This is a genomic window from Streptomyces sp. WAC05374 (assembly GCF_004353505.1).
Taxonomy (GTDB): Bacteria; Actinomycetota; Actinomycetes; order Streptomycetales; family Streptomycetaceae; genus Streptomyces.
The window spans coordinates 170184-227854 of sequence record NZ_SMNQ01000001.1 but is presented as its reverse complement, the minus strand read 5'-3'; the positions used below and the strand labels follow the sequence as shown (position 1 = coordinate 227854).

At 72.6% G+C, this 57671-nt stretch carries 49 protein-coding genes (2 of these 49 cut by a window edge); 23 read left to right on the top strand and 26 right to left on the bottom strand.

All coding sequences use genetic code 11. From position 1 onward, the window contains the following. Nucleotides 1–319, bottom strand: the 5' portion of a protein-coding gene (locus tag E2B92_RS01070) for a hypothetical protein (RefSeq protein ID WP_126885107.1). It extends 26 nt beyond the left edge of the window; the window shows 319 of its 345 coding nt (coding positions 1–319); it begins with the start codon at nt 317–319; its stop codon lies beyond the left edge, outside the window. Nucleotides 320–750: 431 nt separating this feature from the next. Here E2B92_RS01070 and E2B92_RS01065 point away from each other — a divergent pair, with 431 nt between their 5' ends. Then, a complete protein-coding gene (locus E2B92_RS01065) occupies nt 751–1179 on the top strand; it encodes a hypothetical protein (RefSeq protein WP_126885108.1) in 429 nt (142 codons plus the stop codon). Nucleotides 1180–1260: 81 nt separating this feature from the next. Here E2B92_RS01065 and E2B92_RS33190 read toward each other — a convergent pair whose 3' ends face one another. The 6 genes from E2B92_RS33190 to E2B92_RS01030 all read right to left on the bottom strand — a co-directional run bounded on the left by E2B92_RS33190 (nt 1261) and on the right by E2B92_RS01030 (nt 8061). Further along, nucleotides 1261–1686: a hypothetical protein gene (locus E2B92_RS33190; RefSeq protein WP_235023628.1), complete on the bottom strand. Its 426-nt coding sequence runs from the start codon at nt 1684–1686 to the stop codon at nt 1261–1263. Nucleotides 1687–1740: 54 nt separating this feature from the next. Then, a complete protein-coding gene (gene xdhC, locus E2B92_RS01055; RefSeq protein ID WP_126885109.1) occupies nt 1741–2550 on the bottom strand; it encodes a xanthine dehydrogenase accessory protein XdhC in 810 nt (269 codons plus the stop codon). A gap of 1 nt (nt 2551) precedes the next feature. Continuing rightward, complete coding sequence (gene xdhB, locus E2B92_RS01050) at nt 2552–5017, bottom strand: xanthine dehydrogenase molybdopterin binding subunit (RefSeq protein ID WP_126885110.1); 2466 nt, start codon at nt 5015–5017, stop codon at nt 2552–2554. After that, nucleotides 5014–6564, bottom strand: a complete 1551-nt coding sequence (locus E2B92_RS01045) for a xanthine dehydrogenase small subunit (RefSeq protein WP_126885111.1) — start codon at nt 6562–6564, stop codon at nt 5014–5016. Before E2B92_RS01045 ends, xdhB begins: the two co-directional genes overlap by 4 nt. A 347-nt stretch (nt 6565–6911) precedes the next feature. Beyond that, nucleotides 6912–7472 carry a hypothetical protein gene (locus E2B92_RS01035; RefSeq protein WP_126885113.1) on the bottom strand — a complete coding sequence of 187 codons (561 nt, stop codon included), beginning with the start codon at nt 7470–7472 and terminating at the stop codon, nt 6912–6914. Nucleotides 7473–7494: 22 nt separating this feature from the next. Continuing rightward, nucleotides 7495–8061 (bottom strand): hypothetical protein, encoded by a 567-nt coding sequence (locus tag E2B92_RS01030; protein WP_235023627.1) that lies wholly within the window; start codon nt 8059–8061, stop codon nt 7495–7497. 360 nt (nt 8062–8421) lie between these two features. Between E2B92_RS01030 and E2B92_RS01025 the strand changes: the two genes are divergently transcribed. Next, a complete protein-coding gene (locus tag E2B92_RS01025; RefSeq protein ID WP_126885115.1) occupies nt 8422–10074 on the top strand; it encodes a serine/threonine-protein kinase in 1653 nt (550 codons plus the stop codon). Nucleotides 10075–10331: 257 nt separating this feature from the next. Here E2B92_RS01025 and E2B92_RS01015 read toward each other — a convergent pair whose 3' ends face one another. The 3 genes from E2B92_RS01015 to E2B92_RS01005 form a co-directional block, all read right to left on the bottom strand. Further along, nucleotides 10332–11621, bottom strand: a complete 1290-nt coding sequence (locus tag E2B92_RS01015) for a cytochrome P450 (RefSeq protein ID WP_185923578.1) — start codon at nt 11619–11621, stop codon at nt 10332–10334. 514 nt (nt 11622–12135) lie between these two features. Next, complete coding sequence (locus E2B92_RS01010) at nt 12136–12483, bottom strand: DUF6233 domain-containing protein (RefSeq protein ID WP_126885117.1); 348 nt, start codon at nt 12481–12483, stop codon at nt 12136–12138. Between the two features lie 40 nt (nt 12484–12523). Further along, a complete protein-coding gene (locus tag E2B92_RS01005; RefSeq protein ID WP_126885118.1) occupies nt 12524–12895 on the bottom strand; it encodes a hypothetical protein in 372 nt (123 codons plus the stop codon). A 409-nt stretch (nt 12896–13304) separates the two neighbouring features. Here E2B92_RS01005 and E2B92_RS01000 point away from each other — a divergent pair, with 409 nt between their 5' ends. Further along, a complete protein-coding gene (locus tag E2B92_RS01000) occupies nt 13305–16265 on the top strand; it encodes a helix-turn-helix transcriptional regulator (protein ID WP_133087348.1) in 2961 nt (986 codons plus the stop codon). Between the two features lie 36 nt (nt 16266–16301). On the opposite strand, the gene E2B92_RS00995 is transcribed toward E2B92_RS01000, so the two are convergent. The 3 genes from E2B92_RS00995 to E2B92_RS34055 all read right to left on the bottom strand — a co-directional run bounded on the left by E2B92_RS00995 (nt 16302) and on the right by E2B92_RS34055 (nt 18220). Continuing rightward, nucleotides 16302–17291: an aegerolysin family protein gene (locus E2B92_RS00995; RefSeq protein WP_235023626.1), complete on the bottom strand. Its 990-nt coding sequence runs from the start codon at nt 17289–17291 to the stop codon at nt 16302–16304. Nucleotides 17292–17359: 68 nt separating this feature from the next. Continuing rightward, a complete protein-coding gene (locus E2B92_RS00990; protein WP_126888773.1) occupies nt 17360–17740 on the bottom strand; it encodes a hypothetical protein in 381 nt (126 codons plus the stop codon). Nucleotides 17741–18013: 273 nt separating this feature from the next. After that, nucleotides 18014–18220 carry a DUF6183 family protein gene (locus tag E2B92_RS34055; protein ID WP_399432237.1) on the bottom strand — a complete coding sequence of 69 codons (207 nt, stop codon included), beginning with the start codon at nt 18218–18220 and terminating at the stop codon, nt 18014–18016. Between E2B92_RS34055 and E2B92_RS00985 the strand changes: the two genes are divergently transcribed. The 5 genes from E2B92_RS00985 (at nt 18141) to E2B92_RS32840 (ending at nt 26627) form a co-directional block, all read left to right on the top strand. Beyond that, nucleotides 18141–19448 (top strand): PP2C family protein-serine/threonine phosphatase, encoded by a 1308-nt coding sequence (locus tag E2B92_RS00985; protein ID WP_126888772.1) that lies wholly within the window; start codon nt 18141–18143, stop codon nt 19446–19448. The genes E2B92_RS34055 and E2B92_RS00985 overlap by 80 nt on opposite strands. Nucleotides 19449–19804: 356 nt before the next feature. After that, entirely contained in the window at nt 19805–22795 is a 2991-nt protein-coding gene (locus tag E2B92_RS00980) for a BTAD domain-containing putative transcriptional regulator (protein WP_126888771.1), read from the top strand. 88 nt (nt 22796–22883) lie between these two features. Next, nucleotides 22884–24503, top strand: a complete 1620-nt coding sequence (locus E2B92_RS00975) for a hypothetical protein (protein ID WP_133087347.1) — start codon at nt 22884–22886, stop codon at nt 24501–24503. Between the two features lie 138 nt (nt 24504–24641). Beyond that, complete coding sequence (locus E2B92_RS00970) at nt 24642–24965, top strand: MiAMP1 family antimicrobial peptide (RefSeq protein WP_126889571.1); 324 nt, start codon at nt 24642–24644, stop codon at nt 24963–24965. 132 nt (nt 24966–25097) lie between these two features. Continuing rightward, the gene (locus E2B92_RS32840) at nt 25098–26627 is read left to right on the top strand and encodes a hypothetical protein (protein WP_200836902.1); all 1530 of its coding nucleotides are present in this window, start codon (nt 25098–25100) and stop codon (nt 26625–26627) included. A 151-nt stretch (nt 26628–26778) separates the two neighbouring features. On the opposite strand, the gene E2B92_RS00960 is transcribed toward E2B92_RS32840, so the two are convergent. Further along, nucleotides 26779–27132, bottom strand: a complete 354-nt coding sequence (locus E2B92_RS00960; RefSeq protein ID WP_126888474.1) for a winged helix-turn-helix transcriptional regulator — start codon at nt 27130–27132, stop codon at nt 26779–26781. Between the two features lie 106 nt (nt 27133–27238). On the opposite strand from E2B92_RS00960, the gene E2B92_RS00955 reads away from it, so the two are divergent. Beyond that, complete coding sequence (locus E2B92_RS00955) at nt 27239–28147, top strand: NAD(P)-dependent oxidoreductase (protein WP_126888473.1); 909 nt, start codon at nt 27239–27241, stop codon at nt 28145–28147. A 109-nt stretch (nt 28148–28256) separates the two neighbouring features. Here E2B92_RS00955 and E2B92_RS00950 read toward each other — a convergent pair whose 3' ends face one another. Further along, entirely contained in the window at nt 28257–29225 is a 969-nt protein-coding gene (locus tag E2B92_RS00950; RefSeq protein WP_126888472.1) for a hypothetical protein, read from the bottom strand. A gap of 484 nt (nt 29226–29709) precedes the next feature. Between E2B92_RS00950 and E2B92_RS00945 the strand changes: the two genes are divergently transcribed. Together E2B92_RS00945 and E2B92_RS00940 are read left to right on the top strand one after the other, a co-directional pair. Further along, nucleotides 29710–32103, top strand: a complete 2394-nt coding sequence (locus E2B92_RS00945; protein ID WP_126888471.1) for a phosphoketolase family protein — start codon at nt 29710–29712, stop codon at nt 32101–32103. Between the two features lie 253 nt (nt 32104–32356). Continuing rightward, complete coding sequence (locus E2B92_RS00940; RefSeq protein ID WP_399432230.1) at nt 32357–34081, top strand: GAF domain-containing sensor histidine kinase; 1725 nt, start codon at nt 32357–32359, stop codon at nt 34079–34081. A 132-nt stretch (nt 34082–34213) separates the two neighbouring features. On the opposite strand, the gene E2B92_RS00935 is transcribed toward E2B92_RS00940, so the two are convergent. Further along, nucleotides 34214–34678, bottom strand: a complete 465-nt coding sequence (locus E2B92_RS00935; protein WP_126888476.1) for a pyridoxamine 5'-phosphate oxidase family protein — start codon at nt 34676–34678, stop codon at nt 34214–34216. Nucleotides 34679–35031: 353 nt separating this feature from the next. Here E2B92_RS00935 and E2B92_RS00930 point away from each other — a divergent pair, with 353 nt between their 5' ends. After that, nucleotides 35032–35760, top strand: coding sequence for a response regulator (locus E2B92_RS00930; protein ID WP_126888470.1), 729 nt, complete (start codon nt 35032–35034; stop codon nt 35758–35760). Between the two features lie 147 nt (nt 35761–35907). Here the strand turns inward: E2B92_RS00930 and E2B92_RS00925 are convergent, their stop codons facing one another. Further along, on the bottom strand, nt 35908–36780 hold the full coding sequence (locus E2B92_RS00925; protein WP_126888469.1) for a universal stress protein: 873 nt from the start codon (nt 36778–36780) through the stop codon (nt 35908–35910). 265 nt (nt 36781–37045) lie between these two features. Here E2B92_RS00925 and E2B92_RS00920 point away from each other — a divergent pair, with 265 nt between their 5' ends. From E2B92_RS00920 to E2B92_RS00910, 3 genes are all read left to right on the top strand, one after another. Next, nucleotides 37046–37939, top strand: a complete 894-nt coding sequence (locus E2B92_RS00920) for a universal stress protein (protein ID WP_126888468.1) — start codon at nt 37046–37048, stop codon at nt 37937–37939. 160 nt (nt 37940–38099) lie between these two features. After that, nucleotides 38100–39005 carry an arginase family protein gene (locus E2B92_RS00915; protein ID WP_133087346.1) on the top strand — a complete coding sequence of 302 codons (906 nt, stop codon included), beginning with the start codon at nt 38100–38102 and terminating at the stop codon, nt 39003–39005. 278 nt (nt 39006–39283) lie between these two features. Continuing rightward, nucleotides 39284–39580: a hypothetical protein gene (locus E2B92_RS00910; RefSeq protein WP_235023625.1), complete on the top strand. Its 297-nt coding sequence runs from the start codon at nt 39284–39286 to the stop codon at nt 39578–39580. A 294-nt stretch (nt 39581–39874) separates the two neighbouring features. Here E2B92_RS00910 and E2B92_RS00905 read toward each other — a convergent pair whose 3' ends face one another. The 3 genes from E2B92_RS00905 to E2B92_RS00895 all read right to left on the bottom strand — a co-directional run bounded on the left by E2B92_RS00905 (nt 39875) and on the right by E2B92_RS00895 (nt 42819). Then, complete coding sequence (locus E2B92_RS00905; RefSeq protein WP_126882787.1) at nt 39875–40936, bottom strand: methyltransferase; 1062 nt, start codon at nt 40934–40936, stop codon at nt 39875–39877. Nucleotides 40937–40998: 62 nt separating this feature from the next. Next, a complete protein-coding gene (locus tag E2B92_RS00900; protein ID WP_126882788.1) occupies nt 40999–41859 on the bottom strand; it encodes a helix-turn-helix domain-containing protein in 861 nt (286 codons plus the stop codon). A 486-nt stretch (nt 41860–42345) separates the two neighbouring features. Further along, complete coding sequence (locus E2B92_RS00895) at nt 42346–42819, bottom strand: hypothetical protein (protein ID WP_200836901.1); 474 nt, start codon at nt 42817–42819, stop codon at nt 42346–42348. Nucleotides 42820–43094: 275 nt separating this feature from the next. On the opposite strand from E2B92_RS00895, the gene E2B92_RS00890 reads away from it, so the two are divergent. Then, nucleotides 43095–43865, top strand: a complete 771-nt coding sequence (locus E2B92_RS00890; protein ID WP_126882789.1) for an NPP1 family protein — start codon at nt 43095–43097, stop codon at nt 43863–43865. Nucleotides 43866–43967: 102 nt separating this feature from the next. After that, the gene (locus E2B92_RS00885; protein ID WP_126882790.1) at nt 43968–45011 is read left to right on the top strand and encodes a vWA domain-containing protein; all 1044 of its coding nucleotides are present in this window, start codon (nt 43968–43970) and stop codon (nt 45009–45011) included. A 268-nt stretch (nt 45012–45279) separates the two neighbouring features. On the opposite strand, the gene E2B92_RS00880 is transcribed toward E2B92_RS00885, so the two are convergent. The 3 genes from E2B92_RS00880 to E2B92_RS00870 all read right to left on the bottom strand — a co-directional run bounded on the left by E2B92_RS00880 (nt 45280) and on the right by E2B92_RS00870 (nt 49168). Further along, entirely contained in the window at nt 45280–46203 is a 924-nt protein-coding gene (locus tag E2B92_RS00880) for an ALF repeat-containing protein (RefSeq protein ID WP_126882791.1), read from the bottom strand. A gap of 224 nt (nt 46204–46427) precedes the next feature. Further along, on the bottom strand, nt 46428–47102 hold the full coding sequence (locus E2B92_RS00875; RefSeq protein ID WP_126882792.1) for a hypothetical protein: 675 nt from the start codon (nt 47100–47102) through the stop codon (nt 46428–46430). An 11-nt stretch (nt 47103–47113) separates the two neighbouring features. Next, entirely contained in the window at nt 47114–49168 is a 2055-nt protein-coding gene (locus E2B92_RS00870) for a pre-toxin TG domain-containing protein (protein WP_126882793.1), read from the bottom strand. A gap of 354 nt (nt 49169–49522) precedes the next feature. Between E2B92_RS00870 and E2B92_RS00865 the strand changes: the two genes are divergently transcribed. Beyond that, entirely contained in the window at nt 49523–49975 is a 453-nt protein-coding gene (locus tag E2B92_RS00865; RefSeq protein ID WP_235023624.1) for a hypothetical protein, read from the top strand. A 207-nt stretch (nt 49976–50182) separates the two neighbouring features. Here the strand turns inward: E2B92_RS00865 and E2B92_RS00860 are convergent, their stop codons facing one another. Continuing rightward, the gene (locus tag E2B92_RS00860) at nt 50183–50839 is read right to left on the bottom strand and encodes a hypothetical protein (protein WP_126882794.1); all 657 of its coding nucleotides are present in this window, start codon (nt 50837–50839) and stop codon (nt 50183–50185) included. Nucleotides 50840–50986: 147 nt separating this feature from the next. Next, nucleotides 50987–52987, bottom strand: coding sequence for a M20/M25/M40 family metallo-hydrolase (locus E2B92_RS00855; RefSeq protein WP_126882795.1), 2001 nt, complete (start codon nt 52985–52987; stop codon nt 50987–50989). A gap of 317 nt (nt 52988–53304) precedes the next feature. Here E2B92_RS00855 and E2B92_RS00850 point away from each other — a divergent pair, with 317 nt between their 5' ends. From E2B92_RS00850 to E2B92_RS00835, 4 genes are all read left to right on the top strand, one after another. Then, nucleotides 53305–55002 carry a M4 family metallopeptidase gene (locus E2B92_RS00850; RefSeq protein WP_126882796.1) on the top strand — a complete coding sequence of 566 codons (1698 nt, stop codon included), beginning with the start codon at nt 53305–53307 and terminating at the stop codon, nt 55000–55002. A 359-nt stretch (nt 55003–55361) separates the two neighbouring features. Then, nucleotides 55362–55877, top strand: coding sequence for an NUDIX domain-containing protein (locus E2B92_RS00845; RefSeq protein WP_126882797.1), 516 nt, complete (start codon nt 55362–55364; stop codon nt 55875–55877). Between the two features lie 131 nt (nt 55878–56008). Beyond that, complete coding sequence (locus tag E2B92_RS00840) at nt 56009–56350, top strand: VOC family protein (protein WP_126882798.1); 342 nt, start codon at nt 56009–56011, stop codon at nt 56348–56350. A gap of 104 nt (nt 56351–56454) precedes the next feature. Then, a complete protein-coding gene (locus E2B92_RS00835; RefSeq protein ID WP_126882799.1) occupies nt 56455–56769 on the top strand; it encodes a hypothetical protein in 315 nt (104 codons plus the stop codon). Nucleotides 56770–56847: 78 nt separating this feature from the next. Here E2B92_RS00835 and E2B92_RS00830 read toward each other — a convergent pair whose 3' ends face one another. Continuing rightward, nucleotides 56848–57147, bottom strand: a complete 300-nt coding sequence (locus E2B92_RS00830; protein WP_235023623.1) for a DUF3253 domain-containing protein — start codon at nt 57145–57147, stop codon at nt 56848–56850. Between the two features lie 100 nt (nt 57148–57247). On the opposite strand from E2B92_RS00830, the gene E2B92_RS00825 reads away from it, so the two are divergent. Further along, nucleotides 57248–57671, top strand: partial view of an NAD-dependent protein deacetylase gene (locus tag E2B92_RS00825; RefSeq protein WP_126882800.1) — the start only. Its footprint extends 488 nt past the window's final position; only the first 424 of its 912 coding nucleotides appear in the window; it begins with the start codon at nt 57248–57250; its stop codon lies beyond the right edge, outside the window.

The following is a 57671-nucleotide window of genomic DNA, read 5'->3' as shown; positions in this document are numbered from 1 at the left end:
AGCAGCGGCCGCCTTCACGGCAGATCTTCCACACCATCGGGAACCCGTGGTGGCCGGCGTGCGTGTACACGTCCCGCCAGGAACCGTTGCCGTTCTTGTTCCACAGGCGGGGCCGGCTGATGCCGTTCACCTTCCAGTCGACGTGGACGCCGCGCCCGTCCGCTTCGGTGTCGCCGATACCGAACATGTGCTTGTTGGGGTCGTAGTAGCCGTAGGCACCCGTGATGACGCGCGCCTCGGCGCTCGCGGAAGTGGCGCCTCCGAGGAGTGCGGCGACGGTGGCCACCCCGATCAGGGGCGTGGTGAGAAGCCTGCGCATGGTTGACCTTTCGGGTTGGGTGTCCCGCCTGTTGTTGAGGCGGTGACACGACCTTGGGCCCTTCGGGACCATCCCGGGGGCTGGATGGCATCCGGATCCATCCCGGCCTGTCCCAGCAGGTCACAGCGCTGCTGTCCTAAAGCGTCCTGGGCTGCTGACCGATCACCTAGCCTTGAAGGGGACACGTCGCACGGACCCGGGGGCTCGCGATGACGGACGACCGGACGGCACCGGCGCGGGGGCGGGCGCGAAGGGGGCCCCGTCGGCGCTTCCGGACCCGCGTACAGCCGGCGATTTCGCCACGTACCAGAAGCTGTTGGACCAGGTCCGTCAGTCGGCGGGGCTGTCCTACGCGGCGCTGGCCAGGAAGGCGCGGAGGTCTCAGCTCTCGCTGCCGCACAGCAGCGCCAACACTGTCGTCACCGGTACGAATGTGGCGCGTACCGACACCAACAGGGAGCACGTGGGAACGCCACGCGTGGCGCTACGCCGGAACCGCGGGCGCGGACTTCGCCGTCACCGACCACGACTTGTACGGCCTCAAGGTGCAGAAGACCGGCGTGCTCGAATGGGACAGCGCCAAGGACATGTGGGTGGACGTGGGAGGCCCCGCACTCGAGCTCTACGCCGGACCACAGGGCCTGTACGCCACGAATGTCCAGGACGCGACCCTCTGGCACTACAGCGGCACGCCCGGCCAGTGGACGCAGGTCAGCGACGTCGGCGCCGACTTCGCCACGCGGGGAACGGCCCTGCTCCGACTGGCCAGGGACCGCTCGGCGATCTGGATGCGGGACAGCCCCACCGCACCATGGCGGCGGATCAGCGGCCCGGCACAGACGCTGGCCACGATCGGCTAGGGCATGACCATCACCTGGCTCGCCCAGGCCGCGACGAGCACCCGCCCTCTTGCCCGAATCGGCGTGAATCGGGGGCGTACGTCAGAGACCGGCGCAGATCCCGCGAGCCTTCGCCAGCTCCTTCTTCACCTCGGCGTCGGCCTCGAAGACCTGGCGGAAACGGTGGTTCGCCCTGGTGACGGCCTCCGCGAGCGGCTGGTACGAGGAGTCGCCCGCAGCCGCGGCCGTGGCCAGGTCGTAGGCGCCCGCGAAGCGGTACATCATCTGCTCGCCGGCCTTGCCCTTCGCCGTGAACTTCGACTCGTCCACGCCGGCCAGCGCATCGCACGCCCCCCGGGCGTCGCCCCCGGCGCCGCCGCCCGCGCTCACCGCCCAGGCCACGCCCACACCTCCGGCACCCAGCAGGAGTCCGACCAGCAGGGCGGCCACCAGCGGACGCCTGCTGCGAGCCGGCGTTGCGGTCGGGTGCGGTGAAGCGGAGTCCTGGTACGGCTGCTGTGGCTGCATGTACACGACACTAGCGGACCCGTCCGTCCTGTGAGGACGAGCCGCCGGGTACGGTCACGCCTCCTCGTTCTCGAAGGTGCGCAGCAGATCGGCGGCGACGCTCACGGCGATGGTCGCGGGTTCCTTGCCGGTGATGTCCGTCAGGCCGATCGGGGTCTTGATCCGGTCGACGGTGGCCTCGTCGTGCCCGCCCTCGGTGAGGAGGCGTTTGCGGAACCGTACCCACTTGGCGGCCGAGCCGATCAGACCGATGGAACCGAGACCCGGCGTGCGCAGGGCGGCGTCGCACAGGGCGGCGTCCTCGGCGTGGTCGTGGGTCATGATCAGGACATGGGTGCCGTGCGGCAGTTCCTCCAGCACCTCCTCGGGCAACAGGGGCGTGTGGTGCACGTGCACCTGGGCCACGGCGTCCGACAGCACGGCGAGCCGTTCCTCGGCGAGGACGTCCGAGCGGGTGTCGACCAGATGGAGGTCGAGGTCCTGACGCGCCAGGACGCGGGCCAGTTCGAGCCCGACGTGCCCGACGCCGAAGACCGCCACCGCCCGTACCACCGGCAGGGGTTCGAGCAGGACCGAGACAGTGCCGCCGCAGCACTGCACACCGTGCCGGTTGGTCACCTTGTCGTTGAGGGCGAAATCGATCAGCTCCGGCTCCCGATCGGACGCGACGATCATCTCCCGGGCCCGGTCGATCGCCACCGCCTCGACGTTGCCGCCCCCGATCGAGCCCCATGTCGCGGACCGTCCCACCACCAGTTTCGCGCCGGCGTCGCGGGGGGCGTGGCCGCGCACGGTCGCGACGGTCACCAGCACGCCGGGCTCCCGGCGAGCTCGCAACCGCGCGACCGCGGCGACCCAGGTCATGTCAGGCACCGATCGCCGCATCCGCGTCGACACGGACCCCGTCCCCGGCCGATCCGCCGTCGGCCTGAGCGCCCCCAGCCGATCCGCCCTCAGCCGATCCGCCTTCAGCCGATCCGCCCCCAGCCGGCCCGTCCCCGGCCGCGCCCTGGCGAGCCGCCTGGATCGCCCAGTACACCGCCTCCGGTGTCGCCGGCGAGGCCAGTTCGACGCTGATCCCGCTCGGCCCGAACGCGGCAGCGGCCTGCCGCAAGGCCTCCCGTACCGAGAACGCCAGCATCAGCGGAGGTTCGCCGACCGCCTTGGACCCGTACACGGCGCCCTCTTCGGTGGCGTTCTCCAGCAGCGTGACGTGGAACTCCTCGGGCATCTCCGAGAAGCTCGGCAGCTTGTACGTGCTCGCCGCCTGGGTCAGCAGCCTGCCCCTGTGCGGCCCGTAGCCGGTGTCCCAGCGCAGGTCCTCCAGCGTCAGCCAGCCCGCGCCCTGCACGAAACCGCCCTCGACCTGACCGATGTCGATCATCGGGGAGAGGCTGTCGCCGACGTCGTGCACGATGTCCACCCGGCGGATGCGGTACGCGCCGGTGAAGCCGTCCACCTCCACCTCGGCCGCGGCTGCGCCATGGGCGAAGTACTTGAACGGCGAACCCTGGAACGTCTTCGCGTCCCAGTGCAGCCCCTCGGTCCGGTAGAAACCGGCCGCCGAAAGCTGGACCCGCTGGAAGTACGCGGTGCGCACCAGGTCGTCCCAGGCCAGCTCCTTGTCGCTGCCCAGCGTGCGCGCCACGCCGTCGACGATGCGTACGTCCGAGGGATGCCCGCCCAGTTGCGTCGCGGCCACGTGCAGCAGTCGTTCGCGGAGCTGCTCGCAGGCGTTCTTCACGGCCGCGCCGTTGAGGTCCGCCCCCGCACTGGCGGCGGTGGCGGAGGTGTTGGGCACCTTGTCCGTACGGGTCGGAGCCAGCCGCACCTTGTGCAAGGGGATGCCGAGCGTGGTCGCGGCCACCTGCAGCATCTTGGTGTGCAGGCCCTGACCCATCTCGGTGCCGCCGTGGTTGATCAGGACCGAGCCGTCCTTGTAGATCAGCACCAGCGCGCCGCCCTGGTTGAAGGCGGTGAGGTTGAACGAGATGCCGAACTTGAGTCCGGTGATCGCGAGGGCCCGCTTGGTGTGCGGGTGCGCGGCGTTGAAGGCGGCGATCGCGCGCGTACGCCCGGCGATGCCGGCGTTCTGCTTCACCTGCTCCCAGACGGCGGTGATCCGTTCGGGACGGACCACCGGCTGCCCGTACGGCGTCGACTGGCCCTGCCGGTAGAAGTTCCGTTCCCGCAGCTCCATCGGGTCCAGGCCGAGCAGCGGCGCGCAGCGACCCATGATGTCCTCGATCACCAGCATGCCCTGCGGGCCGCCGAACCCGCGGAAGGCGGTGTTGGAGACCTTGTTGGTGCGGGCGATGCGACCGGCGATGCGGGCGTGCGGGATCCAGTAGGTGTTGTCGATGTGGCACAGTGCCCGCGCCACCACCGGCTCGGACAGGTCCAGGCTCCAGCCGCCGTCCGCGGTCAGGGCGGCGTCGAGGGCCTGGATGCGGCCCTCCTCGTCGAAGCCGATCCTCCACCGGGCGTGGAACCCGTGCCGCTTGCCGGACATGGTCAGGTCCTGGGTCCGGTTGAGCCGCAGCCGGACCGGCCGGCCGGTCAGCTTGGCGCCCAGCGCGGCGACGGCCGCGAACCCGTGCGGCTGCATCTCCTTGCCGCCGAAACCGCCACCCATGCGCAGACACTGCACGGTCACCTCGTGACTGTGCAGGCCGAGCACATGGGCGACGATCTCCTGGGTCTCCGAGGGATGCTGGGTGCTGCTCTGGACGAACACCTGCTCGGCCTCGTCGATGTACGCCAGTGCCGCATGCGTCTCGAGGTAGAAGTGCTCCTGGTCGGAGAACCGCAGCTCACCGGTGAACACGTGCGCGGAGTCGGCGAAGCCGGCGTCGATGTCACCGGTCACCATCACGGGCCGGGCGCCGTGGAAGCTCTCGGCCGCGATCGCTTCTTCGAGGGTGACCAGGGACGGCAGCTCCTCGAGGTCCACCTCGACGGCCGCCGCGCCGAGCCGGGCCGCCTCCAGCGTCTCGCCGAGCACCCAGGCGACCGCGTGGCCGTGGAACATGACCTCGTCGGGGAACAGCGGCTCGTCGTGCTTCATGCCCGCGTCGTTCACGCCGGGCACGTCGGCACCGGTGAGCACGCGGACCACGCCGGGTACGGCGAGAGCGGGCTCGGTGCGCAGCGCGGTGATCCTGCCGTGGGCCTTCATGACCTGCACCGGGTAGGCGTGCAGTACGTCCTTGGTCCGGTGGACCAGGTCGTCGGTGTACAGGGCGGCGCCGGTGACGTGCAGGGCGGCACTCTCGTGCGGCATCGACACGCCGACGACGGCCCCTTCGGGACGTTCGGACAGATGGCTCATGACGACACCGCCTCGGTGGTCTGTGCGTACAGCTTCAGCAGGCTCTGGCCGAGCATCGCGGAGCGGTACGCGGCGCTCGCGCGATGGTCGCTCATCGGCGTCCCCTCGGCCCGCAGCACCGGCGCCGCGGCTTCGACCGTCTCCGCCGTCCACGGCCTGCCCTCCAGGGCGGCCTCGGTGGCGAGGGCGCGGATCGGGGTGGCGGCCACACCGCCCAGGCCGATGCGTGCCTTGCGTACGACACCGTCCTCGACGTCGAGCGCGAAGGCGACGGCCACGCTGGAGATGTCGTCGAAGCGCCGCTTGGCGATCTTGTGGAAGGCCGTGACCGGCGACAGCGGCCGGGGGATGCGTACCGCGCGGATCAGCTCGCCCGGGCGGCGCACGCTCTGCCGGTAGCCGGTGAAATACGCGGCGAGGGGGACCTCGCGCTCACCGTCGGCGTCGGCGAGCACCACCGAGGCCTCCAGGGCGAGCAGCACCGGCGGGCTGTCACCGATGGGGGAGCCGGTACCGAGGTTGCCGCCGAGGGTGGCACCGTTGCGGATGAGCCGGGACGCGAACCGCGGGAACAGTTCGGCGAGCAGCGGCACTTCACCGTCGAGGCGGCGCTCGATCTCGGTGAGCGTCAGTGCCGCTCCGATCTCGATGGAGTCGGATGCGACGCGCAGCTCCCGCAGTTCGGGCAGCCGGTCGACGGCGACCACGCAATTCGCGCGCCGGGCACGGATGTTCACGTCCACGCCCCAGTCGGTGGAACCAGCGACCACCACCGCGTCGGGCCGCTCACGCAGCAGCCGCAGCGTCTCCGCCAGGGTGCTCCTGCGCAGGAACTCCCGCCCGTCCCGCGCGTAGTCGGTGGCGACGGGCGCGGGCGGGGCCTCCTCACGCCGCCGAGCCAGCGGGTCCTCGTCGGTGGGCGCGCCGACGGCGAACGCGGCGTCACGGATCGGGCGGTAGCCGGTGCAGCGGCACAGGTTCCCGCTCAGGGCGTGGAGGTCGAAGCCGTTCGGACCGTGCTCGGCGTCGGTGTGCTCGGTGACGGTGTGCTTGGTGTTGGCGTTGGTGTCGGTGTCGGTGTCGGTGTCGGCGTGAGTGGCGGGGGCGGTGTGGTCCGTGGCGTCGGCCGGCTCCGCGTGCGCGCAGCGGCCGGGCCGGTAGTACTCGGCGGCCATGCTGCACACGAACCCCGGTGTGCAGTAACCGCATTGGGAGCCGCCCCGGACCGCCATCTCGTGCTGCACCGGGTGCAGGGCGGGCGGCGTGCCGGGTGCGCCCGGCGTGGCCAGGCCCTCGGCGGTCACGAGCTCCTGCCCGTCGAGTGCCGCGACCGGCACCAGGCAGGCGTTGACCGCCACCCAGTCGGTGGGCTTGTCCACGCCCGGGCGGGCCACCAGCACCGAACAGGCTCCGCACTCGCCCTCGGCGCAGCCCTCCTTGGTGCCGGTGAGGCCACGCTCGCGCAGAAAGTCCAGCACCGTGGTGTGGGGCGCGGCCGGAGCGATGGGTGCTTCTTTCCCGTTGACCGTGATCCGCGCGCCTACCATGACGGGCCGTCGATTCGAGGCGTGGTCGGTCGGTTCTTCATGTTCGCCAATTTCAGGCAGCTTTCTGTGTGCGAAGGCGCCGCGTGACACGAGTGGGCGCGGAACGGCACGCGGCAGCGGCGTGCATGCGAATGCGAATGCGAAAGAGGAGGAGAAAACCACAGGAGTGCCCGAGGAGGGGCACAGGAGAACGGCGCGGTCAGCAGCCGTGCGCGATACGACCCGGAACCCAGACCGTGGTGTGGGCGAGGCGACTCAGGTCAGAGCTGGTGTACATCCGCCGGTCGCCTCCTCTCGGTCGCTGCGGGTCGACGTTGACCGCAAGCTAATGGCTGGCGCGGAGCAGGTCAAGGGGCGGTCGGTACGGTGAGACGCGGTGGCTGTGCGGGGACGGGCACTGTCGTACCGGCTGGAGGAGGGGCTGCGAGGCGGCGGGCTTCGGCGGTGACCTCGGCATCGACCTGGGCCACGGTTCTGTCACCGTATTCGAGATCGTCGTACTCGTCGTCGAGATCGTCGTACTCGTCGTCGAGTTCGGCGAGCCGCTCGGTCAGAGGCAGCTCATGTCCGTGGCGCCGGTGGATCCGGAAGGTGAACTCCCGAGGGGTGAACTCGCCGGCCAGCATGCGGCGTGCGAGGGCTCGGGCGGCGGCTTCGTGGCCGGCCTCACCGTCGACCGGATAGAAGGTGAGACCGAGTTCGTCGAGCGCCGCGGGCAGCAAGTCGTGCACGTCGTAGTCCGCCTCCGCGCGCGTGCAGGCGGCGAGGATGCGGAGGCCGGGGGTGTCGAGTCCGGCGACGAGCGCCTCACAGGCGGCATTGACGACGTCGCTCGCGCGGACTTCCCCGGCACTCCAGAGGGCGGCATGGTCCTGCAGAGAGCTTGCTGCGGCTTCGGTCGGCGTCACGCGTTCATGATGCCCTGAGACGTCAGCGGTTCCGCAGGTGGTCGCGTACGAGGGAGCGGGCCCTCTCCGGGCTGACGCCCAGGGCTCGGCCCATCGTCTCGGGTGACAGCCCGTCCGCCTCCGCCGTGCAGGCGGCCTGGTGGCCGACGGCGCGGGTGAGGCGCTCCAGTGCGGCGACCGCCTTCAGCGCAGCGACCGGCGCCTGCCCGGCGAGCCGGTCCAGCAGGCTCTCCAGTCGCTGAAGGGCCTCGGTGACGTCCTCCGGCAGCGGCACGGTCTGCCGTTCGACGCTGCCGATGTGTTCCACCCACTCGTCGTACGGCCCGGAGATGTCCAGGTCCTCCAGCCGGTCCTCGCCGAGCCCGGCCCAGTCGATCGGGTGCGCCTCGCCGCGCCACCCGCACGCACACGCCGCCCGGTACGCGGCCGCGCGCGGGCGAGAGCCCTGCCCGGTGTACGCCCACCACTCGCTCGTCCAGCATCCCGGGCCGGCGCCGCTGCCGGAGTCCAGGCAGACCGGCTTCGGCTCGCTGCCGTCCGCCAGCACCGCGCCGACGATCCCCTCGTGGCACGCCCCGAACGGTTCCATCGACCACCCCACGGCATACCCCTCTCCCCGGCCGCCAGGCTCACCGTCCCACCGTTCTCGACAATGCCCCACCCCACCCGTCGCCCGGGAGGGAACGCTCCAGGACGACCCGAATGAGACCTGCCCAACCTGCCCGGCTCGGCCACGGGGGCAGGCGCCAGGAGGGCCGTCGGCAGCCGCCGACAGAGTCCGCATCATGGCCGGGCCGCGATACCGACCGAACAGGTACAAGCCGGCTCGGAGGCGTCGTGCGGCCCCAGCAGGGGGAGCATCCCAGGTCAGCGGGCCCCAACCGTCACGTCTACGCTTCTGTCCCGGACCGGCCGTCGGCCGGTCCGGGATCAGGGGGACGACAGTCCGATGAGCAGCACCACCGAGGTGTTCCGGCCGCTCCAGGCGGACGACCCTCACGCCGTGGCCGGTTACCGCCTCGCGGCCCGGCTGGGCGCCGGCGGGATGGGCCGGGTGTACCTGTCGCACACCCAGGGCGGCCGCCCGGTGGCGATCAAGGTGGTGCGGGCGGAGCTGGCCGACGACCCGGCCTTCCGGCGTCGGTTCCGGCGGGAGGTGGAGGCCGCCCGCCGGGTCAGGGGCGCCTACACCGCGGAACTCGTCGACGCCGACACCGACGGCGTACCCCCGTGGCTCGCCACGCTGTACGTGCCCGGTCCGTCGCTCACGGAGGCCGTCGCCCGCCGCGGCCCCCTGCCGGTGCCCGCCGTGCTGTGGCTGATGGCCGGCGTCGCCGAGGCACTCCAGGCGATCCACGCCGCGGGGATCGTGCACCGGGACCTCAAGCCGTCCAACGTGCTGCTGGCCGCCGACGGTCCACGGGTGATCGACTTCGGTGTCTCGATCGCCGCCGACCTCTCCTCGCACACCGCCACCGGCGCCACCGTCGGTACGCCCCACTTCATGGCCCCCGAGCAGGCCACCGCCGGTGACATCACTCCGGCGACCGACGTCTTCGCACTGGCCCAGACGGCGGCCTTCGCGGCGCTCGGCGAACCGCTGTACGGGGACGGCATCGCGCCCGTCGTGCTGTACCGGATCGTGCACGAGGAACCCGATGTGTCCCGGCTGCCCGACCCGCTGCGCCCGCTGATCGCCCGGTGCCTGGCGCCCGATCCAGCAGCGCGTCCCACGCCGGCGGAGGTCGTCGAGCGGTGCCGACAGCTACTGGACACCGACACCGACACCGACGCCGACACGGACGCGGGTGCCGGGCCGGCCGTCTGGCGCGAGATCGCGGGCCCCGAGGCGACCGTTCCGGACCCGGTACGCACCCCCGTGGCTCCGTCGACCGCGGCCGCGACGCTGTCGCTGAAGCCCGCCTCCCGGCGGCGTACGCCCGGGCGGCGTACCGCGCTGATCACGGCCGCCGCCGTGACGGCGGGCGCTCTGGTGCTCACGGGGCTGACGTGGCTGGTCGTGGACCGCTTCGGCCCCGGCGGGCCGACCGCGAACGCGCCCGCTTCGCTGCCCGGCCCGACGAAGTCCGTCCGATCCACGACGTCCGTACGATCCACGGCGTCCGTACGATCCACGGCGGCGCCGTCCAGCACTCCGCCGGCCGCTGCCGGCTCCCCCCGGGCGTCGCAGCCCGCCCCGCACGCCTCCCCGGCGCCCGGAGCCGTCGTGCGGTCTCCCGTGTGGCTGTACGAGAAGAACTCCCTGAGCCTCCGCGAACCGATGCTCCCCAAGGACCGCACCGGCGACATCCGGCTCAACTGCCAGGACGACGACTGCTCGCTCGAGAGCGACACCAGCGTGTTCGTGCAGCTCTTCAACGGCAAGGCGGGCTCGCTCGAGACCTGTCGTCACCTCCTCAGCGGCGCCACCGGCCCCGCCTACCGCACCTGGTCGCTCGCGGCGGCGGACGACGGCACCGAGCTCTGCGTCAGGAACGCCTCCGGCGACATCGCGGTGCTCGCGATCCAGGTCAAGCAGACGGCCCTGCGAGAAGCCGCCTTCCTGCAATTGAGCATGAACGTGTGGGAGGCGGCGGCCTGACGGACACGTCCGCGCTTCGGTGCGCAGGTCCTCCTGGACCTCGGCCACCGTCCTAGTGGTCCGTCGCGATCACGACGTACATACCCGCGACGAATGCGGCGACGCAGAGCCCGACCACGACCGTCAGTGCGCACCCCACTGCGCCTGTCGCGCCGGCGATCGCGGTCCAGCCCAACCGCGTTGCCCGTTGGGAACGTTGGAGGGCGTCGCAGTACTCACTGTCGCCGTACCAGCCGCGATCGGTCATGGCGGTGCCGTCACGGCTGCTTGGGGGCGCGCGCAGGGCCCGGAACGGGTTGCCGCCGGGCCACGCGTACCCGCCGCGGTGCCCGGAAGGACAGGAGCCCCAGCATGTCGGGGTCCTCGTCCAGGAGCCCGATGTCCGGCAGGACCGTGGCGGCCGTACGGAGAGCGGTCGCCGCCTCCGTACGGGCCAGGAGGGCCCCTGGGCAGCGGTGCCGTCCCGCGCCGAAGGACAGATGACGGCGGACGTTCTCCCGGTGCGGGCACAAGCGCTCCGGCTGGGGGAAGACGGACGGATCGGACCCCGTGCCCATCAGCAACAGCAGCAGCTCGGCTCCCGCCGGGACGCGGACGCCCGACAGTTCGGTCTCGCGTGCCGCCACCCGGCGCCACGAGGTGACGGGGGGCTCCCGGCGCAGCACCTCGTCCACCCAGTCCCGCGCGAACGCGTCGTCGGTCGCCCGGGTCCACACCGACGGGTCGGCGCTGCTCGTGCGCAGCACGGTGGCGATCAACTGCCCGGTGGTGGACTGCCCCGCGATGAAGACGAAGAAGCAGGCCGCCACCGCCGTCGGTATGTCGAGCGGTGTGCCGTCCGGCAACCGGTGGGCGCGCAGTGCCCCGATCAGCCCCTGTGCCGCGCCGTCGGTCACGTGCCGGGTGAGCCACTGGTGGAACTCACCGACCAGCCCGGCCAGCACGACCTGCCGTTCCGGGGCCGGCCGGCCGTAGAACAGCTCCAGCGCGGCGTCGCTCCACTCCACCAGGGTGTCCGGAGTGACCCCCTCGATACCCAGCATCCGCATCATGACCCGGCACGGGAGCAGCCGGGCGTACTCCGCCGCGAGGTCGTACGTGCCCCGCGCGTCCAGCTCGCGGCCGGCACCGTTCAGCAGGTCCCGGGCGGTGTCCTCGATGAGAGGGACGGCGGCGGACACCCGCGCGGCGCTGAAGAAGCGGGTGACGAGACGGCGCAGACCGGTGTGGGTCGGCCCACCGTTGTTGGCGAGGGCGGGCGGCAGGCTGAAGCCGGCCCGGGCGAGCACCCGCAGCGCCGGGACGGGAAGCCTCGTGACGGCGTGCTGGGCGTTGTCCGGCAGGAAGCCGGCCGGGTCCAGGAGGACGCGCTCGACGTCCTCGTACCGGCTGATCAACCACAGATTGGTCGCGGCGTCGTAGTGCACCGGCGCGGACACGTGCAGCTCGGCGAAAGCCGGGAAGGGGTCGGCGACGAAGACGTCGCCGAAGAGATCGAGGTCACCGAGGCCATCGCCGTCGATCACCGGGATGGTCCCGCCTGCCATGAATTCCTCCCCCGGAGGACGGCGGCGCTCGGCCGCGCGGCACCCGGGCGTACTCGATACACGGTGACGCGCGGTGTCGTCCGACCGCGCGGCTTGCGACGTCAGTATGCACGGTGCCCGCCACCCGGCTGCGGGCGGTGCACCAGGAGTGACACGTTCCGTCCGGCGGCAGTCCGGCGACGCCTTGCCGTGGCGCGGAAGGAGCCGCCTCGGTCCGGGCGCGCCGTGGCCTTGGGGCGCCGGTGGTGGGGGCCGGGGCGGCGATGTGGTGCCGGGACCGCCATGGTCGGGCCGCCCGTGACCCGGGGGCGGCCAGGGACCGCCATGGTCGGGCCGCCCGCGACTCGGGGGCGGCCAGGGACCGCCACAGCCCGGGCCGCCCCTGGGAGCCCTCACCGACGACGGCGCCCCCATCGGCGGTGATCGGCGATTCGTGCCGGGCGCTGCGCAGCGGCGTGGGGGGCGCGCCGCGGTGCCACCCGCACCCGGTGCAGCCCGGCCGCCGCGCCGAGCCCTACCCGTCGAGCAGGCCGAGCTCGGTGTCCGGCCGGCACACCGCGCAGGCCTCGACCGAGTCGGCCAGTGCCTGGCGGGCAGCCTGCTCGGACGCCCCTGCCGCGCCCTTGCCGGCGAGCGCGCAGGTGCCGAGGTGGACCTTGATCGGTGCCCGGGTGCCGTCCAGGCCGCGCTGGATCCGGTACGGCGGGGGGGGGGGCGGGGCGGTGCGCTGTTGGATCTCGCGGCGCCGGGCTTCGGTCGCGCGCGCCTGCCGGACGTACTTGAGCTGCACGGTCAGGTACGTCTCGATGTCGGCCAGCCGCTCGTCGTCGGGCGGGTACGGGGGCGGCAGGGGTTCGGACACGGGCGTCGGTCCTGTCGGGGTCGTCGGATGGGGTGGGCTGTCAGGCGGCTTCGGCGATGTCGACCGGCACCGCGGCCGCCGCCTGCGTGACCTGCTTCAGCTCCGAGCGGGCCGGCGCACGCTTCTCCGCCTCGACCTGCCGCCAGAAGGGGTGAGCACTGACGGCCAGCGACAGCTCCAGGCACTGCTCACGGAGCCGGGCGACGGCCTCCTTCTCCTCCTCGGTCCAGCCGGGACTGGCCTCGCGGCCGCCGGTGACCTCGTCGGTGTGCGGATGCTTCGCGCCGGGCCAGCCCGGCATCGGCTCCACACTCCACGGCAGCCCGCGGCACAGGGCGGCCAGCTCGGCCGTCGCCTGGTGCAGGCGGGTCTGCGCAGCACGCAGATCATCGGGGAACGCAGTCTCGGCCATGGCCAGAATCATACGCCTGTTCGATTCGCTGGGTATGGCGGGCCACACGTGTTTCACCACGGCTGCTCCGAGTGCGTACGGGGGAGTTCCCCGCACGGCCTTGTCACGGGCCTCCGACGCCTGGACACCCGCGCTGTCGCCGACGTCGCCGACGTCGCCGACCGTCTCCGTTCCCGGACACAAGGCCCCCGCCCCAGCGCCCCGCCCCGGCGACCGCGAGAGCCGCCGCCCGGCCCGGCGCCGCCTGGCCGGAACAGCGCGCTGCCTGGGCGAACGTGGCCGACACCCCTCCTTTCCGGGCGCCGCTCATCCTTCATGATTCATTACGGGAGCCCGTCCACCCGACCAGTGGACGGGCGGTGCCCGCGTGCTCCCGGCACCGGCACCAAAGCGAAGGGGGACGGCACACGTGCTGCTCGAGCGCGACGACGTGTGGAGCACGGCCGCGGCGGCCGCCGGTGCCGCACGATCCGGCAACGGAGGCTGGATATTGCTGGCGGCCGCGGCCGGCATGGGCCGGACCGCGGCGCTCGACGCGATCGTGCGGCGGGAGACCGCCGACGGTGCCATGCGGGCGGTGTACGCGCGCTGCGCACCGGAGGAGCGGGAGTTTCCCTTCGGCCTCGTCCGACAGGTCTTCCCCGAGGACGACGACGTCCCGTTCTCGGCGCCGGCCGGACCGGACGAACAGCGGGTGTCCCACCGGCTGGTGACCCGGCTCGCCCGCTCCGCCGCCGAGCGCCCGGTTCTGCTCGCCGTGGACGACCTGCACCACGCCGACGAGCAGTCCCGGCGCTGGATCGGATACCTCGCCCGGCGCATCGCCGAACTCCCCGTCCTGCTCGTACTCACCGAGTGCCTCGACCAGTCCGATCCGACCCCGCCGGCGCCGGTCCACGGCGTGTCCGTCGCCCTGCGCTCGCTCAGCGCGTCCGCCGTCACCCGCCTCGCCCGCACCGCCGGCCTGGACGAGGAGCAGATCGCCACCTGCGTCGAGGCGGGCGCGGGCAACCCGGCCCTGGTCCACGCGCTCATCGCCGACCTCGGCGAGGGACCCCTGCCCCGCCCACCGTCCGCCCCGGCACGCAGCCGCTACCACGACACCCTCACCGACTGGCTCCGGCACCGCGCAGATCCGCGCTCACGCCACGTCTGCGTCACCCTCGCCGTCGCGGCCGAAGGCACCACGTCCGGCGGCCACTCCTCCGAAGCCGACACCCCGGAGACCGACCCCTCCGAAGCCACCACGCCCCAGGCCACCACCCCGGCGGCCACCACCCCCCAAGCCATCACCCCGCCAGCCACCACGCCCCATGCCGCCACGGCCACCACGGCCACCACGGCCACCCCGGCCACCGCGCCCAACCACCTCGCCCACCTCGACCACCTCGCCCTCCTCGACCGGACGGCCGACCTCAGCCCGCACCGGCACCCGCCCAGCGCGCGCTCGGTACGGCGGCTCGGCGCACTGATGCGCCACCCCCTCGCCCGCGCAGCCGTACTCGCCGCCGCCGAACCGGACGAGTCAGCCGCGCTCCACGCGCGCCTGGCCGAACTGCTCGACCAGAGCGGGGCACCCGCCACGGCCGTCGCCGACCGGCTCCTGCATCTCGACCGCCCCACCGACGGGTGGATGGCCCGCGCCCTGGCCGAGGCGGCGGAGGAGGCCGCGAGCGCCGGGCGGGTCGCCGAGGCCACCGCGTACCTGCGCCACGCGCTGAACGGCCCGCTCGACGCCGACCGGCGCGCCACGCTCAGCCTGCGCCTGGGCGCCCTGGAGCTCCCGCACAGTGCCGCGGCCGGCATCCGCCGCCTCAGCACCGGCCTGGAACTGCACACCGACGTCCGGGATCGGGCGGCCGCGGCACCCGCCCTGAGCGCGGCCCTCGTCGCCGGCCGGCGTACCGCCCACGCGCTGCGCGTCCTGCACCAGGCAGGCCGGGGAGCGGACGACGACGAACTGGTCCAGGTGCTTCAAGCACTCGGGGCCCTCATCTCCTCCCACGACGCCGCCGCATGGCGCAGTGCCGTCGCCGGGCTGCGCGCGCTCGCACCCACGGCACCGGCCACCATCGAGCCGCTGGTCTGCGGCCTCATCACCGAGTACGAGGCCGGCGCAGGGCTCTGCTCGGCGGCCGAGGCGCTCCGGCGGGTCCGGCCGCGCCTCGCCGCACCGGTGGACCCGCGCCTGCGCACCGCCTGGCTGGGCAGCGCGGCCACCCTCCTCCAGTGGGCGGACTGCCTGCCGGAGGCCCGCCGGCTCGCCGACAGGTGCCTGCCCGCCCCGCCCACGCCCCCCGACCTGACCGACGCGGGCCTCCAGTGCCTGCTCAGCGTCCGGGCCGAAGCCGCCCTGTGGGCCGGCGACTTCGCCCGCGTCCTCGCGGAGAACACCCCGCTGGTGGAGGCGTCCGCCGGTCAGGGCGTCCGCCTGCCGCACCTGGTGGCGATGGTGGCGACCGCCCAGGCGGAGGCCGGCCGGCGCACCGAGGCGTGGGAGGTCCTGGCCGCTCCCGGCCCGTCCGGCGCCGACAGCTCCTGGGAGTGGAACGAACTGAGCTACGCACGGGCCCTGCTGCACGCGGCCGACGGCGACTGGCAGTCCGCGCTCGACGAGCACCTGGCCTGCGGAGCCGGCCAGGACGCCCGTGACTTCGTCAGCCCGGTCGCCACGCCGTGGCGTTCGGGCGCGGCGCTCGCCCTCGTACGGCTCGGACGGCCCGCGGAGGCCCGGGAACTCGCCGAGGAGGAACTGCGCCACGCCCGGACCTGGGGAACCGCCCGTACGGTCGGCCGTGCGCTGCGCGCACACGCGGCGGCGGTGGGCGGCCGGCTCGCCCTGGAGTCGCTGACCGAGGCGGTCGAGCTGCTGCGTCCGAGCCCCGCGCCCGTGGAACTCGCCGAGGTCCTGGTCGACCTGGGCCAGGCGCACATCGCGGCGGGCAACGGCCGCAAGGGCCGCGACCGCCTCCGTGAGGCGCACACCGTGGCGCAGCGGCTCGCCGTGGCGGCTCCCGGCGCCGGGGACGGCGCCCCGCCCCTTGCCGGTCGCCTCCTCGGAGTGGCGGAGGAGGCGCTGCGCGAGGGGCGGGTACGCGGCCGGACGCGGGCCGGCACCGGCTGCGCGGCGCTGACCGCCGCCGAACGGCGCATCGTCGGCCTGGCGGCCGGGGGCCACAGCAACGCCCAGATCTGTGCCGCCCTGCACCTCACCCGGCGCACCGTCGAGAGCCACCTCACCAGTGCGTACCGCAAGCTCCAGGTCACCCGGCGCACCCAACTGGCCGCCGCCCTGGCCCAGGACACGGACGGAACCGCCTCCACGGCCACCACGGCGGCCGTCACCACGCCCACGGGGGCGCCGGGCTGACCGCGGCACGACGCCCCCGTGCGCTCAGGGCGGGGTTCAGGACAGCGTGAACACCGGGCTGGCGTTGTCGCCGCTGCCGCCGGACCGTTGGCACCGGTAGCCGGCGGGCGCCGTGCACTCGTAGCTGTTGCTGCCCACGTACGGGTTGTTCCACTTGATCCTGACGTCCCCCACGCCCTGGAGCACGTACGTCGCCTCACCCTGGGTGCCGGTCGCGAACCCCTCGGACTCGCTCTGCCACGAGCGGGTGTTGCCCGGCGGGATGGCCTCCGGCGGGTACTGGTTGGCGGTCCACACGCCCCAGGACAGGCGGGCATCGGTACGCGCCATCAGGCGGTCGGTGTGGTTGTTGAACGTGACGTGCGTACTCCGGGCGGCCTGGGCCGCCGCCGGCTTCACCGTGCCGGACTTGGCCGCCGGGGCAGGGCCCCCGGACAGATGGAAGCGGACCGTGGCGTTGTCGCCGCCGCCGGTGGAGGAGTCCTTGACGCAGCGGTAACCGGACGGTGCCGTGCAGTGGTAACTGTTGCTGCCCACATAGGGGTTGTTCCAGTGGACGGCGACCTCGCCGCCGGGCACGGAGAACGAGGCCCTCCCCTCCGTCCCCGTCATCATGCCGCAGGACTCGCTCTCCCAGGAGCGCATCTGGTGGCCGGAGATGTACTCCGGTACCAGGGACGTCCAGCAGCCGTGCTGGAGCTCGGACTGGATGCGCTGCATGCCGATCGCGGTCCTGTTGTCGAACTCCACCTTGGTGCTGCGGGCCGCCTGGGCGGCCGGCGGGGGAGCGGCGACGGCCGACCGGCCGTCCGGCACGTCCCCACGGGCCGGTGCTGCCGCGGCCGGGGAGGTGAGGGCCCCGGCGCCGCCGAGGACGAGCGTCGCGGCGAGCAGCGCCTTCGCGGCGGTGCGCGGGTACCGGGAGGTCTGGGCCCCGGCGCCGCCGAGGACGAGCGTCGCGGCGAGCAGCGCCTTCGCGGCGGCGCGCGGGTACCGGGAGGTCTGGGACGTGGCGTTGGTGTTCACGGTTGCCTTTCACACGGAGGAGGAGAGGAAGTCGTCGGCCGGCCCGCCGGTACGGGCGGCGGGGCGGCTCAGGTGTAGTTGATCCACCAGTTGGTGGTCTGCCGCACGGTGTCCCACACCTGGACCAGGTAGTAGCCGGACGCCCTGCCGAGGGCGATGGTGAGCTGGGCGGCCGCCGCGGCGATCTCCGCGTTGGGGTAGGGGCCTTCCCGCCGCAGGGTCTGCGTCCCGGCCTCGGCCCGCTGAGCGGTGGCCGGGCGTGCGGTGTCCACCGCGGCCGTGGCGGAGGCCGGCTGCGCGGCGACCGTGGCGCCGGGCCGGGGTGCGGTGACGTGGGCTCGTGCGGCCTGGGCCTGGCCGGCGTCCGCCGCGGTGGCGTGGGCGACGGCCGATCCGCCGGCCACGGCCACGGTGACAACGGCCGCGAGCACGGTCGTGGTGACGCGCATGGGTGACTCCCGGTGCTGAGGTGGAAGGTGCGGGGCGACTGCCCGGGCATCAGACTGCCCTGCGGTCCAGGAGCCGGGCATCGTGGAAATCCACGAACTCACGCGACCCGGCGGCATCCCCCGCCGCCCGCCTGCCGTAGGGCCCCTTCCGGCCGCGCCGTACCAGCCATGGCCGGGGCACACACCGCCCGGAGCACGGCCGGCCCACCCCCGACCGCCGTCGAGCAGCGGCCCCATCGCCACTGTCACCGGCCAGTCAGCGTGAGCGTGTGGTCAGTCGGCGTCCGTGGCGGCCAGCACCGCGATCTCCTGCCCGCCGGGGCGCAGCGCGGCGATGGCGATGTCCCAGCCATGGCCATAACAGGTCCATTTTCGGGCCTCCGGTGGAAAGAAGGGGGGTATGAACGACTTCGAGGTGGACCAGGTGGTCCAGCGGGCCCTGGACCGGCTGACTCTTCTGGCGGAGACCACCACCGCCATGACCAGCACGCTTGACTCCCATGCCGCCGTCCGGCGCGTGTGCCGCATCCTGGTGCCCCAGCTTGCCGACTGGTGCGCGGTCGATCTGCTGGACGACGACGGTCGCCCCCGCCGGATCAGCGTCGTCCACCGCAATCCCGGCATCCTGCCGGTCGGCGGACTGACCGGTCCGCTGCCCGACATCCCGGAGGAGCCGGTCGGCCCCCTGTCACGCGTGCTCATCGGCGCCGGCCCCCTGCTGCTGACCGCGACCGACATCCTCGGCCCCGACCGGGCCGCCGACCCGCTGCACGCCCGCCAGCTCGAACTGTTCGACCAGCTCGGCACCCACACCGCCGTGGTCGCCCCCGTACGCGCCCGCCGACAAGTCCTGGGCGCGCTCACCATCGGCCGCTCCGCCGACCGTGCCCCGCTCACGGACGACGACCTCGCCATGGTGGAGGACCTGACCCACCGCATCGCGCTCGGCGTGGACAACGCCCGGCTGCACCGCGAAACCCAGCACATCGCCGAACGTCTCCAACGCTCCCTCCTGCCCACCCTCCCCAAGACCGGCCCGCTGCGCCTGGCCGCCCGTTACACACCCGCCGCCGCGACCGCCGAAGTCGGCGGCGACTGGTACGACAGCTTCCCCCTGCCCAACGGCAGCACCACCATGATCATGGGCGACGTCACCGGCCACGACCTGCGCGCCGCCATCACCATGAGCCAACTGCGCAACATGCTGCGCGGCATCGGCTGCGACCGCCAGGAACCTCCCGGGCACATCCTGCGCCGCCTCGACCTCGCTCATCAGTCGCTCTATCCGCACGCCACAGCGACCTGCCTGTACGCCCTCCTCGACCAGGACGACGAAGGCTGGACCCTCGCCTACTCCAGCGCCGGACACCCACCACCCCTGCTGGTCACCCACGAAGGTGATACCCGCTACCTCAAAGGCGGCCGCGGCCTTCTCCTGGGCGTCGACCCCGACCTCCCGCGCACCCACGCCACCGAAACCCTGCCGCCCCGCTCCACCGTGCTCATGTACACCGACGGCCTCATCGAACGCCGCGGCGAGGACCTCAGCCACGGCATGACCCGGCTGCGACAGCACGCCGCCGCCCTCGCCCGCGAGGACCTCGACACGTTCTGCGACGAACTCATCGCCGGCATGACCACCGACCACACCGACGACATCGCCCTCCTCGTCGCACGCATGCCCGCCCGGCCACGGGCACGCGGGTGACTCACCGACCGACCACGGATCCCGCCCTCTGGCCAAGCACGAAGCCCCCGACCGGGCGGCCGGTCGCCCGCAGGTAACGGCACGGATGGGCACGTCACCGCCCACGCGACCACGGTTCTGACGACCGTGTGTTCGCCGTGGGCCGGCTCTGTGGTGCTCCTCCGCGCTGCCCCGGCCCGGCTGCGGCATGGAAGTGGCCGACGGCTCGCGGCCACGGCGGGCGGTCCGGGCGACCGGAACTCCGCGACCAGGCGCCGCGTCCGGCACAAGACCACCGACGCGCCGGTCACTTACCAGTCACAGCGCACTTTACGCAAAGTAGCGGTGCGGTCACCCCAGGTCCTACGCTCACGCCAATGGGCGCGCAGCACGAGTACAAGATCCTGGGGCCACTGGAGATCCTGCGGGACGGCCATCCCGTGACCATCGGCGCCACCCGCCTACGGGTCCTGCTGGCCGTCCTTCTCAACGACGCCGGCGCGGTCGTCCCCGTCGACACCCTGGTGGACCGGGTCTGGGGAGGGAACCCGCCCGGAGGGGCACGGAACACCCTCCAGAACTACGTACTGCGGTTGCGCCGAGCCCTCGGCCCGGACCTCATCCGTACCCACCGCCGCGGCTACGTGATCGACATCGAACCATCGGCCCTGGACGCGCACCGCTTCACCGTCCTCGTACGACAGGGCGGCCAGGCCCTGGAGGCGGGCGATCCCGAACGGGCCGCCGTGCTCGTGCGCGAGGGGCTCGCACTGTGGCGCGGCGATCCTCTGTCCGATCTGCCCGGCGAGCTGTTCGCGGACGTCGTCCCCGCCCTCGTCGAACAGCGCACCCACGCGTACGAACTGCGCATCGACGCGGACCTGCGCCGCGGACGCCCCGCCGAGGTCCTGCCCGAGCTGCGCGCGCTCACCGGGGCGCACCCCCTGCGCGAACGGTTCTGGGCCCAGCGGATGCTGGCGCTCTACCAGTGCGGCCGTCAGGGCGAGGCGCTGGCCTGCTACCGCGAGGTCGCCGCGCTGCTCGCCGACGAGCTCGGGGTGGACCCGGGGGACGAGCTCCGGGAGATGCACCGGCGCATCCTGACCGCCGCGCCGGACCTGGCCGCCGCACCCCTCCGTACGCGTACCGCCGGAAACCTGCCCGCGGAGACCACGACGTTCATCGGCAGGGAGAGCCAGCTCGCCCGGACCCACCGGCTGTTGGAGCTCTCCCGTCTCGTCACGCTCACCGGTGTCGGCGGCGTGGGCAAGACCCGCCTCGCGCTGCGCGCCGCGCGCCAGGCCGCACCCCGCTTCGGCGACGGGGTGTGGGTCGCCGACCTCGCCACCCTCTCCGAACCGGCCCTCCTGGACCGCGCGGTCGCCGACGCCCTCGGGCTGCGTGACCAGTCCGCCCGCCCGGCCGCCGACACGGTCGCCGACCACCTCCGCGACCGGCAGCTCCTCCTCGTCCTGGACAACTGCGAACACCTGGTCCAGGACGCCGCCACCCTCTCCCTCCGGCTCCTGCGGGCCGCCCCCGGGCTCCGCATCCTGGCCACGAGCCGCGAACGCTTCGGCGTACCGGGGGAGTACGTACTGCTCGTCCCCGGCCTCACCCTCCCGGGCCGGTACGGCCCCGGCCCGCGGGGAGCGGCCCCCTCCGAAGCGCTGCGCCTGCTCGCCGACCGCGCCGCCGCCTCTTCCCACGCGCACGCGGACGGCACCCACCCGGACAGCGCTCACGCCGACGGCGCCCCAGCGGACCCCGCCTACGCGGACAGTGGACCGGCCGCGGAACTCTGCCGGCGGCTCGACGGCATCCCCCTCGCCATCGAACTGGCCGCGGTACGCCTGGCCTCCCTCACCATCGAGCAGGTCCTGGAGCGCCTGGAAGACCGCTTCCGGCTCCTGACCGCCCCCCGCGCCGGCACGCCCCATCGTTACCAGCACACCCTGAGGGGTGTCATCGACTGGAGCCACAGCCTGTGCACCCCCGGCGAACGCCTTTTGTGGAAGCGGCTCTCGGTCTTCACCGGCGGCTGCGACCTGGAGGCGGCCGAGGCCGTGTGCGCGGGCGACGGCACGGGCGCCCCCGGCACGAACGCTCCCAGCACAGACGCCAACGGCATCGACGCCGACGGCAACGACCGCGAGTACATCGCCCGCGAGGACGTACTGGACCTCCTCACCGGCCTGGTCCACAAATCGATCGTGCTCGTCGAGAACACCGGCGGCACCGCCCGCTACCGCCTGCTGGAGACCATCCGCCAGTACGGCATGCGCCACCTGGAGGAAGACCCGGGTGCGGCGACGGCGCTGCGCCTGCGTCACAGCGATCACTACCACCGCATGACCGTCCGTGCCGCCACGGAGTGGTGCGGGCCCGCGGAGGTCGCCTGGCTGCTGCGGCTCCGGGCGGAGGTGCCCAACATCCGGGCCGCCCTGGAGTTCTGCCGCGATCACCCCGGCCGGGCCGCCGTCGGCGTGGAGATCGCCGTCCACCTCACCCGTACCCGCTTCTGGTTCTTCGGCTGCACCCCGGGCGAAGGGCGCCACTGGCTGGAGACCCTCGTCGGCGCGCAGGGCGACCTGCCCGACGAACTCAACGTGCTGGCCACCGCGATGAAGGCGTGGATCGCGCTCTGCCAGGGAGACCGCCCGGCGGCCCGGCGCTTCGCAGAGGACTGCCGCGCGGCCGCGGCGGACTCCCTCACCGTGGCGGCCCTCTACATCGAGGGTGCGTACGACTTCCTGGTCCACGGCAGCCCGGGCTGCGTCGAGCGGCTCGCCCGCGCCCGCGACGGATTCCGCGCCGCCGGCCATCCCGGGGACGCGCACATGGCCACCATGCTGTGGGCCATGGCCGCCGCCTTCCTCTCAACCCGGGAAACGGCCTGGCTCGCCTGCCGCGCGTACGTCACCGAGGCCGAGGCGTACGGTGCGGAGTGGGCCCACTCCTGGGCCATTTGGTGCACCGGCCTGACCGAGGTCCTGCACGGCGACCCGGCCGCCGCCCTCGTACCCCTGCGGGACGCGCTGGGTCGGCAGCACGCCATCGACGACAGTTGGGGCCCGGTGTGGACCGTGGAGACGATCGCCTGGGCCATCGGCGCGCTGGGACACCACCGGCGGGCGGCCCGACTGCTCGGGGCCGCCGACCGGCTGCGCGGCATCACGGGCGTCGCCCTGACCGGACTCCAGCCCTTCCACGCCGTCCACACGCGTACGGAGGACCAGGCCCGCGAGCGCCTGGGCGCCGAGGTGTACGCCGAGGAGTGGAACCGCGGCGCCGCGACCGAGCAGGGCGTCGCCCTCGCCCTCACCCTCATCGACGAGGTGTCGTCACATGGCGTGACCAATGAGTGACTGAGGTGATAGGGCGCTTCGGGAGGGTGGGAAGCGTTCGGGACGGGGTCGCGTCCCGAACGCGCAGCAGATGAGGAGAACCACCCCCATGGCCCCCACCGCACCGGACTTCGGTCCCCAGATCGACAACTACGCGCCGTCCCAGCCCGCACGGGTCTGCGATCCGCAGGCGAAGCCGGGGCTGCTGGCCTTTCGTGACCTCGTGCTCGCCGCCTACCCCGGCACCCGCAGCATGGGGATCAGCCGCGATTGCGGGAGGAAGGTCGACAGCGAGCACAAGGAAGGACGCGCCTGGGACTGGGGCGTCGACGTCCACACGCAGGGGCACATCGCCTCCGATCTGATCGACTGGCTCCTCGCCACGGATCGGCACGGCAACCCCCATGCCCTCGTACGCCGCTTCGGCATCATGTACATCATCTGGAACCGGCGTATCTGGGAGTCCTACCGCCCGAACGCCGGCTGGACCCCGTACACGGGGATCAGCCCGCACACCGATCACGTCCACTTCAGTTTCGGTTGGGCCGGCGCCCGCAAGGAGACCTCCTGGTGGCAGACCCCGGCGGGGTCGGCGCGGGCCCGGGTGGGTGTGGGTGTGCCGTCGGTGGTGGATCACGGTTCGGGGATGGTGGTGTTCGGGGTTGATGCGTCGGGTGGTGTGGTGCATCGGTGGCAGAGCGTGGCGGGTGGTGCGTGGTCGGGGTGGACGGGGTTGGGTCGGCCGCCGGGTGGTGCGGTGGGGCGGCCGTGGGCTTTGGTGGGGCGGTACGGGAAGCTTGTGGTGTTTGTGCGTGGGGTGGATGGGGCGTTGTGGCACACGTGGCAGTCGGAGGCGGGTGCGTGGGCGCCTGAGTGGGTGTCGTTGGGCGGGCGGCTTGCGGGGGATCCGTCGGTGGTGCTGAGTCCGAACGGTGCTCTGTCGGTGTTCGCGCGTGATGCGGGGGGTCGGGTGACGCATACGTGGCAGCGGGGTGCGGAGCACGGGTATGCCTGGCATGGGTCGTGGGTGGACATGGAGGGTGCGGTCGCGGGGCGTTTGTCGGTGGTGGTGGGTCGTGATGGGGGGATGGTGCTGTTCGCCCGGGGTGTCGATGGTGGTTTGCATCATCGCTGGCAGTCGGGGACGGGTGGGCCGTGGTCGGGGTGGACGTCGTTGGGTGGGCGGCTTGCGGGGGATCCGTCGGTGGTGTTGAGCCCGAACAATGCTTTGTCGGTGTTCGCTCGTGATCCGGAGGGCCGGGTGACGCACACCTGGCAGCGGGGTGCGGAACACGGTCACGCGTGGAACGACACCTGGGTGGACATGGGTGGTGCCGTGCTCGGCCGGCCGATGGTGCTGGTGGGACGTGATGGGGGGATGGTCCTGTTCGCCCGGGGCACGGACGGTGGTTTGCATCATCGCTGGCAGTCGGGGACGGGCGGGCCGTGGTCGGGGTGGACGCCGTTGGGCGGTCGGTTGAGTGCGGATCCGGCTGTGGTGCTCAACCCGAGCGGGGATCTGTCGGTGTTCGGCCGGGATCCGGGCGGCCGGATGACGCACACCTGGCAACGCGGCCCCCAGCACGGTCACGCGTGGAACGACACCTGGGTCGACATGGAAGGCGACCTCGCCACCGACCCGCCCGACACCACACTCGCCGCACCTGCCCTGCCGGCACCGACGGCGGGCGAGTCGGCTGTCGCGGTTCCTGACGGCGTCGTCTCCTGAGCGCCCCACTCACCGTGTGCCGCGCAGGCGCGAATCCCGGGCGGGCAAGAGATCCTCCGTTCACGGAGCCACCGCCCGCCCCCGTGGGGCCCGCACGACCGCTCGTACAACCGTCCATCCCATCCGAATGGAGTCACCATGCGCATCCGACGCACGCTGCGTACCGCCGTCACCTCCGCCGTGATGACCGGGGTATTCGTCCTCGGCACCGGAGTCGCCTCCGCCAGCAGCTTCCTGAGCTGGGAGGGGCCGCAGAACACCGGCAGGGCCAAGGAGGTCTTCGCCTGCGGCTGCAACAACATCGACCCCAACTTCCGTGCGGCGTACCGCTTCAAGCACACCGGCCAGGACGCCACCATGTACAACCAGGACAACTGTCAGGGGCAGTCGCACTTCACCTTCCACGGCAGCCAGGAGAGCAGGGACCCCTTCGGCTGGCGGAGCGTCTTCTTCCACTGCTGATCCGGACCGTCCCCTGATGGGTGCCCTGCCGCTCCACGGCGCCGCCCGGCGCTCCGCCGACACGGCGCCGCGGCCGGCAGGGCCACCCGCCAACTCCCGTGTAAGCGCCACCACCCACGGAAAGAAGGCATCATGGGCCCCTGCCACATTCCTCCCGACCGGGATCTCGAAGTCACCAAGACCGTCTACACCGTCGGCCGCCACCTCGGCGTCTCGGACAAAGTGATGCTCGCCGGCTTCGAGGCCGGGTGGGTCGAATCGCACATGAACAACCTCGACTGCGGCGACCGGGACTCTCTCGGCGTGTTCCAGCAACGGCCCAGTCAGGGATGGGGAACGCCCGAACAGATCCGGCACGTACCGTACGCGGCCGAGCAGTTCTTCACCCGGGCCATGCGGGTCGAGCGGCGTTTCCCCCACCTCACCGCAGGCCAGACCGCACAGGAAGTGCAGCGCTCGGCATTCCCGCCGCGCTACGACCAGGCAGAAGCCAAGGCGCGGGCCCTCCTCGACGAGGCCAGGCGCGCGGTCGGGTCACCGCCACGGGTGGCGAGGGTGGGTGTGGGTGTGCCGTCGGTGGTGGATCACGGTTCGGGGATGGTGGTGTTCGGGGTTGATGCGTCGGGTGGTGTGGTGCATCGGTGGCAGAGCGTGGCGGGTGGTGCGTGGTCGGGGTGGACGGGGTTGGGTCGGCCGCCGGGTGGTGCGGTGGGGCGGCCGTGGGCTTTGGTGGGGCGGTACGGGAAGCTTGTGGTGTTTGTGCGTGGGGTGGATGGGGCGTTGTGGCACACGTGGCAGTCGGAGGCGGGTGCGTGGGCGCCTGAGTGGGTGTCGTTGGGCGGTCGGCTTGCGGGGGATCCGTCGGTGGTGCTGAGTCCGAACGGTGCTCTGTCGGTGTTCGCTCGTGATGCGGGGGGTCGGGTGACGCATACGTGGCAGCGGGGTGCGGAGCACGGGTATGCCTGGCATGGGTCGTGGGTGGACATGGAGGGTGCGGTCGCGGGGCGTTTGTCGGTGGTGGTGGGTCGGGATGGGGGGATGGTGCTGTTCGCCCGGGGTGTCGATGGTGGTTTGCATCATCGCTGGCAGTCGGGGACGGGTGGGCCGTGGTCGGGGTGGACGCCGTTGGGTGGGCGGCTTGCGGGGGATCCGTCGGTGGTGTTGAGCCCGAACAACGCTTTGTCGGTGTTCGCCCGTGATCCGGAGGGCCGGGTGACGCACACCTGGCAGCGGGGTGCGGAACACGGTCACGCGTGGAACGACACCTGGGTGGACATGGGTGGTGCCGTGCTCGGCCGGCCGATGGTGCTGGTGGGACGTGATGGGGGGATGGTCCTGTTCGCCCGGGGCACGGACGGTGGTTTGCATCATCGCTGGCAGTCGGGGACGGGCGGGCCGTGGTCGGGGTGGACGCCGTTGGGCGGTCGGTTGAGTGCGGATCCGGCTGTGGTGCTCAACCCGAGCGGGGATCTGTCGGTGTTCGGCCGGGACCCGGGCGGCCGGATGACGCACACCTGGCAACGCGGCCCCCAGCACGGTCACGCGTGGAACGACACCTGGGTCGACATGGAAGGCGACCTCGCCACCGACCCACCCGACACCACACCCACTCTCCCGAGCCCGACAGTCGCCGAACCGGCCCCGGCCGAATGGCCGCTCTAGGGAGGTGACGGCACCCGGCCGGGCCCCGACGGCTCGCCGTCCGTACCGGGCCCGGCGGGGCAGCCGTACGGTCCACCCGCCGGGGTTCACGCGCGAGTCCTGCGAAGCAACCGTTCACCCACGGCGTGGGCGTGATGTCCGACGGCAAATCCTAGGAGGCGGCGCCCCGTTCCTGCCGCTCGCGGCCCCAGGCGGCGAGCGGTTCGAGCGCGTCGTTGAGCCGGATGCCGTCCTTGGTGAGGGCGTACTCGACGCGCGGCGGGACCTCGTCGTAGGAGACGCGGTCCACGATGCCGTCCGCCTCCATCTCGCGCAGATGGGACGCGAGCACCTTCTCGGTGACGCCCGGCACCATCCTGCGCAGTTCGCCGAAGCGGCGGTGCGGTTGCTCGTGGAGCGCCCATAGGATGAGCACCTTCCATTTGCCCCCGATGACGTCCAGCGCGGTGTCGATCCCGCAGATGTGCTCCCCGCCGTCGGACCCGGGCCGGTTCAGCGTCGCCATGCTCCCCCTTCCTGAACCTTCCTCACCTGCTCACTCACCTCAGGGTAACCACCCACTTCGAAGTGGGTACTTGAGTGATCAACCGCCCCACGAGCAGCCTGGTCGCATGAACGAGACGACGTCGCAGACGACCACCTCCTCCGCCTCCCTCAAGACCCCCGTCACCCTCCTCGGCCTCGGCGCCATGGGCACCGCCCTGGCCCGTACCTGGCTCGCCGCCGGCCATCCGCTCACCGTCTGGAACCGCACCCCCGCCCGCGCCGCCGCACTCGTCGACGAGGGCGCGAAGGCCGCCGCCGACGTGGCCGGGGCCGTCGCCGCGAGCACCCTCGTCGTGGTCTGCCTCCTTGACGACGCCTCGGTCGGCGAGGCCCTCGCCGACGCCGACCTGACCGGCAAGGACCTGGTCAACCTGACCACCACCACGCCGGCGCAGGCCCGCGCCCGCGCCGCGTGGGCCCGCGGGCGCGGCGCCCGCTACCTGGACGGCGGGATCATGGCCGTCCCGCCGATGATCGGTGTCCCCGAGGCCGGTGGCTACGTCTTCTACAGCGGCTCGCGGGAGCTGTTCGAGCTGCACCAGGAGACCCTCGCGGTCCCGGCCGGCACCGTCCACGTCGGCGAGGACGCGGGCTTCGCCGCCCTGCACGACGTGGCCCTGCTGAGCGCGATGTACGGGATGTTCGCCGGGGTGGCGCACGCGTTCGCCCTGATCCGCAAGGAGGACATCGACCCGGTCACCTTCGCCCCGTTGCTCTCGGGCTGGATCTCCGCCATGGCCGGCCCCGCCGTGCAGCAGACGGCCCGGCAGTTGAAGAGCGGTGACTACACCACGGACGTGGTGTCCAACCTGGCGATGCAGGTGGCGGGCACGCCGACCTTCCTGACCACGGCCGAGCAGCAGGGCGTGAGCCCGGAGCTGATCAACCCGTACTTCGAGCTGATGCGCCGCCGCCTGGCGGAGGGCAGCGGCGAGGAGGACCTGACGGGCGTGGTGGACCTGCTGCTCCGGTGACCCCGCGCGGCGAAGCCCGGAAGCCGGTTCCCGCGATGGACGTCCAGCACGAGGGTGCCGCCCCGGACGTCGCGGTGGACGATGGCGTCCCGCTGGGAGGCAGCACCCCTCAGCAGCGGGCGCACGTCCGGCGGGTGGCGCGCTGGTACGAGCGGGTCGCGCGGCCGAGGGCCAGGCCGTAGACGCAGAAGCCGCCGTAGGCGACCATGACCACCCACGGCGCGTGGTCGGGGATGCTCACCTCGGCCACGCCCGTCCAGGCCAGCACGCCCGTCACCGCCAGGAAGATCCCGAACGGCGCGAGCGCGCCCGCGCCCGCCCAGCCCAGCGCCAGCAGCGGCAGTCGGGGCAGCGCCCGGCCCCAGGGGCGGGTCAGCGCGAGGGCCAGCACCATGCCGGCCACGGCGAGCGCCGCGGTGACGTCGACACCGTGCTCGTACAGGCGGATGCCCAGGTCGCTGGTGTAGCGGGGGTCCATACCGGGCTTCCCCGCGCCGGTGTAGCCCGCGGTCGCGCCGAGCGCCCACGCGGTCTTCAGCGTCGTGTACGGGACGAGGGCGGCGACCGCGACGAGCCCGGCCGCGCCCCGCGCCCCGCCCGGCACGGAGGCGGCGCGGCCCCCGCAGTACGCGCACAGTCCGCGCGCCCGGCGCCGGTGCGCCAGCGCCGCGCACGCCCACAGCACGGCGCCCGCCACCGCGAGGCCCTGGTTCGCCCAGGCGGCCCAGTCCATCGACGGCTGGTTCCGGCCGAACAGGACGGCCGGCAGGTGCACCGGGCTGAAGAGAAAGGCGAAACCCGAGGCCAGGCAGAGCGCGACGACCGACCGGGCGAGCCACGACGGCCAGGCGTCGTTCCGGCGGCGGGGCAGGGCGTACGCGAGCAGGGCGGCCGCCGCGTACAGCCCCGCCGTGGCCCACTCGGCGGCGGCGCCCGTCGCCTTGCCGAGCAGGGCGTACCCGTACGCGGGGCCGGTCACCGCGGCCAGGGCCGCGCCGCCCGCGTACAGCACCGACCACCACAGCGCTGCCCGTTCGGCGAGGCGCGGCCAGGCGTGCACGAATGTCTTCCGGCTCATGGTCCCGAGCCTGGCCGCCGCCCCCGTCCACCGGCATCGCCCCGCGGGCGGAACGCGTGCAGCGGCACTCCGCCGCCCGGGGGAGGGGCCGTACGTCCCCGGGCGCGGTCAGCCCCTCGGCGCGGCGCCAGGCGGCGAGGGTTCGAACGGCACCCGGCCGGCATGGCGGCCACAGGCCCGCCGCGTGCCGCCCCGGCCAGTACCGCCTACCACCCGGCCAGGACCGCGTACCGCCCCGGCCAGGACCCCGTCCAGCCAGGAACGCCGGCCCAGGAGTGGCCCATCCGGCCCTTCTTGTCGCCGTGCCGCCTGTGTCACGGTGCCGTGAGGGGGAACGCCCACGACCATGGGCCCGTGCGTCGGCGAGCCGACGAAGGCGGCGTCCGGGCTGCGGCGAGACATCCGGTACGCGCGCGGGAGCAGACGCTCCGTCACGCCACGGGATCCGGTGGACGCCGCCGCCACTGACAAGACGGAGGGAAACATGCGGAGGGACGAGGACGTGGACGGCGTATCCCTGACCGATGAGGAACTCGACGCGCTCGACGCCCACTGGAGGGCGGCCAACTACCTGTCCGTCGGGCAGATCTACCTCCTGGACAACCCACTGCTGCGCAAGCCGCTGGAACCGGCGCACATCAAGCCGCGGCTGCTCGGCCACTGGGGTACGTCCCCGGGGCTGAACCTGGTGCACACCCACCTCAACCGGGTGATCCGGCGTGACGGCCTCGACGCCCTGTGCGTCTGGGGCCCCGGGCACGGCGGCCCGGCCGTGCTCGCGAACGCGTGGCTGGAGGGCAGCTACAGCGAGACGTACCCCGATGTGAGCCGGGACGAGGAAGGCATGGCCCGGCTGTTCCGGCAGTTCTCGTTCCCCGGCGGCGTGCCGAGCCACGTCGCCCCCGAGACGCCCGGTTCCATCCACGAGGGCGGCGAACTGGGCTACTCCCTGTCGCACGCGTACGGCGCCGCGCTGGACAACCCGGACCTCCTGGTGGCGTGCGTCATCGGGGACGGAGAGGCCGAGACGGGTCCGCTCGCCACCTCCTGGCACTCCAACAAGTTCCTCGACCCCGTCCACGACGGAGCCGTCCTGCCGATCCTGCACCTCAACGGCTACAAGATCGCCAACCCCACCGTGCTCGCCCGCCTCCCGGAGGCGGAACTCCACGAACTGCTGCGGGGCTACGGCCACGACCCCCTCCCCGTCACCGGCGACGACCCGGAGCAGGTCCACCGGGCGATGGCGGCGGCGATGGACACGGCCGTCGACCGCGTCCGCCGCATCCAGCGGCGGGCCCGCACCGGCACCGGCGGACCGGGCGACGAGCGACCGCGCTGGCCCGTGATCGTCCTCCGTACGCCGAAGGGCTGGACCGGCCCGGCCGAAGTGGACGGCCTCCCGGTCGAGGGCACCTGGCGCTCCCACCAGGTTCCGCTGTCGGAGGTACGGGACGATCCCGCGCACCGCGAGCAGTTGGAGGCGTGGCTGCGCTCCTACCGCCCCGAAGAGCTGTTCGACGAGCGCGGCAGGCCGCGGGCGCGGGTGCTCGCCTGCGTACCGGACGGCGAACGCCGGCTGGGCGCCACCCGGCACGCCAACGGCGGCCTGCTGACCCGGGACCTGCCCCTCCCGCCCCTCGAACGCTTCGCCGTCGCCGTGGACCGGCCCGGCGGCACCCGGCACGAGCCGACCAAGGTCCTCGGCGACCTGCTGGAGGCCGTCATGGCCGCCACTGCCGACCGCCGCGACTTCCGGCTCGTCGGCCCCGACGAGACCGCCTCCAACCGCCTCCAGGCCGTGTACGCGGCCAGCGGCAAGGCCTGGCAGGAACCGGTCCTCGCCACCGACGAACACCTCGACCGGCACGGCCGCGTGATGGAGATCCTCTCCGAACACACCTGCCAGGGGTGGCTGGAGGGCTACCTCCTCACCGGTCGCCACGGGCTGTTCTCGTGCTACGAGGCGTTCGTCCACATCGTCGACTCCATGGTCAACCAGCACATCAAGTGGCTGAAGACCTCCCGGGCCCTGCACTGGCGCGCCCCCGTCCCCTCCCTGAACTACCTGCTGACGTCCCACGTGTGGCGCCAGGACCACAACGGCTTCTCCCACCAGGACCCCGGCTTCGTGGACCACGTCCTCAACAAGAGCCCCGAGGTCGTCCGCGTCTACCTGCCGCCGGACGCCAACACCCTCCTCACCGTCGCCGACCACGCGCTGCGCAGCCGCGACCACGTCAATGTGATCGTCGCCGGCAAGCAGCCCTGCTTCGACTGGCTCTCCCTCGACGACGCCCGCACCCACTGCGCCCGCGGCGCCGGAGTGTGGGAATGGGCGGGCACCGAGGACGGCACGCGCGAGCCCGACGTGGTCCTCGCCTGCGCCGGCGACGTGCCCACCCAGGAGGTCCTCGCGGCGGCCGGCCTGCTGAGGCGCCACCTGCCCGGGCTCACGGTCCGGGTGGTGAACGTCGTCGACATGACCCGGCTCATGCCCCACGAGGAACACCCGCACGGCATGACCGGCCCCGAGTACGACGCGCTGTTCCCGGCGGACACGCCCGTGATCTTCGCCTATCACGGCTACCCCTGGCTGGTGCACCGCCTGGCCTACCGCCGCGCCGGCCACCCCCAGCTTCACGTACGCGGCTACAAGGAGATGGGCACCACCACGACGCCCTTCGACATGGTCGTACGCAACGACCTGGACCGGTACCGCCTCGTGATGGACGTGATCGACCGCGTGCCCGGCCTCGGCGTACGCGCCGTGGGCGTACGGCAGGCCATGGCGGACGCGCGAACCCGCCACCACGCCTGGATCAGGGAACACGGCACCGACATGCCGGAGGTCACCGACTGGACGTGGACCGGCTGAGCCGTACCACCGCCTCAATGTCTGCACCGAGCGGGGCCGTCCGGGGACGGGCGGGAGCCGCCACGTGGCCACGCCGTCGCGCGCGCGTCGACACACACGCTGGTCGGCACCGTGCGGCGGCCGTGGGGGCCGCAGCCGATCGGCGAGCCGACCGCGACGCCGGGTCCCGGCCACTGCTCCTCCTCCGGCCGCCGGACCACCCGCTCGGCCGATAGGGTGGCCGGAGAGCGGATGATCGAGGTCAGGAGGACCGTTGGGCGGGCAGGAGCCGCTGTCGCGGATGCCCCAGATGCGGCTCGACGAGCTGCTGGAGGAGCTGCAGGCGCGTATCAACGCGGCCCGCGGTACGAGGGACCGGGTGCACAGCCTGCTCGAGGCCGTGGTCTCGGTGGGCAGGGAACTGGACCTGTCGCAAGTGCTCCGGCGCATCGTGGAGGCCGCCGCACTCCTGGTGGACGCCCAGTACGGAGCCCTTGGGGTGATCGGCCCGGACGGCCGGACGCTGTCGCAGTTCCTCACCGTCGGCCTGACGGAGGAGGAGATCGCGAAGATCGGCCCGCTGCCGGCCGGGCACGGCATCCTGGGCGAACTGATCCGCCACCCCGAGCCGCTCCGCCTGACGGACCTCGGTGCCCACGAAGCGTCCTACGGCTTCCCCGCCCACCACCCGCCGATGCGCACGTTCCTGGGGGTGCCGATCCGTGTGCGCGACGAGGTCTTCGGCAACCTCTACCTGACCGACAAGCACGGTGGTGCGGACTTCGACGCCGAGGACGAGTCGGTGATCTCCACCCTGTCCGTGGCCGCCGGTGTCGCCATCGACAACGCGCGGCTCTACGAGGCGTCGCAGCGCCAGCAGCGCTGGCTGGAGGCGAACGCGGAGATCACCAACAGCCTGCTCTCGGGCCGGCCGCGGCCGGCGGTGCTGGAGCTCATCGCCCGCCGCGCCCAGGAGATCACCGGGGCCGGGCTCGCCGATGTCTCCGTGCCCGTCGCGGAAGCGGCCGATCTCGTCGTCGAGCTGGCCATCGGGGCCGACGGCGACACCCGCCGCGGTCTGGTGGTCCCGGTCGAGGGCACCCTCTGCGGTGCCGCCTACCGGGCCGGCGCACCCGTGACCACCGTAAGTCTGGCCGAGGACGACCGGTACACCGCGGGGCCCTGCCGGTTCGACGGCATGGGGCCGGCGGTCGCCGTCCCCCTGGGCACGGCCGCCAAGGACACGCGAGGTGTGCTGCTGCTGGCCAGGCACCAGGGGGAACCGGTCTTCACCGACGCGGAACTGGAGCCGCTGCTGGCCTTCGCGGCTCAGGCCGCGCTCGCTCTGGAGCTGGCCGAACGCCGCAGCGACGCCGAGCAGCTCGCGCTCCTGGAGGACCGCGACCGGATCGCACGGGACCTGCACGATCTGGCCATTCAACGCCTCTTCGCGACCGGTATGACGTTGCAGAGCGCCGCGCGGCTCGTGCAGCACGAGGGCGCCGCCGAACGTGTCGCGAGGGCCGTCGGCGACCTCGACGAAACCATCAAGATCATCCGCTCCACGATCTTCGGTCTGCGTGCCCGCGAGGAGGACACGGGGCCGAGCCTGCGGGCGAGCGTCGCCCGGGCGGTCGGCGAGACGGCCACCACGCTCGGCTTCCCGCCCCGTCTGAGCATGGAAGGGCTGCTCGACACCGACGTACCGCCGCAGGTGGCCGACCACGTCATGGCGGCGCTCACCGAGATGCTGAGCAACGCGGCCCGGCACGCCCACGCCACCCGGGTCGAGGTCGCTCTGGCCGCCGCCTCCGGCGAGGTCGTCCTCACCGTGACGGACAACGGCCGGGGAATTCCCGCCGGCGGCAGGCGCAGCGGCCTGAGCAACCTCGAGGAGCGGGCCCGTGGCGTCGGCGGCACCCTGACGATCGAACGTCCGGGGGAGGGCGGCAGCCGGCTCGTGTGGCGGGCGCCGCTCGTGGCCCACCGCGACGGGTGACCGCGAGGGCACTCCTCCTGGGGCGGGTCCGGGGACGGGGGCCGGACCGGGCCGGCGCGTGTGCGCCACGACGCCTCGGACGCCGGCATGGCCCGTACACGCCCGAGAGGATGACCCCGTCGGCCGTCGGCGTTATGCGGTGAGCTGCGAGCCCGTCACCAGGTCCGGCCGGATGCGCAGCGCGGCGTACACGCCGGGGTGCTCCACCCAGGGGCGCAGGCGAGCCGCGAACCGCGCGAGTTCACCCTCATCGGTGACCCGGTGGGCGTAACCGGTGACCACCACGCTCCAGCCGATGTGCGTCTCGGGATCGATGACGTCCGCCTCGTACGCCACCACGACACCCGTCGCACGGGTCGGCGCCACGATGGAGGCGAGCGCCGCGCCCTCGTGGAGCTGGACGATGATGTCGTCGCCGTCCATGAGGTGGTTGACGGGGCGTACGGCCGGCAGGGCCTGATGCGTGAAGACGATGCGGCCCAGGGACACGGTACCGAGCAGCCGCAGAGCCTCCACGCGGTCGAGCTGCGCCATACGCCGGGGCGCCACCGCCTCAGTGCGGTCACCCACCATTCGATGCGTGGCTTCGTCCTTCATCGCGCCCACCTTCTGCTCCGGCTCGGTCTCGGGCACTTGGGTGCCTGCATGCCAGCGTCTCCCGGACCCGACGGAGGCAGTAGGGCCGAACGGACCTTTGAGCCATGGCCGGATTCCACGTCCTGGCGGCAGACGACAGGTCCGTCCCGCGATCGGTCGGGACACCTGCCGCCGTACGGCGTTCCACCGCCCCGGTCGGGGCGTGCCGACCACACGGGGCCCGGCCACGCCGGACGCCTGCCGCGCATGACCGCGGACGAGGGCCATCCGGCCCTGGTCGGAGGTCCCGCTCACGCGGCACCATGCAGGTGGATCCGCCGAAGGCGGAAAGCACGGAGAAAACGGAGCAGGCGATGACGGACAGCAGCGGCGGCCCCACCGGGAAGGCGCCGGTCAAGGTCTTCCTCCTCGACGACCACGAGGTGGTGCGCCGCGGCGTGCACGATCTGCTGGACGCCGAGCCCGATCTGGTCGTGGTCGGGGAGGCCGGCACGGTCGAGCAGGCGCTCGTACGCATCCCCGCGCTGCGCCCCCAGGTCGCCGTCCTCGACGTCCGGCTGCCGGACGGTGACGGCGTGAGCGTCTGCCGCGAGCTGCGCTCCCGCATGCCCGACCTGGCCTGCCTGATGCTGACGTCGTTCGACGACGAGGAGGCGCTGCTCGACGCGATCATGGCCGGGGCGTCCGGCTACGTCCTCAAGCAGATCACCGGCACCGACCTGGTCCACGCCGTCCGCACGGTCGCCTCCGGACAGTCCCTGCTGGATCCCGGGGCCACGGCCCGGGTGATGGCGAGGCTGCGTGGCGGGCCCGCCCAGGAGGAGCGGACGCAGGGCCTGCCCGGCCTGACCGAGCGGGAGCGGGAGATCCTCGCCCTGGTGGGGGAGGGGCTCACCAACCGGGAGATCGGCAAGCGGCTCTACCTGGCGGAGAAGACGGTCAAGAACAACATCTCCCGCCTGCTCGCCAAGCTCGGAGTCGAACGCCGTGTGCAGGCCGCCGTGATCGCCACCCAGGCGCTGGGCGGCAGGGACGGCCAGGGAGGCTCGGCACCGGAGCGCGGAAGCCGTCCGCAGTACTGACACCCGGCCCACAGCGCTGACACGCGCGCGGCGAACGACACGGCCGGACGAGACACGACCGCCTCCGGCGGCGCCCATGTCAGGGTGCAGCCGGAGGCGAGTGCCGACTGTCCGTGCGCGATCTCGCCACCCAAGGGCCACGAGGAGTCAGTCGTGCGGGACGACCGCGACCGGGCAGGGGGCGTGGTGCAGCGCGGCGTGGGCGACCGAGCCGATGCGGGTACCGACGGGGCCGCGGCGCGCCCTCCGGCCGACCACGAGCAACTGCGCGTCCGGCAGGGCCGACAGCAGCACCTGCCCCGCGCTGCCGATCTCGACGTGCTCGGTCACCGGGACGTCGGGGAACCGCTCACGCCACGGCGCCAGCGCCTCCGTCAGCGCCTTCCTCTCGAACGGTTCCAGCCCTCCCGCCTCGTCCGCGAGGCGCATCGATCCGGGGCTGTAGGCGTAGATCGGCGGCAGGCTCCACGCCCGTACCGCCCGCAGGGCCGCGCCTCGTGCGGCCGCGGCTTCGAAGGCGAAGCCGAGCACCGCGTCGCTGTCCCGCGGTGTGCCCTGCTGCCCCACGACCACCTCGCCGCCCTCCGGCCGGAGTTCCTGCCCGTCCCGGGCGCGCACGGACACCACCGGCCGCGCCGAGGCGGCGATCACCTGCTGCCCGTACGAGCCGAGGAGGAAGCCCACGAGCGCGCCGTGTCCCCGGGAACCGAGCACCAGCATGCCGGAGTCCTCGGCCTCCCCCAACAGTGCGGCAACGGCCGTGTCCTGCACCACCTCCGAGGTGAGGGCGAGGTCCGGGTACCGTCCGGCGACACGCGTCACCGCCTCCCGCAGCACGGCATTGGCCGACTCGGCCTGCGTCTCCCTGTCCTGCACCACGGGCACGTCCAGCGGCTGCCACAGCCAGGCGTGCACGACGCGCAGCGGCACACCGCGCAGCACGGCCTCGTGCGCCGCCCAGTCGGCCGCGGCCAGGCTTTCCGCGGATCCGTCCACTCCTACGACGATGGCGCGGGTCATGGGAATGCCTCCGTACGGTTCGACGGGCACGGCCGCTCCGGCCGGCTCCTGTTCCCTCAGCATCGGCGAGACGGAGCGGCGCCGCCGAGGGCCGTTCGGCCCTCCGTCCCGGCCGTTCGGGCCACGGGCGGCGGCCACGGCCAGTTCTGTACGTGTGTCAGGACCACTGTCCCCCGGCAGGGCCCAGTGGCCCCCTGTGCGGGCAGCCCCGGCCGACCACTGTGGGAGGCGCAGTTCCGTACCCCCTTCTCTCAAGGAGCCCTCCATGTCCCACACCGTCACCGTCGGCCTCGACGGATCCCGGGAGAGCCTCGCCGCCGTGGACTGGGCCGCCGAAGAGGCACTCCGCCGCGCGGTGCCCCTGCGCCTGCTCCACGCCTGGTGCGGCGACGGTGACCCGCGCACCCTTCTCGTCGACCCGGTGGTGGCACGCGGCTGGGGGGAGCGGATGCTCGGTGTGGCGGAGAGGCGGCTGCGCCGACGTCACCCGGCCCTGGACGTCGAGACGGAATGGTCCTCGCACGACGTGGTCGAGGAGTTGTGCGCGGCCGGCGACACGGCCGAACTGCTGGTGCTGGGCTCCCGCGGCCTGAGCGGCCTGGCGGGCTTCCTGGCCGGGTCGGTCTCCCTGGCCGTCCTCGCCCGCACCCGGCGCCCTGTCGTGCTCGTCCGCCCCCACAACCACCGGGAGCCCAAGGCGGACGACCCGGCGGGGGCGGACGACCTGAGGGAGGCGGAGGTCGTCATCGGCCTGGACGTGTCGCGGCCGGCCGACGAGGTCCTCGCCTTCGGCTTCGCCGCGGCCGACCGGTACGGCTGCGGACTGCGCGTGCTGCACGCCTGGGCCGTTCCCACGATCTGCGGACCCGACATGGGGGGCGCCCTGCCGCTGCTGATGACGGAGGTCGCCCAGGACGCCCGGCGGGCCCTCGACGAGGCGCTGACCCCCTGGACGGACAAGTACCCGGACGTACCCGTCGTCCGCGAATGCCACCAGGGCCGGCCCGCACAGGACCTCGCGGAGGCATCGCGGGACGCGCGCCTGATCGTGGTCGGACGCCGGAACCGCCCCGGACGGATCGGCCCCCACATCGGCGCCGTCACCCACGCCGTCATCCACCACTCCCTGGCTCCCGTCGCCGTCGTGCCCCACGACTGACACGGGCGCCGACATGCCGGCACGGCTACGCGGCTGCCCCGTCCGGGACACATGGTCCGTTGGGCGGCTCACCCGCCTCTCCGGCTGATCGGCCGTCGGCGCCCGTCCCTTCCCGCAATCCGGTTGCAGGGCCGACCGCACGTCTCCGATGATGGACCGCATGCGGAACATCGTGGTCGTTGACGCCCCCTCCAACCTGGGCCTGCGCCCACCCGCCCCCGGTACCGTGCCCGGCTGCTACAAGCTGGCGGGCGCCCTGCGGGAGCAGCGCGTCGTCCAGCGGCTGGGCGCCCGGGACGGCGGGGTGGTGGTGCCGCCGCGCTACGACCGGGGCGACTGGAAGGAGGGCGACGGGGTGTTCAACGCCGCCGCCCTCGCCGCGTACACCCGCAAACTGGCCGACCGCGTCGAGCGCCACGTCCGCGCCGGGGACTTCCCGGTCGTGCTCGGCGGCGACTGCTCCATCCAGCTAGGAGCCTCCCTCGCGCTGCGCCGCCTCGGCCGGTACGGGCTCACCGCCATCGACGCCTCACCTGACTTCCGGCACCCGGGCAACTCACGCCGGATCGGCGCCGCGGGCGGCGAAGAGGTCGCCCTGGCCACCGGGCGCGGACAGGAGGACCTCACCGACCTGGAGGGGCTGAAGCCCTACCTGCGCGACGAGGACGTGCGGTTCTTCGGCATCCGCGACGCGTTCCGCGACGACGAGGACTGCCGTGAACTCGCCGCGCTGAAGATTCCCCTCGTGACCGTCGGCGAGCTGCGCGAGTGGGGCGCGGACGCCCTCGCCCGGGCCACAGCGCAGTCCTTCGAGTTCCCTCACGTAGCCGGATTCTGGGTCCATTTGGACGCCGACGTCCTGGACCCCGGCGTGATGCCCGCCGTGGACAGCCCCGACGCCGACGGATTGCAGCCCGGTGAACTCGTGGCCCTGCTGCGCCCGTTGCTGGCCTCACCCCTCTGCGTCGGCTTCAACGTCACCATCTACGACCCCGATCTCGACCCGGACGGGACCGCAGGGGCGCTCCTCGCCGACATCCTCGTGGACGCCTTCTCCCCGTCCTGACCGGTATGCCCTCTGCGAGACAGGCCGGGCGCCGGGCACCAGGGCCCACCCTGCCGCGCGGGGACTGTCGTCTTCCCTCCGCCGGGGGCGTCGGGTGAGCCTCTCGACGGTTGCTGGTGACGTCCTCCCGACTGTCACGGTGTTGTCGCTACTGGCACTGGCGCTACCGTGCGGGGATGGACTTCGAGGTTCCAGCTTTTCCTCCCCGCCCTGTCCGGGGTGTTCAGGCCGTTTATGCGCGTCAGAGCAGTTGTGCCGCTGACTTTGCCATGGCCTCAATGGACTTCGAGCCCGGTGCCGAGGGCATCGCGTTGCACCCGGCCGCCGACTTGGTCATACAGGGCTGGGGCCCCGCATCAGGCATCAGGCAGTCGGACAAAACCGCATTCCAGCACGCGCTCGGTACAGGTGTGCGCGAAGAGCTGTCAGCGCTTGGTCCCGAGACACCCTTGGCGGTTGCGGTTGTGCTACGGAGCATGCGCGTCCACGAGCTGGATTCTCACGTCGAGGCTTTCCGAACGGCTGGGCGCATCGCAGTGAAGAATGCCCTCTCACTCGCCTACAGGCCGTCCTGAGGCCCCGCAGCGTAACCGCACATGGTGCGCTGCAGTGCCATCGGTTCCCCATTGCGCGGCGTTCCGGTCGACACCCATCCCGCGTGCCGTGCCGCAGGGGGTCCCTCTTTTCAGGCGCCGTCGAAGGATGAACGGCCCCTGCCCGGCTTCGAGCTGCTCGACACGCTCCTCCTTCCACAGCCCTGCGGACGGCGGCAATCCACTGCCCCGGCGGGAAGTTGCCAGCGAGGCGTTGGAACACGACCGTCCAGCGGCTGGATCTCGTGGCCCCGGGCGCCGGTCCGCCGCCGGCGGTCAGCCGGCCTCGGCTTCGATCAGGTAGAAGGGTGCCGCGTCCACCAGCGGGGTCACCGACACGACGGACAGTTCCGCGCGGTGGCACACCTCCTCGAAGTCCTTGCGCGTGCGCTCCCTTCCGCCCAGGTTCACCAGCATGTTGAGGTCGCTGAGGTAGGTGATCCCACCATCCGTGGCGTGCGCAGCGGCGCCCGTACCGACGACCTCGGGCAGTACCGGCTCGACGATCAGGATCCGGCCGCCGGGCGGCAACACCTTGCGGCAGTGGCCGAGGATCGTGACCGCCTGATCGTCCGACCAGTCGTGCAGCACGCTCTTGAGCAGGTACAGGTCCGAGCCGCCAGGAACGGAACGGAAGAAGTCGCCGGCGGCCAGGGAGCAGCGGTCCGCCACCCCGTGCCGGTCGAGCGTCTTCGGTGCCTGGGCGAGGCCGTCCTTGGTGTCGTACAGGACACCGGTGAGCGCCGGGTGCGCGGCGAGTACGCCGGCCAGGACGCTTCCGTCACCACCGCCGACGTCGGTGACCGAGGTGAAGCGGTCGAAGTCGTAAGCGTGCGGCAGCACGCCGGCCGTCTCCTCGGAGGCCTGGCTCATCGCCGCGTTGAAGTCTGCGGACAGCTCCGGGTGCCGGCGGAGATGGCTGAAGAAGTCGGTACCGAAGACGGCGTCGAACGCGATCGTGCCGGTGCGGACGCTGGTGTCCAGGCCGTCCCAGGCCCGCACGATCGCCGGGTCGGTGAACATCCGGACGAACGAGGTGAGCGAGTCGGCACGCCCGGAATGAAGGAGGGCGCCGGCCGGAGTGACGGAGAACGAGTCGGGTTCGTGCTCCTCCATCAGGCCGAGACCGGCGAGGGCGCGCAGCAACCTCGTCATGGGCTGGTGCTCGGCTCCCGCGTCGGCGGCCACCTCGGCGGCCGGCCGCCGGCCGTCGCCGATCAGGTCGAAGACCCCGAGCCGCACTGCGGCGCGCACGGTCCGGGAGGCCATGCTGCCGAAGACGAGCTGGACGATCAGTCCTCGGCCGGCCAGGGCCTCTCGGGTAACCGCTGTGTCCATGGTGCTCACGGTTGACTTCCTTCCTCATAAGCATGGATAGCTGTGTTGTGCGGGCTTGCCGGTCAGCCTTCGGCCAGGGCGCCGGGTGTGCAGCCGGCGAAGGCGAGGACGTCGCGGTGGAGGTGGGACTGGTCGGCGTATCCGTGCGCCAGGGCGACGTCCGCGGCGCTGGCGCCCCCGCGCAGGGCCCGGGCTGCCCCGTCGAAACGGACGAGCATGGCGGCGCGCTTGGGGGTGAGGCCGATCTGGGCACTGAACCGGGACCACAGCCGCTTGCGGCTCCACCCGCAGGACGCGGCGAGGGCGTCGACCCTTACCCGACCTCCCTGCGCCACGATCGTGTCCCATACGCCGGCCACCTCTGGCGTCATCGACGGGCCCCGGGCTGCCCGGCGGACGAGGAACTCGCTGACCAGCGTGAAACGTTCCTGCCAGGTTGTGGCGGCGACCAAACGCTCCCGGAGCTGCCGTTCCTGCCGCCCCCAAAGGTCCTCCAGGCCGACGATCGCCCCCTCCAGCTCGTGCGGCGACACACCCAGCAACGCATAAGCGGCGCCCGGCGTCAGGCACATCTCGACGCACTCGACGTCCCGGCCGCGGATCCGCGGGAACCCGGGCGACAGCGACGCGACCAGGCTCGGTTTCGGGTTCGGGCTCGTCGAGGGCCGATGCCCGGTGCCGCCTTCGACCATGAACGGGTCGTTCCCCAAGCCGAGGACAAGGACCACGGCAGGCTGAGGCAGCACCCGCAGATCCAGCGCCTGTCCGACACGATCCCGGAATCCGGCCATCCGGACACCCGCCACGGGAGACGCGCCACCGGGCCGCGCCACTTCCCACCGACTGTCGAGTCGAGGACCGCCGCCGGAACTCCTGCTCACGGCCACGGCTCCCGCCTCGGCATCCACCTCGTCGCTGTGCATGCGCCCACCTTGACGGACCCCGGGCCGGCCTGTCTTGGAGAAAAGTTCCGCCGGGCCGACCGCGGAGCACGAACAGCCACGACGCAACAACGTCAGGCATTCACGATCACGGAGCATGGGTGCCACTGGGCGCGGATCCTGGAGCAACACCAGCCCGTCCGATCGCCAAAACCTGGACCACGTGACCGCATACGGCGTGAGTAGTGGTCCGTCCGCGGTGCCGGGGCGCGCCGGACGTCGGTGTACGAACGCGCCCGTATTCGCCCGGGGCCATGGGAGTCGCCGTATCGGGTGTCGCCAGAGGCGGCGTACTGCTGGAGACCATGCGTCAGATGGCCCCCAAGGCTGCCATGCCCGACGTCGCCTGGCGGCCACGGAAGTCAAAGTCCAGGAGGCGGTCCAAGCCGTGCGTCACGGTGGTTCGGGGGCCGTCCGCCTTCGTTCCCAGGCAGATGTCTCATCTCCGAGCCGCTGGGCTACGGACGCTTATGGGGCGGTCGGTCGGGCGGACCCGCGGCTCCAGTGCAGTTCGCTGACTGCCTCTTCCGCTTCCCTGCGCACGTCGGGGCTGGAGTGCTGCAGGAACCGCTCAACAGCCGGCAGCGCCGCCTGGTCGTGAGTGCAGCCGAGGATGGCCAGGACATAGGGCAGGAGCAAAGGTTCAAAGGCGTCCACACCGACGGCGAGTGGCTCCACCACCCGGTAGGGAAGCGCGTAGTGCGTGGAGGCGGTGCAGACTGCGTGCAGCGCCGACTCCCGTACCCAGTGGTCCTCGTCGCACACCGCGATTCCGATGAGGCGCTCGACGGCCCGCTCAGCCTCGGACGCCGTCAGGCGGCCCGTCTCCAGGACATCGCCGACGGCATCGAGGCAGAGATCCCGACGGCGACCCGCATGGGAGCCGTTCAGCTCCTCCCAGGCCGATTCGATCGACGCTGTCAGGGCCTGATGTCCGTCCACGGCCCGAGCATAAGGCTGTTGAGGGCCGCACAGTCAGGGCGCGGGCGGCCCCATCTGTTCCCTCAAGCCGCCCGAGCGGGCCCCATCCACCACGCCTGCCGACACAGGCGTTCCGAGATCGGGCACCTGAAGGGCGACTGACACGGCAGCCGTACCGTCCCGGACGCGTGCGCTCGCGAGGTGCCCACCGGCGCCGCAAGTATTGACATGTTCGCTACAGGAGGCTAACTCCAGGGGCACACCTTCCACCGTGCCAGCCGTCCGAAAGGCCTTCCTTGCATACGAGACCGCGTACGCCGCGCAGGGGCGCCGTCATCGGCGCCGCCACCGTCCTCCTGGTCGTCGGCTTCCCAGGCAGCGCCCATGCCGCGCCGCCCCGGGCCCTGCCCGGCGACGCGAGCACGCTGGAGCGGACGTTCCAGCCCGCGTACGACTACGACAAGGACGGCTGCTACCCCACACCGGCCATCGGGCCGGACGGCACCGTCTCGCCCGGCCTGAAACCCTCGGGCACCGTCAGCGGGCAGTGCCGGGACGCGTCGGACCTCACCAACACCAACGCGTACTCGCGTGCCCTGTGCAGCGACGGCTGGTGCGCGGTGATGTACGACCTGTACTTCGAGAAGGACCAGGCCGTCTGGGGCAGCGGGCTCGGGGGGCATCGTCACGACTGGGAGCACGTCGTCGTGTGGATCCGCGACGGCACGGCCCAGTACGTCTCGACCTCCGCCCACGGGAAGTTCTCCGTCCACGGCCGCGACCGGATCCGGTGGGACGGGACGCACCCGAAGATCGTGTATCACAAGGACGGCGTGGGCACGCACTGCTTCAGGGCCGCCTCGGCGAAGGACGAGCCGCCGGAGAACCATCGGGGAGCCTGGCAGTTCCCCGACCTGGTCGGCTGGGAGGGCTACCCGCCCGGCGTACGGGACAGGCTCACCCGGGCGGACTTCGGCAGTGCGCACTTCGGCCTCAAGGACGCCGACTTCCTCTCGCTGCTCAAGAAGGCGAAGCCGGCGGGCCTCACCTTCGACCCCGTGCTGTAGGCCGCCTCGGTGCCTCGTCCCGACCGCCTGCCCGCTCCAGGATCGATTGTCAGTGGTGGGTGAGAGAGTCGAGGCATCGAGTCGGAATGAGGGGGAGCTGTCGTGACCGGAGCCCAGAACTACATCAACCACGTTGCCCTTGTGCTGGACGCCAGTTCGTCCATGTCCCACCTGAGCCGGAAGGTCGTCGAAGTCGCCGACCAGCAGATCGCCTACCTGGCCCGCCGCTCCAAGGAGCTGGACCAGGAGACCCGCGTCACGGTGTACGTCTTCGCCGACACGGTGGAGTGCGTCATCTACGACAAGGACGTGCTGCGGATGCCGTCGCTCAAGCAGATGTACCGGGCCGGCGGAATGACGGCGCTGCTGGCCGCGACGCTCAAGTCGCAGCGCGAGCTGGCACAGACGGCGCAACTGTACGGCGACCACAGCTTCCTGACGTTCATCCTCACCGACGGTCAGGAGAACGCCAGCCATCGCTGTCCGGACGCCCCCACCAGGAACGCGCGGGCGCTGGTCGATGCCGTGTCCGGGATGATCGCCACCCAGGAGGACAACTGGACGCTGGCCGTGCTGGTGCCGGACCAGATGGGCAAGCGCGAGGCCACGCAGTGCGGTTTCCCGAAGGACAACATCGCCATCTGGGACGCCACGAGCACGCAGGGGCTCGAGGAGGCCGGGCAGGTCATCCAGGAGGCCACCGAGAAGTTCATGGTGGGCCGCACCCGGGGCATCCGGGGATCACGCGCGGTGTTCTCCACGGGTGCGGAGGCCGTCAACCAGGACACCATCAAGGCGGCCGGCCTCACCCCGGTGGACGCGTCGGGATACGAGCTGATCCCGGTGACGCGTGACGCGGCGATACGCGACTGGGTGGTCGAGAGCGGCCACACGTACCGCACGGGCGGCGCGTACTACCAGTTGAGCAAGTCCGAGAAGGTGCAGGCGCGCAAGCAGATCGCGGTGCTGGAGAAGAAGACGGACCAGGTGTACACGGGACCGGAGGCCCGGGCCCTGCTCGGGCTGCCCGACGCGGAGGTGCGCGTGAGGCCGGACCACAACGACGACTTCACCATCTTCGTGCAGAGCACCAGCGTGAACCGGAAGCTCGTCCCGAACACCCGGCTGCTGCTGATGACGAACTGACCCCGGCAGAGGCGCCGCAGTCTCCTGGCCGGTCCACAGCCGCCTCCACATCGTGGCCGGCCCACGGCAGGCATCCACCGTGGGCCGGTCCACGGCGGCCCGCGCGAGGGTGTCGGCGGTTCCCGGCAGCCCCGGCAGCACCCAGCGGTCGCCGACGGTCCATGGCGGCCGAACCTGAGGCCCTGGACGCCGGGGTGCCCGCACCCACCAGGTGCGGGCACCCCGGCCGCGAAGGCGCGTGGGGTGCCGGGCCGTTCCCGGCTCCCCCTCAGCGCTTGACGGACTTGGCGGGCTTCGCGGGTGCGGGCTTCTTCGCCGGGGCCGGCTTCTTCTTCGCCGCCTCGTCCTTGGCACGCGCCTCGTACTGGCCGATGTCCAGGAAGTGGCGCAGCTCGTCCGGCGTGCCCTTCAGCGCCTTGGCCGCCGCGGCCTTGACCGCGGGGCCGCCCGCCGCCTGGATGCGCGTGGCACGGGCGCGGTCGTCCTCGAGGCGCGCGGCGTGCTGGCCGGTGTCCAGGAAGGCAGTGATGGCCTGCGTGGTGTTGGCCTCCAGGGCCTGCCGGGCCTTCGCCTTGACCGTCGGGCCGCCCAGGCTGATGATCTGCGACACGCGCACCCGGTCGTCCTGGAGGCGCGCCGCGTACTGCCCGGAGTCCAGGAAGCTCCGCACGTCCGCCGCCGTGCCGTTGAGCGCCTTGCTGCCCGCCTCCTTCACGCCGCGGCCGCCCCGGTGCATGATCTGGGCGACGAGCACCCGGTCGTCCTCGTGCTGCGCCCGGTACTGGCCGGACTCCAGGAAGTCGACGATCTCCTGCGGGGTGCCCTTCAGCGCCTTCTTGGCGGCTTCCTTCACCGCGGGGCCGCCCCTGCTGAAGATCTGCGACACCCTCACCTCGTCGTCGACGAGCCGCTCCTCGTACTGTCCGGTCTCCAGGAATGCCCGCATCTGCTCGGGCGTGCCGTCCAGCGCCTTCTGTGCCGCCTCGCGCACACCCGGCCCGGTGTAGGGGTTGGCCAGCATCTTGAGGATCGCGGCGCGGTCCTTCTCGGCGGGGGTCGGCTCCGTGGGCGAGGAGGACGGTGCCGGGGCGGCCGGCGTCCCACCGTCGGCGGCGATCGCCGGGACGGAGAACAGGAGCGCGGGGGTGAGGGCCACCGCCGCGACCATGGCCGGGACGCGGTTCAGCTTCATGTACACCTACCAAATCAAGGGATGATCTTCACATCATCTTCGAATGTGCGTTGATCTTGTGCGATTTCCGTTGCCGGGTCAAACGGGTTGTCAGGTTTCGGCCAGCGGCGCCGCGCGCATGCGCCGTACCCGGCCGGAAGCCATCCGGACGGGTACGGCGGCGTGCATGCGCCACCGGCGGGGGCCGGCGGGAGCCGGCGTGTGCAGACGGGCGTGACGGCTCGTCAGCCCACGAGGTGCCGGACGGCACTCACCACGTGCGGCCCGTGCCCGAACGCCGCACTGACGCGTTCCAGCCGCTCGTACGCCGACGGAGACAGGCGAGAGCAGAACGGGCCGGTGGCGCAGAGCAGGAAGCGGAACGCCAGCTCCGGGCACACCGTCTCGGCGCAGCGCACGAGCGCCTGCCGCGTGGGAACCAGCGGTGTGGAGCTCCATGGCTGCGGCTGGTCGAGCACCCCGACCAGGTCGACGACGTCCGCCGTCATCCGCCGGTGCTCGACGGCCGCCGCACTTGTTCCGTCCGGCACGCACGCGGGGTACGTCGAGCAGGAAGCCGGTGAGGCGCCGCGGGACCGCGCGATGGGGACGACGAAGGACAGCACCTCCTGGAGCCACTCCCGCTCCTTGCCCGGGATTCCCGGAGCGCCGAGCGAGATGTCCGTGGCGTACCACAGCAGGCCGATCTCCTCGCCGCTGAGGCCGGAATCCCTCAGCCGCAGGAGGTCCTCGATGAGCAGGAGCAGAGACGTCGGGTCGCCCTGCGCGCCGTACCGCTGGGCGATGTGGTCCAGCGCGCTGTCGGCGTAGTTGCCCCAGTCGCGGTGGAAGGACGTGCCCAGGTCGGTCGCTCCGAAGTCGGACGCCAGGTGGTCCCGTACGGCGAGGGGGTCGTGCATGAGTCGCTCCCTTACAGCGGGTAGGCGGTCAGGACGTAGAAGCCGCCGGGCTTGTGGCCCTTCTTGATGGCCAGGGTCACCTTGAAGCGGTTGCTGGTGGTGGAGCTGTAGTTGCCCAGGTGGTCCATGCTGTCACCCAGGGACCCGGTGCCGTACGTACCGGTGAGGGTGAGCTGCTGCTTCCCGTTGGGCTTACCGGCATCCGCGACCCACTTGCTGATTTCGGCCTTCTTGTCGGCGACGAGCTGGTTGACCGCCTTCTGGGCGAGGTCGGCACTGGCCCAGCGGGAGTTCGGGGTGGGCCGGCCGACCTTCCGGGTCTTCTTGACGGCCAGGTCCTTCATCTCGTCCCGGGTGACGTTGACGTGCTCGTCCAGGGTGTGCGCCACGCCCGGGAACATCCGCTCGGCGCGCGCCAGATCGGTGCAGTTGTGGACGAGGACGTCCTCGGTGCCGACCCGGACGTAGTAGCTGTCGATGCCGCTGACGTCCAGGTCGTAGGTGTCCAGCCGCTCGTCGGAGCGCTCGGTGGCGGTGACCGTGACGGACGCGCCGTCGGGGGTGCGCAGGCGGTCGCCGGGCCGCAGCTCGCCGGCCGGTACCCAGCGCGCGCGCTCGGGCAGCCAGTACCGGTGGTTCGCGGTGGAGGTGACGGTGCCCGGCCGGGAGGCGTCCGCCTCGCCCACGGCCACGGTCAGGCGGACGAACGCCTTGTCCGTGTACGAGGAGGTGAAGGGCACCGACTGCACCGGTCGCGGCAGCGTCAGCTCGGTGTCGCCGCCCGGGTCGGTGGCCAGCACGAGGTCACCGGCGCGTACGTCCTCGATCGCCTTGTGCGAGCCGTTGGCCATCAGCACCGGCGTACCGGCCGGGAAGCTGTTGCACTCGAAGACCGCGTCGCCCTTGCGGGCGCCCTTGATGTCGTCCGGGAGGAGCTTGCCGCCGAGCTTGAGCCAGCGCAGCACGGCCAGGGAGCCGAGGCCCCGGTCGAAGCCGCTGACGTGCTCGCCGGTCACCAGGTCCTTGCCGGTGACGGCCTCCACGATGCCCTTGCCGTCCCCGATGCCGGGCAGCAGGCCGAGCAGGATCGACATGCGGCGCTGCTGCTCCGCGTCGTCCAGGCCGGAGGAGCCGTCGCTCCAGGTCTTGCCCAGGCCGGAGAAGTCGAAGTCGAAGGCCGGCACTTGGCGCAGGCCCTCCGCGGCCTTCTTGATGGCGGGGACGACCTTGTTCATGTCGTCGACGGCCTTGTTGGCCTCGCCGATGCCCTGGTTGAGCTGGTCCATGCCCTTGTTTGCCTTGGCGATGGACTTGTTCATGTCGTCGAGCGAGCGGTTGATGTCGTCGACGGCGTCGTTCATCGTGTTCAGGCCGCGGTTCATCTGCGCGAAACCGGCGTTGATGTCGTCGAGGGCCTTGTTGATGCCGTCGAGACTGCCCTTGACGCCGTCGACGGCGGCCTGGAACTTCGGGTCGCCGACGATCTTCGCCAGCATCAGGACGAGCTGGATCAGCATCATCGTGAGCTGGATCATGACCAGGATGGTCTCGATCGTCTCCAGTACGTCTTTGATCAGCTTGTCGATGTCGGCCTGCGCGCCCGCGGCGACCGCGCGGATCTGACCCTCGACCTTTTTGCGGTACTCCGGGTCCGCGATCGTGCTCGGGTCCTGCTTGAAGGCGTCCTGCAGCTTCTGGAGCCCGGCGGCCTCCTTCTTCACCGTGGAGAAGTGGTCGACGGTGTCCTTGTGCAGGTAGTGGATGCCGTACGCGAACATGCCGATGCCCGCGCCGACCTTGACGGCCTTGCCCGCGAAGTCCCGGTAGCAGGCGGGCTTCTCCAGGAGCGGCAGCTTGCCGCAGCCGGAGACGGCAGCGGCCCCCTTGACGATGGAGGCGAACCGGTCGGCGTCGAGCTCGGCCTCCGCGCGGGCGAGCTCCTGCTCCGCGGCGACGACCTGGATGCTCTGCGCGGCGACCGCGCTCTCCTTGCCCATGCCGAGCGTCACGAAGAGGCTCAGCAGGAGCAGGAAGGATACGGCCCTGATTCTCGAATGGTGGTACATGTACGTCCCGTGCCAACGGGCGCGGCGCCACCGGATGGTCCGTCCGGCGCGCCCGGCGCCCTGTGTTCCCCCGGGAGGACGCGACGCGCCGTGGACGCGGTGACCCCCCGATTACCGATGAGTAGCTTACGGCCTCGGCGGCCCTCGCCGATCACCTGGGGCGGGCGGCCGGGCCCCGCGCGTAGAAGCCGAGGCCATCGTGGGACGGACGCGCGATGCTGCACGGGTGATCGAACGGGACGACGCGGTGCGGATCGTCGAGGAAGAACGGGAACGCGACTATCGGAAGCGGCTGTTCGACGGCCGGGACCCCAGGCGCTCGGCAGTGGTGGCAGCGGAGCCGCACGAACTGGCGTGGATCGTCTCCTGGACCTCCCGGGAGTACCTGCGCACCGGGAACTCCGCCCCGCGCTGGCCGGCAACGGACCGTACCTCGTCGACCGCGTCGACGGGAGCCTGCACCGGATCGGCGTCCTCAGCGCGCGAGAGGGCACCTGGGAGGCGGACTACCGCCGTCGCGTCCGGGGGGAGGTCGTACGGACCGCCGTGGATGATCTGCACGACGAGGTCCGGACGGTGGCGCTCACCCGCGGGCGGCCGCACGCCATGCGTGTCCTGCGCCGCGGCGTTCCCGCGCTCTCCCTGCCGCAGGCGGTCGAGTACGTCACCGCCCTCCTGGGCGGCAGCCTGCCGGCGCACCTACGAGCGCTCACCGCCTCGGCGCTGACACCCCCTGCCGCTCCGGTGGCGACCGTGGAGACGGTGCGTGGAGCGGGGCCCCGCCACGTCCGCCGGCCCGAGCGGTAGCCACGGCAGGCGTCCACCTCACGCACTGCGGGGACTGCTGCTGTCGCCGGCCCGGTCCGCGCCGCGCCGCAGCCGCCGGGCGTCCCCCGAAGGCCCGCGCCCCTGGTGCTCCTCGTGCCCAATAGGCGTACGCCCCCGCCTGCACGTCGCCGCCCACGCCCCCGCCTGCACGTCGCCGCCCCCGTCCGGCACTGTCCGCGCCGGCGGTCAGGAGCGGTGGCCGCGGCCCCCGGGCAGCAGACCGGCGCGGCGGGCCAGCTCGTCCTCCGCCCCCGTCCCCGGGCGCTTGCCCGGCGTCGAGCGGACGACGTAGCGGAAGGGCAGGCCGCCCGGCTCGGCGACCATCCCCCCGAACCGCGTGTCGCCGGCGAACCAGACCTGGTCCGCCGGGCGCTGCCCCCGCGGCGGCTGCGGGCCGTCCCATCCGTCCGAGGGGAGCGGGAACGAGCAGTGGCTCTGCCCGTCCGGCTGGAGCAGCACCACCCGGCCGTCCGTGCCCCAGCGCCGCCCCTGGGCCCGCTCGCCCTCACCGGCGACGACCCGGACGTCCTGCGTGCGGACGGGCCACACCTGCCAGCCGTACGTGGACATGATCAGCCGCTCCTTGCGCCGCGCCCGGCGCCAGAGCAGCGTCAGGGCGGCCGTCACCAGGACGAGCGGAGCCAGGCACGCGGCGGTGACCAGGCCCGTCACCGTGCCGGGGCCGATGGCCACGAGGACGACCGCTAGCAGTGCCGCCTCGGCCGCGAGCGCCAGGAGGCCCCACCGCAGGCCGCGCTCACGGCGCCTCAGCACGTCCTCGACGCCGGGGGTGTCCACCGCCGCTCCGGGCAGCACCTCGTACCCGTACTCAAGAGCGATCATCACGCGTTCCCGTCTCGGAAAGGCCGCCGGCCGCACGGCACCGTGCGGAACGTTCTCCGGCGGGAACCCCTGCCGACCCCGCCCCGGTCGGCAGGAGCCTACTGGCCGCGCGGGCCGAGGTCTGCACGCACAGGGATGCGGGAGGCCTCACAGACCCGCGAGCGTGAGGGCGGTCGCGGTGACGGACCGTGCGACGGTGGCGGCGAAGTCGGGGCTGTGGTCCTCGTCGTGGAGGGTGTCGCCCGGGGTGTGGTACTGCCGGGTGCCGTTCCCGGGCTCGCCGTCGGGCGTGGAGAACAGGTCCTCGGAGACGGCGACGGCCGCCCACCCCCGCTCGTGGAAGCTCGCGTGGTCGCTGCGCCCCACCGCCGGGTCGTCGTCGCCGGTGACCTGCTGGACCGTCACCGCCGGATCGATGACCGGGACGGTACGGGCCACCCGGCCGCCCAGTGCGTCGGACGCGATGGCGACGGCACCGGGGACCGAGGAGCCGCTGTGGATCTCGATGGTGGGCGCGCTCCCGTGCTGCCGGCCCGCGATCATGTCCATCTGGAAGACACCGGTGATGCGGTCGCCCGCGGCGGCGGCGGCCCGTGCGTAGAACTTGCTGCCGGTCAGGGCCTGTTCCTCGGCGTTGAAGAGGACGAAGCGGATGTTCCGGGTCGGCGTTCCCCCGTCGTCGAGCAGCGTCCTCAAGCACTCGGCGGCGGCCAGGACGCCGGCGGTGCCGCTCCCGTCGTCGTCGGCGCCCGGCGCGGGGTCGGCGGCCGGGTCGTACGGGCGCGGGTCACCGTCCGCGTCGAAGAAGTCGCCGTTGGCGGCGGTGGAATCGAGATGCGCGGTGATGAGTACGGTGGAGTCGGCGTCCGGGACGCGGTGCTCGGCCTCCACGTTGAACAGCCGGTGCCCCTGCCACTGGAAGGAGTGCCGCCGGACCGTCAGCCCGAGGTCCCGGAAGCGCTGCGCCAGGGCCTCGACGACCCGCTCGTTGTCCTCGGACGAGGCGTCACGGCTGCGGATGCGCAGCGGCCCGCCCGCCACCAGCGGCTCGGCACCGGAGATCCGGGCCACGTGCCCGCTCAGTACGTCCGGGGTGATGGCCGCGCGGACCGCGTCGAGCGTCCGGCGGGAGGGGAGCCCGTCGCCGGCCACCGCCGCGATGCCCCCGGGCGGCGCCTCACCGCGTGGCGCGAGGAGCGCCGGATCGGGCAGCAGCCGTTCGGTGTGCCCGGGCTTCGCGTCCGGCAGGTGCACGTCCTCGACCGGGGCACCGGCGGGCGCGGCGAGGTAGACGCCGCCCGGCGCGGGTCCCAGCGGGACGACCGGCGCCGGCTTCGTCCCCGGGGGCCTGGCCGACGGGCGGGGCGCCCGCGCGGCACCGGCCGGCTCCCCGGCGACGAAGCCGAGGACGGCGTTGGCGCGCATGGACTCCGCGGCCGCGCGGCGAAGCTCGGGCGAGGTGGCCGCGAGGGCCTCGGCCGCCTCCTCGGCTGCCGGGAGTGGACGATTGTCGCGTACGAGGAAGGCCGCCGTGTCCCCGACGTGCCCCCGTATGTCCACGGCGCACCCGGCCCGTTCGAGTGCCTGGACGCCCCGCGCGGTGGCCATGGCGAGGACGAGGCGCTCGGACGCGACATGCATGGGGACGATCTCGGACTCGTTCGCGATCGCCTCCAGCGCGGACGGCCGCCGGCCCTCCGGAAGTGCGATCCGGACCCAGAAGACGGGGCGGGCCTCCAGCGCCGCGAGGGTGAACACGGGATGGGGCGACGTGCGCATCCCCACCTGTCCGGCGAACGCGCGCTCCTGGTGGTCCTCGCCCACGAAGACGCACTCGTCGGCGGATGCCGCACCGGCGCCGGCCGCGCTCGCGACCGCCGCCTCGAAGAGCCCGCGGCTGTCCTTCGGGCCCCAGTGGACGAGATCGTCGTCCGGGAAGCGGCCGGGGAAGGCCTCGTGGAGCGCGGCCGCGACCGAGGCGGCGGCGCCCTCGCCCGTCCCCGGGGCGGAGATGATGCCGAGGGGTACGTCGGGCAGGGCGTCGAGAACGGCGGTGACGCGGGGGCGGGGCAGGAGTTTCAGCGAGCCGTCGGGCTCGGTCCGGGCGTCCGCGAGGGTCGCCCCGATGTCGAAGAAGAGCACGGGCATCTCGGTTCCTCCGCGGCCCGGAAGCCTGGGAGGCCCTGCGGCCCCGCCCCCGCGGCCGGCGACCGTGCACGCTGCTCCGAGTACAGGCTCCCGCTGGTTCCATCGTCGTCCCGCGGTTGCGTTCCCGCATCCGGTGGCGTACGAGAAGCCGTTCAACGTCGCACAGTTGAAGAGGTTACGGGTTGCCTGGTGCACCGATCCGTCCGGTTGCCGCCCGCACCACGCGGTGTGACGTTTGAAGGGGGCATGGGCCGAACGGGGCGGAACGACAAGGGGGCGGCACACCAGCAACGCGGGCGCGACGAGGGGTCGCAGTCATGTCACATCTCGAAAGATTCCGCTATCACTTCACCGACGACCCACGGGCGGGCGGCGCGCCCCCGGGGCCCGAGTCCCTCCGCGGTACGGAGGCGGGGGAGGGGGCCGAGAGCCGACGGGGCTTCAACTCCGCCGAGTCGGCGGCACGGTTCTACCTCGCCGAGAAGCTCGCCCAGGAGGAGACACCGGCACTGCGCGGCGCCGTCCGGGAGGACCGGCCCGAGCGCGTACCGGACCTCGCCCTGAGCACGGAGCGCCACCAGGCCGGCACGGGCACCACGCTCGTGCGGTTCGAGCAGACCCGGCACGAGATCCCCGTCTTCGGTGCCGAGGTGCTGGTCGAGCTGGACGAGGACCAGCGCCTCGTCTCGATGGACGCCAGGCTCGGCGAGGTGACCGGCGTCGGTACCGTGCCGGACCTGTCGGGCACGGACGCCCTGGAGCGGGTCAAGGCGGCGACGGGAAGCACCGTCGACGCCGAGGAGCTGCCGCCGCCGGCACTCGCGTACATCAGCCGCGACGACGACTGGCACCTGACCTGGCACCTGCGCGACGTGCCGGCCCAACTGCCGGAGAACCGGCCCGAGGAGGGCCGGCACGGCCATGGGCTCGGCGCCTCGCCGCGCGAGGACTTCCCGCTCACCGGCTACTTCGTCGACGCCTTCTCCGGCGAGATCCTCAAGTCGTACGGGATGGCACCCACGATCACCGTGCCGACGCGGCTGGAGGGCGAGGACGAACTGAGCGTGCGGCACCGGTTCCAGGGCAGCCGGCAGAACGGTTCGTTCCTCCTGCACGACCAGTGGCGGCAGATCGCCACCTACGACATGGACTTCGCCGACATCGACACCGCCCGCCCCCCGGCGGCCGCGATCGGCTCGGCGCAGGCGGACTTCGGCGCCGGCCACCGGGCCGGGGTCTCGGCGCACGTCAACGCCGAGCGGGTGGAGAAGTTCTACCGCGACCAGCTCCACCGCAACGGCATCGACGACGCCGACATGGACCTGGTGTCGGTGGTCAACTGCACCTACCGCGAGGACGGACCGGGCCCCGAGTGGGTCAACGCCGTCTGGTGGCAGCGGCGGATGTGGTTCGGCCAGGTGGCCGACGGGGACCGGCTGGTCAGCCTGGCCAGTCACTTCGACGTCAACGCCCACGAGATCACCCACGGAGTGATCGAGACCTCCAGCGACCTGGTCTACCAGGACCAGTCCGGCGCGCTCAACGAGTCGCTGGCGGACACCATGGGCGTCTGCATCGCCAACTGGTACCAGGCACCGGACCGCGACGACGTGCGCACCTGGAACTGGGAGATCGGCAAGGGGCTGGGGCCCCGCGGGCTGCCGCTGCGCGACATGAGCGACCCCACCCGGACCGGGGACCCCGACCACATGCGCGACTACCTGCGCACGTCGCGGGACAACGGCGGTGTCCACACCAACAGCAACATCCACAACAAGGCGATGTTCCACCTGCTCACCTCGGTGGACCCGGCTGGCGAGCCGGTCCTCAAGGTCGAGGAGTGGGCGCTGCTCATCTACCTCGCCCTGGTGCGACTGCTGCGCGAGTCGGACTTCGAGGACATGCACCAGGCACTGCGGGACGTCACCAGCACCTACCTGTCCGGCAACACCCCGCTGCGGACCGCCGCCCAGACGGCGATCGACGAGGCGTACCAGAAGGTGGGCATCGCCTGATCCTGCCGTGGCCGGTGGCCGGTGGCCGGTGGCCGGTGCCTATGGCAGCGGTCGGCCGGACCCACGTGTACGGGGCCGGCCGACCGCCGCGCAGTCGCGGCCCCCTTACCCGTGCCGTAGTCGGACCTCTCCACCAGGGGCGCCCTGCCGGCCCGAAGCGGCCCCGCCCCCGCCACCCGGCGAGACCGACAGCGGGGCGGTGGCGCGCCCGGCCGTGACGCCCCCTTCCCGGGCGCGTTGAGCCGGTCGAGGCGCACGCCGCTACCGGGGAGAGCACGTGAACGACGACGCCCAGCACGCGGCGGCGGCGACGGTACGGCGCTCCTCACCGCCACACCCCCGCACAGCAGGAGCACCCGATGACCACCAGCCCCAGCCCCGCCTGGCTGCCGCCCGAGCAGTTCGCCGAAACCCTGCCCAAGGCAACGGTCTTCGGCGCCGTGTTCTTCACCGACGAGCGCGACCATCCCCTGCACCTGAGGGCGGTCTACTCCTCCACCCACCCGTGGCAGTGGCCCGGCGGCACCACCGAGGAGGGCGAGCGCCCCTGGCGGACGGCCGTCAGGGAGTGCGAGGAGGAGACGGGCATCGTGGTGTCCGGCCCGCCCCGGCTCCTGGCGGCGGTGTTCGGTCTCCCCGGGGCGCAGTGGCCGTACGCCACGGCCGGTTACGTGTTCGACGGAGGCCGGCTCTCGGATCGGCAGATCGAGGAGATCCGGCTCGCGCCCGAGGAGCACGACGAGTGCCGGGTGCTGCCGCTGCCGCAATGGCGGCCGCTCATGCCGGCGAGGGACTTCGACCGCCTGAAGGCGGTGATGGAGGCCCGCCGGACCGGCAGGGCCGCGTACATCGGTGCATGGGACTGGGAGGACTAGACGCGTGCGCCGTTCCCGCACGGCCGTCCGGCCGCCCGGGCCGGCCCGCCGCCACGGAGCGGTCGTCCTCCAGCACCCTTCCCGGCGTTCGCCGTTCCCTTCCCCGCCGTGCCCGGACCTACCATGGCCGCATGGCCATCGACCTCTTCGCAGGCATCCCCGTCGACGACTACGCGGCGGCCCTGGCCTGGTACGAGCGTCTGCTCGGCTCGCCGCCGGCGTTCGTCCCGAACGACACCGAAGCCGTGTGGGAGCTGGCGGAGCACCGGTACGTGTACGTCGAGCACCGGCCCGGGCACGCCGGCCACGCGATGCACACCGTCTTCGTCGAGGACCTCGACACCCGCGTCGCCGCGATCGCCGAGCGGGGCCTGCGGCCCTGGCACCGCGAGACCTACTCGAACGGCGTGCGCAAGGTCATGTACCGGGACCCGGACGGGAACGAGATCGGATTCGGCGGCGGCCCGGTGTGAGCCCTCCCTCCCCGAGCGCGAGGCGGTGCCGCAGACCCGGGCCCGGCACGCCGTACGCGCCCGGTGGCCGGGGGCCCGTCGTCCCGGGCGGCACAGTGGTGCGGGTGACACGCGAAGGACACCCCGCCCGCACTCCCGACGGCCATCACGTCATCATCGACGGGCGACGCTGGCGCGCCACCGACCCGTTGATCCCCGAGGACGTCGCCGCCCGCCTGCGTACCCACCTCATGGCGGCGCGGCGGGCAGTGGGCGCCGCGAGACGCGCGCACGACGAGGAGGCGGAGGCCGCAGCCCGGTCCCGCGTGCACATGGCGAAGGTGGCGCTGGGCGAACGCGGTGTGCCCTGGTGGGAGCAGGACGAGACCGAGCGGCGCACACGCTGGACGGAGGGCCTGACCGCACTGGACCGGGGCTGAACCGACACATCTGGGCGGTGTGCGTGCGGTACGCGGTGCGGACGGTGCGCACAGACGGGCGCCCGCCGTGCGCCGGCGCTACTCGTCGGCCGGCGGGGGACCGGGCCGGTGGGCGCGGCGGATGCGGATCGGTCCGCGGGCCTCCGACGGCTCGACGGGGCGGCCACCCTGGGTGATGTGCACCTCTCCGGCATCGACCAGCCGGCGGGCCGCGCGTCGGGCCGGTTCCATGAGCGCACGCCAGCCGTCGTCGTCCCCCTCGTACACCGCCCGTGCGGCGTCGGAGGGGCAGATCGTCGCGGTCGGGCCCCGACGCCGCAGGAGCTCCAGAATGGCTCGCTCCAGGCGCCGGACCGTCCGGCCTTCGCTGTCCGCCACTCCCTCAGTATCGCCGCACACCGTGCCGCGTACCCGGCGGGAGCAGGCGGGAGCAGGCGGGAGCAGGCGGGACGCGGGGGCGTTTCCGTACCCTGGCGGCATGCGCATGCGCCCCACTCTGAGCTGGACCCCCACCGAGGACTGGCCGCCGGGCACCACCGACCCGGGACCGGTCGTGGACGCGCTGAGCGGCGGCGGTGTGCTGGTGCTCAGCGGCGCGGGCATCTCCACGGAGTCCGGCATCCCCGACTACCGGGGCGAGGGCGGGAGCCTGAGCCGGCACACGCCGATGACGTACCAGGACTTCACCGCCGGCGCCCGGGCCCGTCGCCGGTACTGGGCGCGCAGCCACCTCGGGTGGCGCACCTTCGGCCGCGCGCGCCCCAACGCCGGGCACCGCGCCGTGGCCGCGTTCCAACGGCACGGCCTGCTCTCGGGGGTGATCACCCAGAACGTCGACGGCCTGCACCAGGCCGCCGGCAGCCAGGGCGTCGTGGAGCTCCACGGGAGCCTCGCCCGGGTCG

Bases quoted from the DNA above. Each gene is read 5' to 3' on its own strand.
- E2B92_RS00840 (WP_126882798.1), top strand. From the start codon at position 56,009: ATGGCCATCGACCTCTTCGCAGGCATCCCCGTCGACGACTACGCGGCG.
- E2B92_RS00845 (WP_126882797.1), top strand. From the start codon at position 55,362: ATGACCACCAGCCCCAGCCCCGCCTGGCTGCCGCCCGAGCAGTTCGCC.
- E2B92_RS00935 (WP_126888476.1), bottom strand. From the start codon at position 34,678: ATGAAGGACGAAGCCACGCATCGAATGGTGGGTGACCGCACTGAGGCG.
- E2B92_RS00990 (WP_126888773.1), bottom strand. From the start codon at position 17,740: ATGCGCGTCACCACGACCGTGCTCGCGGCCGTTGTCACCGTGGCCGTG.
- E2B92_RS00960 (WP_126888474.1), bottom strand. From the start codon at position 27,132: ATGGCGACGCTGAACCGGCCCGGGTCCGACGGCGGGGAGCACATCTGC.
- E2B92_RS00980 (WP_126888771.1), top strand. From the start codon at position 19,805: ATGGGCGCGCAGCACGAGTACAAGATCCTGGGGCCACTGGAGATCCTG.
- E2B92_RS00975 (WP_133087347.1), top strand. From the start codon at position 22,884: ATGGCCCCCACCGCACCGGACTTCGGTCCCCAGATCGACAACTACGCG.
- E2B92_RS00905 (WP_126882787.1), bottom strand. From the start codon at position 40,936: ATGGACACAGCGGTTACCCGAGAGGCCCTGGCCGGCCGAGGACTGATC.
- E2B92_RS00915 (WP_133087346.1), top strand. From the start codon at position 38,100: ATGCGGAACATCGTGGTCGTTGACGCCCCCTCCAACCTGGGCCTGCGC.
- E2B92_RS01045 (WP_126885111.1), bottom strand. From the start codon at position 6,564: ATGGTAGGCGCGCGGATCACGGTCAACGGGAAAGAAGCACCCATCGCT.
- E2B92_RS32840 (WP_200836902.1), top strand. From the start codon at position 25,098: ATGGGCCCCTGCCACATTCCTCCCGACCGGGATCTCGAAGTCACCAAG.
- E2B92_RS00970 (WP_126889571.1), top strand. From the start codon at position 24,642: ATGCGCATCCGACGCACGCTGCGTACCGCCGTCACCTCCGCCGTGATG.
- E2B92_RS33190 (WP_235023628.1), bottom strand. From the start codon at position 1,686: ATGCAGCCACAGCAGCCGTACCAGGACTCCGCTTCACCGCACCCGACC.
- E2B92_RS00920 (WP_126888468.1), top strand. From the start codon at position 37,046: ATGTCCCACACCGTCACCGTCGGCCTCGACGGATCCCGGGAGAGCCTC.
- E2B92_RS01005 (WP_126885118.1), bottom strand. From the start codon at position 12,895: ATGGCCGAGACTGCGTTCCCCGATGATCTGCGTGCTGCGCAGACCCGC.
- E2B92_RS00880 (WP_126882791.1), bottom strand. From the start codon at position 46,203: ATGAAGCTGAACCGCGTCCCGGCCATGGTCGCGGCGGTGGCCCTCACC.
- E2B92_RS00925 (WP_126888469.1), bottom strand. From the start codon at position 36,780: ATGACCCGCGCCATCGTCGTAGGAGTGGACGGATCCGCGGAAAGCCTG.
- xdhC (WP_126885109.1), bottom strand. From the start codon at position 2,550: ATGACCTGGGTCGCCGCGGTCGCGCGGTTGCGAGCTCGCCGGGAGCCC.
- E2B92_RS00985 (WP_126888772.1), top strand. From the start codon at position 18,141: ATGAACGACTTCGAGGTGGACCAGGTGGTCCAGCGGGCCCTGGACCGG.
- E2B92_RS01030 (WP_235023627.1), bottom strand. From the start codon at position 8,061: ATGGAACCGTTCGGGGCGTGCCACGAGGGGATCGTCGGCGCGGTGCTG.
- E2B92_RS00900 (WP_126882788.1), bottom strand. From the start codon at position 41,859: ATGCACAGCGACGAGGTGGATGCCGAGGCGGGAGCCGTGGCCGTGAGC.
- E2B92_RS00850 (WP_126882796.1), top strand. From the start codon at position 53,305: ATGTCACATCTCGAAAGATTCCGCTATCACTTCACCGACGACCCACGG.
- E2B92_RS00945 (WP_126888471.1), top strand. From the start codon at position 29,710: ATGCGGAGGGACGAGGACGTGGACGGCGTATCCCTGACCGATGAGGAA.
- E2B92_RS01015 (WP_185923578.1), bottom strand. From the start codon at position 11,621: ATGGCAGGCGGGACCATCCCGGTGATCGACGGCGATGGCCTCGGTGAC.
- E2B92_RS00955 (WP_126888473.1), top strand. From the start codon at position 27,239: ATGAACGAGACGACGTCGCAGACGACCACCTCCTCCGCCTCCCTCAAG.
- E2B92_RS00950 (WP_126888472.1), bottom strand. From the start codon at position 29,225: ATGAGCCGGAAGACATTCGTGCACGCCTGGCCGCGCCTCGCCGAACGG.
- E2B92_RS01065 (WP_126885108.1), top strand. From the start codon at position 751: ATGTGGCGCGTACCGACACCAACAGGGAGCACGTGGGAACGCCACGCG.
- E2B92_RS00855 (WP_126882795.1), bottom strand. From the start codon at position 52,987: ATGCCCGTGCTCTTCTTCGACATCGGGGCGACCCTCGCGGACGCCCGG.
- E2B92_RS00870 (WP_126882793.1), bottom strand. From the start codon at position 49,168: ATGTACCACCATTCGAGAATCAGGGCCGTATCCTTCCTGCTCCTGCTG.
- E2B92_RS00875 (WP_126882792.1), bottom strand. From the start codon at position 47,102: ATGCACGACCCCCTCGCCGTACGGGACCACCTGGCGTCCGACTTCGGA.
- E2B92_RS01025 (WP_126885115.1), top strand. From the start codon at position 8,422: ATGAGCAGCACCACCGAGGTGTTCCGGCCGCTCCAGGCGGACGACCCT.
- E2B92_RS00930 (WP_126888470.1), top strand. From the start codon at position 35,032: ATGACGGACAGCAGCGGCGGCCCCACCGGGAAGGCGCCGGTCAAGGTC.
- E2B92_RS34055 (WP_399432237.1), bottom strand. From the start codon at position 18,220: ATGGCGGTGGTGGTCTCCGCCAGAAGAGTCAGCCGGTCCAGGGCCCGC.
- E2B92_RS00860 (WP_126882794.1), bottom strand. From the start codon at position 50,839: ATGATCGCTCTTGAGTACGGGTACGAGGTGCTGCCCGGAGCGGCGGTG.
- xdhB (WP_126885110.1), bottom strand. From the start codon at position 5,017: ATGAGCCATCTGTCCGAACGTCCCGAAGGGGCCGTCGTCGGCGTGTCG.
- E2B92_RS00910 (WP_235023625.1), top strand. From the start codon at position 39,284: ATGGACTTCGAGCCCGGTGCCGAGGGCATCGCGTTGCACCCGGCCGCC.